Annotated in this window: 35 protein-coding genes, 3 rRNA genes and 10 pseudogenes (1 of these 48 running past the window's edge); 31 read left to right on the top strand and 17 right to left on the bottom strand. The window is 72.0% G+C overall.

What is annotated here, in order from left to right; translation table 11 throughout:
* Nucleotides 1-19: 19 nt before the first annotated feature.
* The 8 genes from BJF88_RS16935 to BJF88_RS16970 all read left to right on the top strand — a co-directional run bounded on the left by BJF88_RS16935 (nucleotide 20) and on the right by BJF88_RS16970 (nucleotide 10,849).
* Nucleotides 20-1,543, top strand: a 16S ribosomal RNA gene (locus BJF88_RS16935).
* Between the two features lie 636 nt (nucleotides 1,544-2,179).
* A 23S ribosomal RNA gene (locus BJF88_RS16940) occupies nucleotides 2,180-5,285 on the top strand.
* A 103-nt stretch (nucleotides 5,286-5,388) separates the two neighbouring features.
* Nucleotides 5,389-5,504: ribosomal RNA gene (rrf, locus tag BJF88_RS16945) — 5S ribosomal RNA — on the top strand.
* The 16S, 23S and 5S rRNA genes sit together here, the layout of an rRNA operon.
* A 104-nt stretch (nucleotides 5,505-5,608) precedes the next feature.
* Nucleotides 5,609-5,905, top strand: a complete 297-nt coding sequence (gene gatC / locus BJF88_RS16950; RefSeq protein WP_075829706.1) for an Asp-tRNA(Asn)/Glu-tRNA(Gln) amidotransferase subunit GatC — start codon at nucleotides 5,609-5,611, stop codon at nucleotides 5,903-5,905.
* Nucleotides 5,905-7,440 (top strand): Asp-tRNA(Asn)/Glu-tRNA(Gln) amidotransferase subunit GatA, encoded by a 1,536-nt coding sequence (gatA, locus tag BJF88_RS16955; RefSeq protein WP_075829659.1) that lies wholly within the window; start codon nucleotides 5,905-5,907, stop codon nucleotides 7,438-7,440. Before gatC ends, gatA begins: the two co-directional genes overlap by 1 nt.
* Entirely contained in the window at nucleotides 7,437-8,942 is a 1,506-nt protein-coding gene (gene gatB / locus BJF88_RS16960) for an Asp-tRNA(Asn)/Glu-tRNA(Gln) amidotransferase subunit GatB (RefSeq protein WP_075829660.1), read from the top strand. The genes gatA and gatB overlap by 4 nt, the downstream gene beginning before the upstream one ends.
* Nucleotides 8,943-8,946: 4 nt before the next feature.
* Complete coding sequence (locus BJF88_RS16965; RefSeq protein ID WP_255372138.1) at nucleotides 8,947-9,552, top strand: GNAT family N-acetyltransferase; 606 nt, start codon at nucleotides 8,947-8,949, stop codon at nucleotides 9,550-9,552.
* A gap of 622 nt (nucleotides 9,553-10,174) precedes the next feature.
* Nucleotides 10,175-10,849 (top strand): Ltp family lipoprotein, encoded by a 675-nt coding sequence (locus tag BJF88_RS16970; protein WP_075829661.1) that lies wholly within the window; start codon nucleotides 10,175-10,177, stop codon nucleotides 10,847-10,849.
* 63 nt (nucleotides 10,850-10,912) lie between these two features.
* On the opposite strand, the gene BJF88_RS23950 is transcribed toward BJF88_RS16970, so the two are convergent.
* From BJF88_RS23950 to BJF88_RS16985, 4 genes and pseudogenes are all read right to left on the bottom strand, one after another.
* Nucleotides 10,913-11,476 carry an SRPBCC domain-containing protein gene (locus BJF88_RS23950; RefSeq protein WP_369824672.1) on the bottom strand — a complete coding sequence of 188 codons (564 nt, stop codon included), beginning with the start codon at nucleotides 11,474-11,476 and terminating at the stop codon, nucleotides 10,913-10,915.
* A gap of 14 nt (nucleotides 11,477-11,490) precedes the next feature.
* Nucleotides 11,491-11,649: pseudogene (locus tag BJF88_RS23955) on the bottom strand (hypothetical protein); the annotation flags it as partial.
* Nucleotides 11,646-12,011, bottom strand: a complete 366-nt coding sequence (locus BJF88_RS16980) for a helix-turn-helix transcriptional regulator (protein WP_075829662.1) — start codon at nucleotides 12,009-12,011, stop codon at nucleotides 11,646-11,648. The pseudogene BJF88_RS23955 and the gene BJF88_RS16980, both read right to left, overlap by 4 nt.
* A 169-nt stretch (nucleotides 12,012-12,180) precedes the next feature.
* Nucleotides 12,181-13,567: pseudogene (locus BJF88_RS16985) on the bottom strand (deoxyribodipyrimidine photo-lyase).
* A gap of 315 nt (nucleotides 13,568-13,882) precedes the next feature.
* Here BJF88_RS16985 and BJF88_RS16990 point away from each other — a divergent pair.
* The 15 genes and pseudogenes from BJF88_RS16990 to BJF88_RS17050 all read left to right on the top strand — a co-directional run bounded on the left by BJF88_RS16990 (nucleotide 13,883) and on the right by BJF88_RS17050 (nucleotide 31,444).
* Nucleotides 13,883-15,301 carry a peptide MFS transporter gene (locus BJF88_RS16990; protein WP_083649248.1) on the top strand — a complete coding sequence of 473 codons (1,419 nt, stop codon included), beginning with the start codon at nucleotides 13,883-13,885 and terminating at the stop codon, nucleotides 15,299-15,301.
* 117 nt (nucleotides 15,302-15,418) lie between these two features.
* A pseudogene (gene ilvD / locus BJF88_RS16995) lies at nucleotides 15,419-17,280 on the top strand (dihydroxy-acid dehydratase).
* A 232-nt stretch (nucleotides 17,281-17,512) separates the two neighbouring features.
* The gene (gene ilvD / locus BJF88_RS17000) at nucleotides 17,513-19,231 is read left to right on the top strand and encodes a dihydroxy-acid dehydratase (RefSeq protein ID WP_075829708.1); all 1,719 of its coding nucleotides are present in this window, start codon (nucleotides 17,513-17,515) and stop codon (nucleotides 19,229-19,231) included.
* 136 nt (nucleotides 19,232-19,367) lie between these two features.
* Nucleotides 19,368-19,544 (top strand): annotated as a pseudogene (locus BJF88_RS22630) (pterin-4-alpha-carbinolamine dehydratase); the annotation flags it as partial.
* 116 nt (nucleotides 19,545-19,660) lie between these two features.
* A complete protein-coding gene (locus BJF88_RS22635; RefSeq protein WP_255372139.1) occupies nucleotides 19,661-20,035 on the top strand; it encodes a VOC family protein in 375 nt (124 codons plus the stop codon).
* Nucleotides 20,036-20,068: 33 nt separating this feature from the next.
* Nucleotides 20,069-21,907, top strand: a complete 1,839-nt coding sequence (locus tag BJF88_RS17010; RefSeq protein ID WP_075829709.1) for an alpha-glucosidase — start codon at nucleotides 20,069-20,071, stop codon at nucleotides 21,905-21,907.
* A 139-nt stretch (nucleotides 21,908-22,046) separates the two neighbouring features.
* Entirely contained in the window at nucleotides 22,047-23,021 is a 975-nt protein-coding gene (locus BJF88_RS17015; RefSeq protein WP_139316133.1) for an ABC transporter ATP-binding protein, read from the top strand.
* A 136-nt stretch (nucleotides 23,022-23,157) separates the two neighbouring features.
* Nucleotides 23,158-24,027, top strand: coding sequence for a hypothetical protein (locus BJF88_RS17020; protein ID WP_075829663.1), 870 nt, complete (start codon nucleotides 23,158-23,160; stop codon nucleotides 24,025-24,027).
* Nucleotides 24,028-24,461: 434 nt separating this feature from the next.
* Nucleotides 24,462-26,351 (top strand): acetolactate synthase large subunit, encoded by a 1,890-nt coding sequence (locus BJF88_RS17025; protein WP_075829664.1) that lies wholly within the window; start codon nucleotides 24,462-24,464, stop codon nucleotides 26,349-26,351.
* A 65-nt stretch (nucleotides 26,352-26,416) separates the two neighbouring features.
* Nucleotides 26,417-26,940: pseudogene (gene ilvN / locus BJF88_RS17030) on the top strand (acetolactate synthase small subunit).
* 100 nt (nucleotides 26,941-27,040) lie between these two features.
* Complete coding sequence (gene ilvC, locus BJF88_RS17035) at nucleotides 27,041-28,066, top strand: ketol-acid reductoisomerase (protein WP_075829665.1); 1,026 nt, start codon at nucleotides 27,041-27,043, stop codon at nucleotides 28,064-28,066.
* 357 nt (nucleotides 28,067-28,423) lie between these two features.
* Nucleotides 28,424-28,579, top strand: coding sequence for a hypothetical protein (locus BJF88_RS22640; protein WP_255372141.1), 156 nt, complete (start codon nucleotides 28,424-28,426; stop codon nucleotides 28,577-28,579).
* Nucleotides 28,576-28,989 (top strand): ASCH domain-containing protein, encoded by a 414-nt coding sequence (locus BJF88_RS17040; RefSeq protein ID WP_255372142.1) that lies wholly within the window; start codon nucleotides 28,576-28,578, stop codon nucleotides 28,987-28,989. The genes BJF88_RS22640 and BJF88_RS17040 overlap by 4 nt, the downstream gene beginning before the upstream one ends.
* A 69-nt stretch (nucleotides 28,990-29,058) precedes the next feature.
* Nucleotides 29,059-30,101: pseudogene (locus tag BJF88_RS17045) on the top strand (3-isopropylmalate dehydrogenase).
* Between the two features lie 206 nt (nucleotides 30,102-30,307).
* Complete coding sequence (locus BJF88_RS17050) at nucleotides 30,308-31,444, top strand: branched-chain amino acid aminotransferase (protein WP_075829711.1); 1,137 nt, start codon at nucleotides 30,308-30,310, stop codon at nucleotides 31,442-31,444.
* Between the two features lie 70 nt (nucleotides 31,445-31,514).
* Here BJF88_RS17050 and BJF88_RS17055 read toward each other — a convergent pair whose 3' ends face one another.
* Nucleotides 31,515-32,108, bottom strand: a complete 594-nt coding sequence (locus BJF88_RS17055) for a hypothetical protein (RefSeq protein WP_139316134.1) — start codon at nucleotides 32,106-32,108, stop codon at nucleotides 31,515-31,517.
* Nucleotides 32,109-32,384: 276 nt separating this feature from the next.
* Here BJF88_RS17055 and cimA point away from each other — a divergent pair, with 276 nt between their 5' ends.
* A complete protein-coding gene (cimA, locus tag BJF88_RS17060) occupies nucleotides 32,385-34,034 on the top strand; it encodes a citramalate synthase (RefSeq protein WP_075829666.1) in 1,650 nt (549 codons plus the stop codon).
* A gap of 328 nt (nucleotides 34,035-34,362) precedes the next feature.
* Nucleotides 34,363-35,410: pseudogene (locus BJF88_RS17065) on the top strand (biotin/lipoate A/B protein ligase family protein).
* Nucleotides 35,411-35,449: 39 nt separating this feature from the next.
* On the opposite strand, the gene BJF88_RS17070 reads toward BJF88_RS17065, so the two are convergent.
* From BJF88_RS17070 to BJF88_RS17080, 3 genes are all read right to left on the bottom strand, one after another.
* Nucleotides 35,450-36,508, bottom strand: a complete 1,059-nt coding sequence (locus BJF88_RS17070; RefSeq protein ID WP_075829667.1) for a glucose 1-dehydrogenase — start codon at nucleotides 36,506-36,508, stop codon at nucleotides 35,450-35,452.
* Nucleotides 36,505-38,349 carry a glycoside hydrolase family 15 protein gene (locus BJF88_RS17075; RefSeq protein WP_075829668.1) on the bottom strand — a complete coding sequence of 615 codons (1,845 nt, stop codon included), beginning with the start codon at nucleotides 38,347-38,349 and terminating at the stop codon, nucleotides 36,505-36,507. Before BJF88_RS17075 ends, BJF88_RS17070 begins: the two co-directional genes overlap by 4 nt.
* A gap of 82 nt (nucleotides 38,350-38,431) precedes the next feature.
* Nucleotides 38,432-39,169, bottom strand: coding sequence for a YggS family pyridoxal phosphate-dependent enzyme (locus tag BJF88_RS17080; RefSeq protein ID WP_075829669.1), 738 nt, complete (start codon nucleotides 39,167-39,169; stop codon nucleotides 38,432-38,434).
* A 105-nt stretch (nucleotides 39,170-39,274) separates the two neighbouring features.
* On the opposite strand from BJF88_RS17080, the gene BJF88_RS17085 reads away from it, so the two are divergent.
* Complete coding sequence (locus BJF88_RS17085; protein ID WP_075829670.1) at nucleotides 39,275-39,673, top strand: YccF domain-containing protein; 399 nt, start codon at nucleotides 39,275-39,277, stop codon at nucleotides 39,671-39,673.
* A 90-nt stretch (nucleotides 39,674-39,763) separates the two neighbouring features.
* Here BJF88_RS17085 and ybaK read toward each other — a convergent pair whose 3' ends face one another.
* The 7 genes and pseudogenes from ybaK to BJF88_RS17120 all read right to left on the bottom strand — a co-directional run bounded on the left by ybaK (nucleotide 39,764) and on the right by BJF88_RS17120 (nucleotide 48,192).
* Nucleotides 39,764-40,264 (bottom strand): Cys-tRNA(Pro) deacylase, encoded by a 501-nt coding sequence (ybaK, locus tag BJF88_RS17090; RefSeq protein ID WP_075829713.1) that lies wholly within the window; start codon nucleotides 40,262-40,264, stop codon nucleotides 39,764-39,766.
* A gap of 69 nt (nucleotides 40,265-40,333) precedes the next feature.
* On the bottom strand, nucleotides 40,334-40,882 hold the full coding sequence (locus BJF88_RS17095; protein WP_075829671.1) for a ribose-5-phosphate isomerase: 549 nt from the start codon (nucleotides 40,880-40,882) through the stop codon (nucleotides 40,334-40,336).
* On the bottom strand, nucleotides 40,869-41,651 hold the full coding sequence (locus BJF88_RS17100) for a triose-phosphate isomerase family protein (protein ID WP_075829672.1): 783 nt from the start codon (nucleotides 41,649-41,651) through the stop codon (nucleotides 40,869-40,871). The genes BJF88_RS17095 and BJF88_RS17100 overlap by 14 nt, the downstream gene beginning before the upstream one ends.
* Before the next feature lies 1 nt (nucleotide 41,652).
* The gene (locus BJF88_RS17105; protein ID WP_075829673.1) at nucleotides 41,653-43,350 is read right to left on the bottom strand and encodes a dihydroxyacetone kinase family protein; all 1,698 of its coding nucleotides are present in this window, start codon (nucleotides 43,348-43,350) and stop codon (nucleotides 41,653-41,655) included.
* Nucleotides 43,351-43,424: 74 nt separating this feature from the next.
* A pseudogene (locus BJF88_RS17110) lies at nucleotides 43,425-44,155 on the bottom strand (MIP/aquaporin family protein).
* Nucleotides 44,156-44,417: 262 nt separating this feature from the next.
* Nucleotides 44,418-45,386, bottom strand: coding sequence for a sugar-binding transcriptional regulator (locus BJF88_RS17115; protein WP_222844045.1), 969 nt, complete (start codon nucleotides 45,384-45,386; stop codon nucleotides 44,418-44,420).
* A 106-nt stretch (nucleotides 45,387-45,492) separates the two neighbouring features.
* Nucleotides 45,493-48,192: pseudogene (locus tag BJF88_RS17120) on the bottom strand (DEAD/DEAH box helicase).
* 463 nt (nucleotides 48,193-48,655) lie between these two features.
* Between BJF88_RS17120 and BJF88_RS17125 the strand changes: the two are divergent.
* The 3 genes and pseudogenes from BJF88_RS17125 to BJF88_RS17135 all read left to right on the top strand — a co-directional run.
* A pseudogene (locus BJF88_RS17125) lies at nucleotides 48,656-49,927 on the top strand (glycoside hydrolase domain-containing protein); the annotation flags it as partial.
* Nucleotides 49,928-49,977: 50 nt separating this feature from the next.
* Entirely contained in the window at nucleotides 49,978-53,529 is a 3,552-nt protein-coding gene (locus BJF88_RS22645) for a glycoside hydrolase domain-containing protein (protein WP_083649242.1), read from the top strand.
* A 112-nt stretch (nucleotides 53,530-53,641) separates the two neighbouring features.
* A complete protein-coding gene (locus tag BJF88_RS17135) occupies nucleotides 53,642-54,247 on the top strand; it encodes a YdeI family protein (RefSeq protein WP_075829676.1) in 606 nt (201 codons plus the stop codon).
* A gap of 36 nt (nucleotides 54,248-54,283) precedes the next feature.
* Here BJF88_RS17135 and BJF88_RS17140 read toward each other — a convergent pair whose 3' ends face one another.
* On the bottom strand, nucleotides 54,284-55,231 hold the full coding sequence (locus BJF88_RS17140; RefSeq protein ID WP_369824664.1) for a 3-methyladenine DNA glycosylase: 948 nt from the start codon (nucleotides 55,229-55,231) through the stop codon (nucleotides 54,284-54,286).
* A 165-nt stretch (nucleotides 55,232-55,396) separates the two neighbouring features.
* On the opposite strand from BJF88_RS17140, the gene BJF88_RS17145 reads away from it, so the two are divergent.
* Complete coding sequence (locus tag BJF88_RS17145; protein ID WP_075829677.1) at nucleotides 55,397-56,461, top strand: DUF4190 domain-containing protein; 1,065 nt, start codon at nucleotides 55,397-55,399, stop codon at nucleotides 56,459-56,461.
* 85 nt (nucleotides 56,462-56,546) lie between these two features.
* Here BJF88_RS17145 and BJF88_RS17150 read toward each other — a convergent pair whose 3' ends face one another.
* Nucleotides 56,547-56,942, bottom strand: coding sequence for an MmcQ/YjbR family DNA-binding protein (locus tag BJF88_RS17150; RefSeq protein ID WP_075829678.1), 396 nt, complete (start codon nucleotides 56,940-56,942; stop codon nucleotides 56,547-56,549).
* Nucleotides 56,943-56,983: 41 nt separating this feature from the next.
* Here BJF88_RS17150 and BJF88_RS17155 point away from each other — a divergent pair, with 41 nt between their 5' ends.
* Nucleotides 56,984-57,671, top strand: partial view of an aldo/keto reductase gene (locus tag BJF88_RS17155; protein WP_075829679.1) — the 5' portion only. The gene runs 332 nt beyond the window's last position; 688 of the gene's 1,020 nt are visible here — the first part of the coding sequence; its start codon is at nucleotides 56,984-56,986; its stop codon lies beyond the right edge, outside the window.

Genomic DNA, 57,671 nt, shown 5'->3' on the forward strand with positions numbered 1-57,671 from the left:
TGGTGGTGGGCGTTGTTCTTTTACGGAGAGTTTGATCCTGGCTCAGGACGAACGCTGGCGGCGTGCTTAACACATGCAAGTCGAACGATGAAGCCCAGCTTGCTGGGTGGATTAGTGGCGAACGGGTGAGTAACACGTGAGTAACCTGCCCCTGACTTCGGGATAAGCGCTGGAAACGGCGTCTAATACCGGATATGAGCTTCCCTCGCATGGGGGTTGTTGGAAAGTTTTTCGGTTGGGGATGGGCTCGCGGCCTATCAGCTTGTTGGTGGGGTGATGGCCTACCAAGGCGACGACGGGTAGCCGGCCTGAGAGGGCGACCGGCCACACTGGGACTGAGACACGGCCCAGACTCCTACGGGAGGCAGCAGTGGGGAATATTGCACAATGGGCGCAAGCCTGATGCAGCGACGCCGCGTGAGGGATGACGGCCTTCGGGTTGTAAACCTCTTTCAGCAGGGAAGAAGCGCAAGTGACGGTACCTGCAGAAGAAGCGCCGGCTAACTACGTGCCAGCAGCCGCGGTAATACGTAGGGCGCAAGCGTTGTCCGGAATTATTGGGCGTAAAGAGCTCGTAGGCGGTCTGTCGCGTCTGGTGTGAAAACTCGAGGCTCAACCTCGAGCTTGCATCGGGTACGGGCAGACTAGAGTGCGGTAGGGGAGACTGGAATTCCTGGTGTAGCGGTGGAATGCGCAGATATCAGGAGGAACACCGATGGCGAAGGCAGGTCTCTGGGCCGCAACTGACGCTGAGGAGCGAAAGCATGGGGAGCGAACAGGATTAGATACCCTGGTAGTCCATGCCGTAAACGTTGGGCACTAGGTGTGGGGCTCATTCCACGAGTTCCGTGCCGCAGCAAACGCATTAAGTGCCCCGCCTGGGGAGTACGGCCGCAAGGCTAAAACTCAAAGGAATTGACGGGGGCCCGCACAAGCGGCGGAGCATGCGGATTAATTCGATGCAACGCGAAGAACCTTACCAAGGCTTGACATGCACGGGAAGCCGCCAGAGATGGTGGTCTCTTTGGACACTCGTGCACAGGTGGTGCATGGTTGTCGTCAGCTCGTGTCGTGAGATGTTGGGTTAAGTCCCGCAACGAGCGCAACCCTCGTCCCATGTTGCCAGCGGGTTATGCCGGGGACTCATGGGAGACTGCCGGGGTCAACTCGGAGGAAGGTGGGGATGACGTCAAATCATCATGCCCCTTATGTCTTGGGCTTCACGCATGCTACAATGGCCGGTACAAAGGGCTGCGATGCCGTAAGGCGGAGCGAATCCCAAAAAGCCGGTCTCAGTTCGGATTGGGGTCTGCAACTCGACCCCATGAAGTCGGAGTCGCTAGTAATCGCAGATCAGCAACGCTGCGGTGAATACGTTCCCGGGCCTTGTACACACCGCCCGTCAAGTCACGAAAGTCGGTAACACCCGAAGCCCATGGCCCAACCGGTTCGCCGGGGGGAGTGGTCGAAGGTGGGACTGGCGATTGGGACTAAGTCGTAACAAGGTAGCCGTACCGGAAGGTGCGGCTGGATCACCTCCTTTCTAAGGACACCCGAAGCCCATGGCCCAACCGGTTCGCCGGGGGGAGTGGTCGAAGGTGGGACTGGCGATTGGGACTAAGTCGTAACAAGGTAGCCGTACCGGAAGGTGCGGCTGGATCACCTCCTTTCTAAGGAGCTCACAGCGCACGCGGCGCCCCTTCGGGGTGCTGGGTGTGGTGGCCACGGCCCACGCCGTTCGCGTGTGGGGGTGGTTGCTCATGGGTGGAACGTTGACGAAGGAGCTCGTGTCCTTGCGCTGGTGTCAGTACCTGCGCCGGCCCGCACCTGTGTGGTGTGGGTGGGTGTGGTGGAACCTCACGGCGGCAGGGGTGCGGGGTCGTCGAGCACACTGTTGGGTCCTCAGGTCGCCGGCCACGGTTGGTGGTGGTGCCTGGTACGGGTCGGTCCGTGGATCACGAACCGCTCGCCCTTCCTCGAGTGCTGGACCTGAGGGGTCGGTGCGCCGGGGGGCCTGGGGTGGGTAGGCGGGTCCGGGTGCGGGTCGGGGTCGTTGGTTGTTTGAGAACTGCACAGTGGACGCGAGCATCTTTGAAGTGATCAAGATGCGGATCCCGCGGGTTCCTTCGGGGGCCGGTGGGTGATGTTTCTTGGTCTCTGCGAAATAGTAGTTGTGGTTGTTGAAGTTTTTAAGGGCACAGGGTGGATGCCTTGGCACTAGGAGCCGAAGAAGGACGTGGTAGCCTGCGATAAGCCTCGGGGAGCTGGCAAACGAGCTGTGATCCGAGGGTTTCCGAATGGGGGAACCCCGTACGAGTCATGTCGTGCGACCCGCACCTGAATATATAGGGTGCGTGGAGGGAACGCCGGGAAGTGAAACATCTCAGTACCGGCAGGAAGAGATATTCCGTGAGTAGTGGCGAGCGAAAGCGGATGAGGCCAAACCGGGCGCGTGTGACAGCTGTCAGGCGTTGCGTGTCCGGGGTTGTGGGACCCTTCTGGTGGATCTGACAGTCCGCCGGGGAGTGAGAAAGCCGTGTCATAGTCGAACCGCATTGAAAGGCGGACCACAGACGGTGCCAGTCCGGTAGACGAAATGGCGCGGCCTCCCGAAGGGGATCCCAAGTAGCACGGGGCCCGTGAAATCCCGTGTGAATCCGGCAAGACCACTTGCTAAGCCTAAATACTACCTAGTGACCGATAGCGGACCAGTACCGTGAGGGAAAGGTGAAAAGTACCCCGGGAGGGGAGTGAAATAGTACCTGAAACCGTGTGCCTACAATCCGTTGGAGCCTCCTTGGTTGGGGTGACAGCGTGCCTTTTGAAGAATGAGCCTGCGAGTTAGTGCTCAGTGGCGAGGTTAACCCGTGCGGGGAAGCCGTAGCGAAAGCGAGTCCGAACAGGGCGTATGAGTCGCTGGGTCTAGACCCGAAGCGAAGTGATCTAGCCATGGGCAGGTTGAAGCGCGGGTAAGACCGCGTGGAGGACCGAACCCACCAGGGTTGAAAACCTGGGGGATGACCTGTGGTTAGGGGTGAAAGGCCAATCAAACTTCGTGATAGCTGGTTCTCCCCGAAATGCATTTAGGTGCAGCGTCACGTGTTTCTTGCCGGAGGTAGAGCTACTGGATGGCCGATGGGCCCTACAAGGTTACTGACGTCAGCCAAACTCCGAATGCCGGTAAGCCAGAGCGTGGCAGTGAGACTGCGGGGGATAAGCTCCGTAGTCGAGAGGGAAACAGCCCAGACCACCGGCTAAGGCCCCTAAGCGTGTGCTAAGTGGGAAAGGATGTGGAGTTGCACAGACAACCAGGAGGTTGGCTTAGAAGCAGCCACCCTTGAAAGAGTGCGTAATAGCTCACTGGTCAAGTGATTCCGCGCCGACAATGTAGCGGGGCTCAAGTACACCGCCGAAGCCGTGGCACCTGCGCGACACCCAGGCCTTCGTGGTCCAGGGGCGCAGGTGGGTAGGGGAGCGTCGTGTGGGCGGTGAAGCCGCGGGGGAACCCAGCGGTGGAGGCCACACGAGTGAGAATGCAGGCATGAGTAGCGAAAGACGGGTGAGAAACCCGTCCGCCGAATGACCAAGGGTTCCAGGGCCAGGCTAATCCGCCCTGGGTAAGTCGGGACCTAAGGCGAGGCCGACAGGCGTAGTCGATGGACAAGGAGTTGACATTCTCCTACCGGCGAAGAACCGCCCATACCGAGCCCGGTGATGCTGACCGCCCAAACCCGCCCACCGACCCTTCGGGGTCACCGGGCGGGGGCGCGCGGGACCCGAACCGGTAGTAGGTAAGCGTAATAACAGGGGTGACGCAGGAAGGTAGCCCGGCGTGGCGATGGTAGACCACGTCCAAGGCCGTAGACCGTCGGGTAGGCAAATCCGCCCGGCACACAGGTCGAGAGCTGATAGTGAGCGCACACGCGCGAAACGGGTGATCCTATGCTGCCAAGAAAAGCCTCGACGCGAGGTTCTAGCCGCCCGTACCCCAAACCGACTCAGGTGGTCAGGTAGAGAATACCAAGGCGATCGAGCGAATCGTGGTTAAGGAACTCGGCAAAATGCCCCCGTAACTTCGGGAGAAGGGGGGCCCGAAACGTGAACACCCTCGCGGTGGGAGCGTGGACGGCCGCAGAGACCAGGGAGAAGCGACTGTTTACTAAAAACACAGGTCCGTGCGAAGTCGCAAGACGATGTATACGGACTGACGCCTGCCCGGTGCTGGAAGGTTAAGAGGACGGGTCAACCCGTAAGGGTGAAGCTCAGAATTTAAGCCCCAGTAAACGGCGGTGGTAACTATAACCATCCTAAGGTAGCGAAATTCCTTGTCGGGTAAGTTCCGACCTGCACGAATGGCGTAACGACTTCTCCGCTGTCTCAACCGCGAACTCGGCGAAATTGCACTACGAGTAAAGATGCTCGTTACGCGCAGCAGGACGGAAAGACCCCGGGACCTTTACTATAGCTTGGTATTGGTGTTCGGTGCGGCTTGTGTAGGATAGGTGGGAGACTATGAAGCCCGCACGCCAGTGCGGGTGGAGTCAACGTTGAAATACCACTCTGGCCGCTTCGGATGTCTAACCTCGGTCCGTGATCCGGACCAGGGACAGTGCCTGGTGGGTAGTTTAACTGGGGCGGTTGCCTCCTAAAATGTAACGGAGGCGCTCAAAGGTTCCCTCAGCCTGGTTGGCAATCAGGTGTCGAGTGCAAGTGCACAAGGGAGCTTGACTGTGAGACTGACAGGTCGAGCAGGGACGAAAGTCGGAACTAGTGATCCGGCGGTGGCTTGTGGAAGCGCCGTCGCTCAACGGATAAAAGGTACCCCGGGGATAACAGGCTGATCTTGCCCAAGAGTCCATATCGACGGCATGGTTTGGCACCTCGATGTCGGCTCGTCGCATCCTGGGGCTGGAGTAGGTCCCAAGGGTTGGGCTGTTCGCCCATTAAAGCGGTACGCGAGCTGGGTTTAGAACGTCGTGAGACAGTTCGGTCCCTATCCGCTGCGCGCGCAGGAAACTTGAGAAGGGCTGTCCCTAGTACGAGAGGACCGGGACGGACGAACCTCTGGTGTGCCAGTTGTTCCGCCAGGAGCACCGCTGGTTGGCTACGTTCGGAAGGGATAACCGCTGAAAGCATCTAAGCGGGAAGCCTGCTTCAAGATGAGGTTTCCACACCCCACGGGGTGGGAGGCACCCAGCAGAACACTGGTAGATAGGCCGGACGTGGAAACGGGGACCAACGACCCGTGCAGCTGACCGGTACTAATCAGCCGACAACTTCACACCCACTCAACACTTTGCTACGCGTCCACTGTGCGGTTCCCGAACCACCAACCCACCACCCCCACACGCGGGGGCGGTGCCCGGGATTGACACGGTTCCATACAGTTACGGCGGTCACAGCGAAGGGGAAACGCCCGGTCCCATACCGAACCCGGAAGCTAAGCCTTCAGCGCCGATGGTACTGCCCTGGAGACGGGGTGGGAGAGTAGGACGCCGCCGGACAACCCTTCACCGAAGGCCCACCCCACGGGGTGGGCCTTCGGCATGTCCGCACCCGGTTCCGTGCGCCCCTGTCGGGGCGCCGGCGCCCCTCTAGAATGGCCAGCATGTCCACCATCTCTCGAGACGAGGTCGCGCGCGTCGCCGCGCTGGCCCGCATCGACCTGCGACCCGAGGAGCTGGACCGGCTCGCGGGCGAGCTCGACGTCATCGTCGACGCCATCGCCAAGGTCAGCGAGGTCGCCACGCCCGACGTCCCCGCGACGAGCCACCCGCTCCCGCTGACCAACGTCTTCCGGGACGACGTCCCGGTGGCTGCGCTGCCGGTCGAGGAGGTCCTCGCCGCCGCGCCGTCGGCGGAGGCCGGCCGTTTCGCGGTGCCGCAGATCCTCGGGGAGGAATGATGACCGACGACCTGACGCGGCGGTCCGCCGCGGACCTCGCCGCACGCCTCGACGCGGGTGACGTGAGCAGCGTGGACGTGACGCAGGCTCACCTCGACCGGATCGCTGCCGTCGACGGCGCGGTCAACGCCTTCCTCCACGTCAACGCCGACGACGCGCTCGCGACGGCGCGGGACGTGGACGCCCGGCGCGCGGCGGGCGAGGAGCTGCACCCGCTCGCGGGCGTGCCGATCGCGGTGAAGGACGTCGTCGTCACCCGGGGCATGCCGACGACCGCCGGCTCGAGGATCCTCGAGGGCTGGGTGCCCCCGTACGACGCGACGCTCGTGGAGCGGATCCGCGCCGCGCGGCTTCCCATCCTCGGCAAGACGAACATGGACGAGTTCGCGATGGGCTCGTCGACCGAGCACTCCGCGTTCGGCAACACGCGGAACCCGTGGGACCTCGACCGCATCCCCGGCGGCTCGGGCGGAGGCTCCGCGGCGGCGGTCGCCGCCTTCGAGGCGCCGCTCGCGATCGGCACGGACACCGGCGGCTCGATCCGGCAGCCGGGCGCGGTGACCGGGACGGTCGGCGTCAAGCCGACGTACGGCGGCGTGTCCCGCTACGGGCTCATCGCGATGGCGTCGTCGCTCGACCAGGCGGGCCCCGTCACACGTACCGTGCTGGACTCCGCGCTGCTCCACGAGCTCGTCGGCGGCCACGACCCTCGCGACTCCACGTCGATCCGCGAGAAGGTCCCGGCGCTCGTCGAGGCCGCGCGCCGTGGCGCGACCGGTGACCTGCAGGGCGTCCGCGTCGGGGTCGTCAAGGAGCTCAGCGGCGAGGGGTACCAGGCGGGCGTGAGCGCCCGCTTCGCCGAGTCGCTCGATGTGCTGCAGGGCCTCGGGGCCGAGGTCGTCGAGGTCTCCTGCCCGCACTTCGACTACGCGCTCGGTGCGTACTACCTGATCATGCCGAGCGAGGCGTCCAGCAACCTCGCCAAGTTCGACGGCATGCGGTTCGGCCTGCGGGTCGAGCCGGAGGACGGCCCCGTCACGGCGGAGCGCGTCATGGCCGCGACGCGCGGGGCCGGCTTCGGCGACGAGGTCAAGCGGCGCATCATCCTCGGCACGTACGCGCTGTCGGCGGGCTACTACGACGCCTACTACGGAAGCGCCCAGAAGGTTCGCACGCTCATCCAGCGCGACTTCGCCGCGGCGTTCGAGCAGGTCGACGTCCTCGTCTCGCCGACGGCGCCCACGACCGCCTTCCGCTTCGGCGAGAAGCTCGACGACCCGCTGGCGATGTACCTCAACGACGTCGCGACCATCCCCGCGAACCTCGCCGGGGTGCCCGGGATGTCGGTGCCGGCGGGGCTCTCGGACGACGGCCTGCCCGTCGGGTTCCAGGTGCTCGCGCCGGCCAAGGCCGACGACCGCATGTACCGGGTCGGTGCCGCCCTCGAGACGGCGCTCGAGACGAGGTGGGGCGGGCCGCTGCTCGACCGTGCCCCTGCGCTGCCGACCACCGAGCTGGAAGGGATGAGCCGATGACCGCCACGACCGTCGACCTCGTCGACTACGCGGACGCGACGCGTCGCTACGACCCGGTCATCGGGATCGAGGTGCACGTGGAGCTGGGCACGGTCACCAAGATGTTCTGCCCGGCCGAGGTGAGCTTCGGCGCCGAGCCGAACACCCAGGTGACCCCCGTGTCGCTCGGCCTGCCGGGAGCCCTGCCGGTCGTCAACGGGAGGGCGGTCGAGTACGCGATCCGCATCGGGCTCGCGCTCAACTGCCAGATCGCCGAGAGCTGCCGGTTCGCGCGCAAGAACTACTTCTACCCGGACGTCCCGAAGAACTTCCAGACGTCGCAGTACGACGAGCCGATCGCGCACGACGGCTGGATCGACGTCGAGCTCGAGGACGGCACGGTGTTCCGCGTCGAGATCGAGCGCGCGCACATGGAGGAGGACGCCGGCAAGAACACGCACGTCGGCGGCGCGACCGGGCGCATCCACGGGGCCGAGTACTCCCTCGTCGACTACAACCGCGCGGGCATCCCGCTCGTCGAGATCGTCACGCGACCGATCACGGGTGCGGGCGACCGTGCCCCGGAGGTCGCGCGCGCGTACGTCCAGACGCTGCGCGACATCTTCCGCGCGCTCGACGTGTCGGAGGCCCGCATGGAGCGTGGCAACGTGCGCGCCGACGTGAACCTGTCGCTGCGCCCGTCCCCGGACTCCCCGCTCGGCACGCGCACCGAGACGAAGAACGTCAACTCGTTCCGGTCCGTCGAGCGCGCCGTGCGCTACGAGATCTCGCGCCAGGCCGCGGTGCTCGACGCCGGCGGCGCCATCGTCCAGGAGACGCGGCACTGGCACGAGGACACGGGCATCACGACCTCGGGCCGTGTGAAGTCCGACGCCGAGGACTACCGCTACTTCCCCGAGCCCGACCTCGTGCCGGTCGCACCGCCGCGCGAGTGGGTCGAGGAGATCCGGGCAGCCCTGCCCGAGCTCCCGGTGGCGCGCCGTCGGCGGCTCCAGGGGGAGTGGGGCTACGCGGACGCGGAGATGCGCGACGTGGTCAACGCCGGGGCGATCGACCTCATCGAGGCGACCGTGGCCGCGGGCGCGAGCCCGGCCGGCGCGCGCAAGTGGTGGATGGGCGAGCTCGCCCGCCGGGCGAAGCAGGACGGGGTGGACCTCGCCGACCTCGCGGTCTCGCCGGCCCAGGTCGCACAGCTCCAGAGTCTCGTCGACGCGGGGCGGCTCAACGACAAGCTCGCGCGGCAGGTGCTCGAGGGCGTGCTCGCCGGCGAGGGGGACCCGGAGCAGGTCGCCACCGCACGGGGTCTGGAGATCGTCTCCGACGACGGTGCCCTGCTCACCGCGATCGACGAGGCGCTCGCCGCGCAGCCCGACATCGTGGAGAAGGTGCGCGGCGGCAACCTCGGCCCGGTGGGCGCGATCATCGGCGCGGTCATGAAGGCGACCCGCGGGCAGGCGGACGCCGGGCGCGTGCGCGAGCTCGTGCTCGAGCGGATCGGGTGATCGCGTGACACGTGGCCCTGTGCTGCTGGGCGAGATGGTGCGGCTGCGGCCGATCGTGGCGGGTGACGCCGACCGGATGTGGGAGGCGCTCCAGGACCCGGAGTCGACCCGTCTGACCGGCACCACCGCGACGTTCACGCGCCCGCAGGTCGACGAATGGGCAGCCACCGTCGGCGACCGTGAGGGGCGGTTCGACTGGGCGATCACTGCCGGCGCGATCCGTGACGGCCAGCTCGTCAGCGACGAGATGATCGGCGAGATCGTGCTCAACGACCTCGATCCCGACGCCCGCTCGGCGAACCTGCGTCTCGCCCTGCTGCCGAACTACCGCGGGCGCGGCTACGGCCGCGAGGCCATCTTCGAGGTGCTGCGGTTCGCGTTCGACGGGTCGACCGACGTCGACGGCGTCCGGCACGAGGGGCCGCACCTGCACCGGGTCAGCCTCGACGTGCTGAGCATCAACCCGCGCGCCCGCATGCTCTACGAGTCGCTCGGCTTCCGTGAGGAGGGCCGCCTGCGCGACGTCTACCGCGACGGCGACGGCTGGGCGGACGCGACGGTGATGAGCATCCTCGAGGACGAGTTCCGGGCTGGTCTGGGCTCGGCCTGAGACCTTCCCAGCCGATCACTGCGTCGGGGCCTGGCGGCATTGCCGCTGGGCCCCGATGTCCGCCGGCCTCTTGTAAGAGCGCCCCCGGTGCCGGCGCGCGCGAGTCACGCCAGAGCGAGTGCTTCGTCGGCGCGCCTGGTCGCCGTCCCGCTGGAGTGGGCCGCGACGACGCGTGGCAGTACTTCAGTTCAGCGCTCCTGCATCTCCAATGGTAGGTGCGTTGTGCGCGCCGCCATGCCTCTACTGAGGTCTTCTGGGGCGGCGCAGCCATGGCACGCCCACCTGAGTCGCGGCATTGGCATGAAGTCACTCGTTCGACGACGCGATCAATCGACGACTCGATTTCACCCTTCATTGCGGCCGTTTCGCCCGGTTGCCCCTGTACACGTGAAGAGAACCTAGTGCCAGACTGCACATCACGGTTTTGCCTCTTCAACGCAATGGAGCGTCTATGTCAGCGCGATACAACCCCCCGCCCAACTGGCCACCACCGCCTGCGGGATGGAACCCGCCGCCGGGCTGGATCCCGGACCCATCATGGGGGCCGGCTCCGCAAGGGTGGCAGTTCTGGGTCGAGGACACGGGCACGTCGCCGGAAGCACCGGCGCCCTCGTCCGCCGGCGTGAAGAGGGACTCCGCGAAAGACGATCCGGCGAGCAACACACTCGAGAAGAAGTCGTGGTTTGCTCGGCACAAGTTGCTGACAGCGGTTGGGGCCTTCGTCCTGCTCGTAGCGGCCATCGGGGCGCTGAACGGTGCCGGTGACGGGACCCCGGACGACATCGCAGCCGCTCCGGTGACGACAGCGGACGCGCGCGAGGAAGCGGAACCCGCGGAGGAAGCCGCCCTCGATGAGCAGGAACAGGCGGAGCGTCGAGCTGCGGAAGAAGCGGAGGCGGCAGCGAAAGCGGAGGAAGAGCGTCTTGCAGAGGAGGAACGCCTAGCTGAGGAAGCCGCCGCGGCCGAGGCGGCCGCGGCCGAGGCTGCTCGAATCGGCTCAGTGGCTCAGCAGAACGCGTACCGCTCGGCAACGGACTACCTCGACTACTCCGCATTCTCTCGCTCGGGCCTCATCGACCAGCTCGAGTTCGAAGGCTTCAGCACGGGCGATGCCGAGTTCGGGATCGCGCGCCTCGAGAGCGAAGGTGGCGTCGACTGGAATGCTCAGGCCGCAGCAAGCGCTGCGAACTATCTCGAATACACGTCCTTCTCCCGCTTTGGGCTGATCGACCAACTCGTCTTCGAGGGCTTCACTGCGGAACAGGCCGAGTACGGCGTGAGTACAACAGGGCTGTAGACGATTTCGACCCTTACGCGCTTGTGCGACCAGCTTGAGATGCAACGGGCCCGACGGGTCGGTTCACTGCCGACAGATGTCATTACTCTTCGACCACAGGAATCTCGTCATCACGGTGAAGTCGCAATGGCGTGACGAGCGAGGTTCGAACGGACCTTTCGGCTCTCGCTCCAAACCGCAAGCCGGGTCGGAGACGGCTCTCGACACAAGCAGCGGATCACCGTCCTTGGTGTGGCCTGGCCGCGCGAGGCCCGGCAGCATCACTGCCGGGCTTCGCTCCATCGCGGACGCAGTCGCTTCGTCTTCGCGCTCAGGCGGTCGCGGCGAGGAGCTCGTCGAGCTTCTCGTAGCCCTCGCGGACGCGACCTCCATGCCGCTCGCGACGAACGCGTCGCGCCCCTCGAACGAGTCGACCAGCGAGGTCGACGTGAGGCGGCACCGGCCGTCGGGCAGGTCCTCGAACTCGAGGCGGTCGAGCGAGACGCCGTCAGGGAACCCTTCGTAGGCGAACGTCTGGACGATGAGCCGGTCCGGCCGGACCTCGTGGACGCTTCCGAAGAACGCGTACTCGGACCCGTCGCGTCGACGTGGACGTACCGGTACGCGCCGCCGGTCCGGACGTCCCACTGCTCGTTGCGCTGCGTGAGGCCCCGGGGCCCGTTCCAGCGGGCGAACAGGTCCGGGTCGGTGTGGGCGCGGAACACCGTCGCCGCGGGTGCGTCGAACTCGCGCACGAGGCGCACGCTCGGGACGTCGGTGGGAAGGACGATCTCGGTCTCGTGGGTGCCGGTGGTGCTCATGATGCTTCTCCGTTCGTCGCGATCTCCGGGCGGCCCGCTCGGTCGGGCAACCCGTCCAGGACGTCGTCGAGGCGGCGGAAGCGGTCCTCGGCCTGCCGCCGGTACCGCTCGATCCATCTCGTCATGAGATCGAGCACCTCCGCCTCGAGCTGCACGGGGGCGCGGCGTGCGTCCGTCGTGCGGGAGACCAGGCCGGCGTCCTGCAGCACCCGCAGGTGCTTGGAGACCGCCTGGACGGACATGTCGTAGGGCTGCGCGAGCTCGCCCACCGTCGCGTCCGACGACGCGAGGCGGGCCACCATGTCCCGACGTGTCGGGTCGGCCAGGGCCGCGAACACGCGGGACAGCGGGTCGGCGCTCACCGGTCCTCCTTCGTCGTACACCCGGCGGGTTCATCAACCATCCGGTTGTCATCGACGGTACGCCGGGCGCCGCAACGTCGTCAACCCCTTGGTTGTGAAGAAGGCCAACGGCCCCCGTGGTGGTGCGGCGCGCAGGCCGCACCGCGCGGGCCGCGGCGGCGGACGAGCGTCAGCGACGCCGGGCGCGCTCGAAGTCGTCGAGCGAGACGCGACGCTCCTCGGCGTGGTCGACGATCGGCGCGGGGTACCCGGGCGGCTGCTCGCGCAGCTTCCACGGCTCGTGCACGCGCGGCCCCTCGACGCCGCGCAGCTCGGGAACCCAGCGGCGGACGTACCGACCGTCCGGGTCGAACTTCTTGCCCTGCGTCACCGGGTTGAAGATCCGGAAGTAGGGGGCGGCGTCGCGTCCGGTGCCGGCGACCCACTGCCAGTTGAGCTGGTTCTGGGACACGTCACCGTCGGCGAGGTGCGCCATGAAGTGCGCCGCGCCGCGCTGCCAGCGCACGTGCAGGTCCTTGACGAGGAACGAGGCCACCACCATCCGCACGCGGTTGTGCATCCACCCCTCGCCGAGCAGCTGACGCATGCCCGCGTCGACCAGGGGGTACCCGGTGCGCCCGGCCGCCCACGCCTCGAGATGCTCGTCCTCGACGTCGCCGCTCGCCCAGGCGTCCTCGGGCACGACGTCGCGCAGCGAGCGGTGCGCCGCACCGGCTGGTGGAACAGCACGTCGGCGTGGAACTCGCGCCAGGCCAGCTCCGACCGGTAGGCGAGCGCGTCGTCGGAGGGCGCACCCTCGTGCAGGGCGTCGCGCACGTCGGCGAGCAGCGTGCGCGGGTGCACCTCGCCCCACTTGAGCGGTACGGACATGACCGACGTCGCCGGGCGGTCCGGGCGGTCGCGCTCGCGCGCGTAGCCGGCGAGGTGGTCCTCGAGGAACGTGCGCCACCGGTGGCGCGCCGCGGCCTCGCCCGCGGGCGGCAGGTCTGCCTCGGTGCCGGGGTCCTCCGGGAGGCCGTCGGACCGCGCGTCGGCCCACGGGACCGACCGGGGGCGTGGTGCGGGGTCGCGCCAGCCGTGCTCGACCCACGCGTCGCGGAACGGCGTGAACACCTTGTACGGCTCTCCCTGGCGGGTCAGCACGCGCCTGGTGCGACCGCGTAGGGCGAGCCGGTGCGCACGAGGCGGCCGCCGCCGTCGGGCAACGCCTGCTCGACCGCCGCGTCGCGCTGCACGCCGTACGGCTCGAAGCTCGCGGCCACGTGCACCTCACCCGCCTCGACCTCGCGCGCGACCGCGGGGACGACGTCGCGCGGGTCACCGTGCCGGACGACCAGCCGGCCCCCGGTGGCCTCGTCGAGCGCGGCGAGGCTGCGCGCGAGGTAGGACCGGCGCGGTGCGCCGGCGGCGGCCCACAGGCGCGGGTCGAGGACGAAGAGCGGGACGACGTCGCCGTCCGCGGCGCGCGCGGCCTCGACGGCCGCGACGAGGGCCGGGTTGTCGCCGAGGCGCAGGTCGCGCCGGCACCACCAGATCGTGGACGCAGTCGTGGCCATCCGGTCACGCTAACGGTCGCAGGTAACCCCCGCCGGTGGAAGCATCGAGAACATGGCCAGCACGAGCGGCAGGGACGGCGGGGCAGGTGCCGACGGGCACGACCGTCGCGAAGAGCTCGGGCGCGAGGCGGTGACCGAGCCCGAGGCCGGCGCGCCGCCGATCGGCCCGGACGGGCCGGCTCGCGTCACGCCCGGTGCGGCCCGGGTCGCGGCCGAGGGCGAACGGCCCGACGACGGGCCGGCGGCAGGCGTCATCGCGGGGGACCACGCGTTCTTCGGGCAGCCGCGGGGCTCGCCACGCTCTTCACCACGGAGCTGTGGGAGCGGTTCAGCTACTACGGGATGCGCGCCATCCTGCTGTTCTACCTCACCGACACGGTGGCGAACGGCGGGCTCGGGCTCGACGACACGACCGGGCTCGCGCTCGTGTCGATCTACGGGACGAGCGTGTACCTCCTGTCCGTCGTCGGCGGGTGGCTGGCCGACCGGGTCATCGGCTCCCGCCGGTCGGTGCTGTACGGCGGGATCATCATCGCCGCCGGGCACGTGAGCCTGACAGTCCCCGGTCTCGCGTTCTCGATGACCGGCATCGCCCTCGTCGCGCTCGGCACGGGGCTGCTCAAGCCCAACGTGTCCTCGATGGTCGGCGAGCTCTACGCGCGCGACGACCCGCGCCGCGACTCGGCGTTCTCGATCTTCTACATGGGCATCAACATCGGGTCGTTCATCGCCCCGTTCCTCGTCGGGGCGGCGCGCGCCTGGGGTGGCTACCACGCCGGGTTCGCCGTCGCGGCGGTCGGCATGGCGGTCGCACTCGTCTTCTTCGTCGCGGGGCGGCGCTACCTGGGTCAGGCGGGTGCCCACGTGCCGAACCCGGTCCGCCGGGAGGAGCGGGGAGCGATCACCCGCATCTTCCTCGCCATCGCCGGCGGCATGGTCGTCGTCGGGCTGATCGCCGTCGTGGTCGCCGGCGGGTTCGGCATCGACACGTTCATCGACACGATGTCCTACCTCGCGTTCCTCGCCCCGATCGCCTACTTCGTCGTCATGTACCGCTCGCCCCGGGTCACCGACGCGGAGCGGCCCCGCGTGATCGCGTACATCCCGCTGTTCGTCGCGGCGATGCTGTTCTGGATGATCTTCGAGCAGGCGGCGACGACGCTGTCGGAGTTCGCGCGGGACCGCACGCAGCTGAGCATCGTCGGCGTGACGATCAGCCCGGAGTTCTTCCAGTCGATCAACCCGGCGGCGATCATCGTCCTCGCGCCGGTGTTCGCCTGGATCTGGATCAGGACGGGCGACCGTCCGTCGACCGCCAGCAAGTTCGCGCTCGGCCTCACCCTCGCGGCGGTCTCGTTCCTCGGCCTCGCGCTGGCGTCGGCGCTCGTGGGCGACGGGCGTGCGCCGGCCTGGGTGCTCGCCGGCGTCTACGTGGTGCAGACGCTCGGCGAGCTGTGCCTGTCGCCCGTCGGCCTCGCCGCGACGACGCTGCTCGCGCCGCGCGCGTTCCGCTCGCAAGCCATGGCGGTCTGGTTCCTCGCGCCGGCGGCCGGCCAGGCCATCACGGCGCAGCTCGTCCAGGTCACGGAGGACGTCTCCGACACGGCCTACTTCGGGGGCATCGGAGCGGTGACGCTGCTGTTCGCCGTCGCCCTGTTCGCCCTCGCGCCCTGGGTCACGGCGCATATCCGCCGGGCCGACGAGCTCGAGGGGGCGCACACCGCGGGGTCCTGACGTGACCGGGGCGACCACGAGGCGGACGGCGCCCGCCCCCGGCCGGGCGGGCGTAGTGTGACCCGGCGGCCATGCCCGAGCGGCCGCAGGCGACCCGTCGAAGGAGCTGACCCCGTCATGAGCCGTCCCCTGCGCTCCCGGACGTCCACCCACGGCCGCAACATGTCCGGTGCGCGAGCGCTGTGGCGCGCGACCGGCATGGGCTCGGAGGACTTCGGCAAGCCGATCGTCGCGATCGCGAACTCGTACACGCAGTTCGTGCCCGGCCACGTCCACCTCAAGGACATGGGCGACCTCGTCGCGTCGGCGATCAAGGAGGCGGGCGGCGTCGCCAAGGAGTTCAACACGATCGCCGTCGACGACGGCATCGCGATGGGCCACGGCGGCATGCTGTACTCGCTGCCGAGCCGCGACCTCATCGCCGACTCGGTCGAGTACATGGTCAACGCGCACTGCGCCGACGCGCTCGTGTGCATCTCCAACTGCGACAAGATCACGCCCGGCATGCTCAACGCGGCACTGCGGCTCAACATCCCGGTGATCTTCGTGTCGGGCGGTCCCATGGAGGCCGGCAAGGCGGTCGTCGCGGACGGCGTCGCGAAGACCCACCTCAACCTCGTCAACGCCATCAACTACGCGGCCGACGACAACGTGTCCGACGCCGCGCTCGCGCAGGTCGAGGAGAACGCCTGCCCCACGTGCGGGTCGTGCTCGGGCATGTTCACCGCGAACTCGATGAACTGCCTCACCGAGCGCTCGGGCTCTCGCTGCCGGGCAACGGCTCGACGCTCGCCACGCACTCGGCGCGCAAGGAGCTCTTCCTCGAGGCCGGCCGGACGATCGTCGACCTCGCGAAGCGCTACTACGACGACGAGGACGACACGGCCGCCCCGCGCTCCATCGCGACGAAGGCCGCGTTCGCGAACGCCATGGCGCTCGACGTCGCGATGGGCGGCTCGACCAACACGGTGCTGCACGTCCTCGCGGCGGCCCAGGAGGGTGAGGTCGACTTCGACCTCACCGACATCGAGGACATCAGCCGCCGTGTGCCGTGCCTGTCGAAGGTCGCGCCGAACCACCCGGACTTCCACATGGAGGACGTGCACCGCGCCGGCGGCATCCCCGCGCTCCTGGGCGAGCTCGACCGCGCGGGCCTGCTCGACCACGACGTGACGTCCGTCCACACGCCCACGCTGCGCGAGTGGCTCGACGACTGGGACGTCCGCGGCGGCAAGGCGACCGACCGCGCGGTCGAGCTGTTCCACGCCGCACCCGGCGGGGTGCGCACCACGCAGGCGTTCTCGACGTCCAACCGCTGGGAGTCGCTCGACACCGACGCCGCCGAGGGCTGCATCCGCGACCTCGAGCACGCCTACACCGTCGAGGGCGGCCTCGCCGTGCTGCGCGGCAACCTCGCCGAGGACGGCGCCGTGTTCAAGACCGCGGGCGTGGACCCCGACGTCTTCCACTTCGTCGGCACGGCGCTCGTCTGCGAGTCGCAGGACGAGGCCGTCGAGAAGATCCTCACCAAGCAGGTCCAGCCGGGGCACGTCGTCGTCGTGCGGTACGAGGGCCCCGCCGGCGGGCCGGGCATGCAGGAGATGCTCTACCCGACGTCGTTCATCAAGGGCCGCGGCCTGGGCAAGGTCACCGCGCTCATCACCGACGGCCGGTTCTCCGGCGGGTCGTCCGGCATCTCCGTCGGCCACGTCTCGCCCGAGGCGGCCGCCGGGGGAGTGATCGGGCTCGTCGAGGACGGCGACGAGATCGAGATCGACGTCGACACGCGCCTCATCCGGCTCAACGTCCCCGACGACGTGCTCGCGGAGCGCCGCGCCAAGATGGAGGCGCGCGAGAACCCGTGGCAGCCCGTCGACCGCGACCGGTACGTGTCCCCGGCGCTGCAGGCGTACGCCGCGATGGCGACGTCGGCGGACCGTGGGGCCGTGCGGGACGTGTCGCTCATCCGGCGGCGCTGACGCGGGTCCGCCTTTCAGCGCCGGTCCGCGGGCCAGGGGGCGGGACGTGCCGGGTCGACCATCCGCGCCCTCGTTCCTCGGGCGCTCCCGCCAGACCCGCCACGACCCGGCACGTCCCGCCCCCTGTCCCGCTCGCCCGTCGTCGCGCCGACGTCCGTCCTCGTGCCCGACGGCGGCCGTCGCCTCACGTGGTCCCCTCGCCGTGCGGCGGCTCCGTTCCTAGAGTGTGGGCATGACGGACGAGCTCACGCGCACCGATGCCGGACCCGACCTCAAGCCCCGTTCCCGCCAGGTCACCGACGGCCTGGAGGCGACGGCGTCGCGCGGGATGCTGCGCGCCGTCGGGATGGGGGACGAGGACTTCGCCAAGCCGCAGATCGGCATCGCGAGCTCGTGGAACGAGATCACGCCGTGCAACCTCTCGCTCGACCGGCTCGCGCAGGGCGCGAAGGAGGGTGTGCACGCGGGCGGCGGATACCCGCTGCAGTTCGGCACGATCTCCGTCTCCGACGGCATCTCCATGGGGCACGAGGGGATGCACTTCTCGCTCGTCAGCCGTGACGTCATCGCGGACTCGGTCGAGACGGTGGTGCAGGCCGAGCGCCTCGACGGGACGGTCCTGCTCGCGGGCTGCGACAAGTCGCTGCCGGGCATGCTCATGGCGGCCGCGCGGCTCGACCTCGCGAGCGTGTTCCTCTACGCCGGCTCGATCATGCCGGGCTGGGTCAAGCTGTCCGACGGCACGGAGAAGGACGTCACGCTCATCGACGCGTTCGAGGCGGTCGGTGCGTGCTCGCGCGGCCTCATGAGCCGCGAGGACGTCGACCGGATCGAGCGGGCGATCTGCCCCGGCGAGGGCGCGTGCGGCGGCATGTACACGGCGAACACCATGGCGTCGGTCGCCGAGGCGATGGGGATGTCGCTGCCCGGGTCGGCCGCGCCGCCGTCGGCCGACCGGCGCCGGGACGCGTTCGCGCACCGGTCGGGAGAGGCGGTCGTCGAGCTGCTGCGCCGCGGCATCACCGCGCGCGACATCATGACGAAGGAGGCCTTCGAGAACGCGATCGCCGTCGTCATGGCGTTCGGCGGGTCGACCAACGCCGTGCTGCACCTCCTCGCCATCGCGCACGAGGCGGAGGTCGAGCTCACGCTCGCGGACTTCGACCGCGTCGCGAGCCGCGTGCCCCACCTGGGCGACCTCAAGCCGTTCGGCCGGTACGTCATGAACGACGTCGACCGCATCGGGGGAGTGCCCGTCGTCATGAAGGCGCTGCTCGACGCCGGTCTCCTGCACGGCGACGCGCTCACCGTGACGGGCCGCACGGTGGCCGAGAACCTCGCCGACATCAACCCCCCGGACCCGGACGGCAAGATCCTGCGCGCGCTCGACCGGCCGATCCACCCCACCGGGGGCATCACCATCCTGCACGGGTCGCTCGCGCCCGAGGGCGCGGTCGTGAAGTCGGCCGGGTTCGACACCGACGTGTTCGAGGGCACGGCGCGCGTGTTCGAGCGCGAGCGCGCCGCGCTCGACGCCCTGGAGGACGGCACGATCACCGACGGCGACGTCGTCGTCATCCGGTACGAGGGACCCAAGGGCGGGCCGGGCATGCGCGAGATGCTCGCCATCACCGGCGCCATCAAGGGCGCCGGGCTCGGCAAGAGCGTGCTGCTGCTCACCGACGGGCGGTTCTCCGGCGGGACGACGGGCCTGTGCGTCGGGCACGTCGCCCCGGAGGCGGTGGACGGCGGGCCGGTCGCGTTCGTGCGCGACGGCGACCGCATCCGGCTCGACGTCGCGCGCAAGACGCTCGACCTGCTCGTCGACGACGACGTGCTCGCGGCGCGGCGCGAGGGCTGGGCGCCGCTGCCGCCCACGTTCACGCGCGGCGTGCTCGCCAAGTACGCGAAGCTCGTCCAGTCGGCGTCGCGGGGGGCGATCCTCGCGTGACAGCCGGTCCCGGACGGCGCCCCACGGGACCCGAGCGGCGGCAGGGCGCGCGCCGGGCGTGACGACTGGCTAGCGTGGGCCTGAGCCCGGCGGAGCCGTCCGGCTCGCCCGACGTCGCGACCGACGAGGAGAGGCCATGGCCGACGACCGGATCACCGCGCGCGAGTTCCACGACAGCGACGGCGTGGAGGACTGGCGCGTCCTCCTCGCGACGGCGCAGACCCTGTACCGCACCGGGTCCTTCACGGCGGGCGTCGAGCTGGTCGACGCGATCGGCGAGCTCGCCGACGCCGCGGACCACCACCCGGACGTCGACCTGCGGTACGCGACGGTGACGGTCCGGCTCACGTCCCACGACGTCGGGGGGCTCAGCGTCGTGACGTCGCCCTGGCGCGCGAGATCGCCGACGCCGCGCGCGAGCTCGACCTCGTGGCCGACCCGAGCGCGGTCCAGGAGCTCGAGATCGCGGTCGACGCGCTCGTCGGGCCGGCGGTCCAGCCGTTCTGGCGCGCCGTGCTCGGCTACGCGGAGCAGGCGCCCGACGGCTCGGCCGCCGTCCCGCTCGCGGACCCGACGGGGCACGCCCCGGCGTTCTGGTTCCAGCAGATGGACGCACCGCGCGAGCAGCGCAACCGCATCCACGTGGACGTGACCGTCCCGCACGACGTCGCGGAGGCGCGGGTGACCGCCGCGATCGCGGCCGGAGGGCACCTGGTGTCCGACGGGCGTGCGCCCGCGTTCTGGGTGCTCGCCGACCCGGAGGGCAACGAGGCGTGCGTGTGCACGTGGCAGGCCCGTGACTGACGTACCCGAGACGAGAGGCGAACGGTGACCGCTCTGCACGGACCGGACGACGACGCACCCCGCGGCGGCTGGCCCGCCGGTGACGACCCGGCGGCCGCGCCCTGGTGGACGCGGGCCGTCGTCTACCAGATCTACCCCCGCTCGTTCCGGGACTCCGACGGCGACGGCGTCGGCGACCTCCCCGGCATCCTGCGCCGGCTCGACCACCTCGCCGACCTCGGCGTCGACGTCGTGTGGCTCTCGCCCGTGTACACCTCGCCCCAGGCCGACAACGGGTACGACATCAGCGACTACCAGGACGTCGACCCGCTGTTCGGCACGCTCGCCGACGTCGACGCGCTGATCGCGGGGCTGCACGAGCGCGGCATGAAGCTCGTCATGGACCTCGTCGTCAACCACACGAGCGACGAGCACCCGTGGTTCGTCAACAGCAGAGCCGGCCGGGCGTCGGACCGGCGCGACTGGTACTGGTGGCGGCCCGCGCGCCCCGGGATGGAGCCGGGCACCCCGGGCGCCGAGCCGACCAACTGGCGCTCGTTCTTCGGCGGCAGCGCGTGGGCGTTCGACGAGGCGAGCGGCGAGTACTACCTGCACCTGTTCGACACGAAGCAGCCCGACCTCAACTGGGAGAACCCGGACGTGCGCCGCGCGGTGCACGCCATGATGCGGTGGTGGCTCGACCGCGGCGTCGACGGCTTCCGCATGGACGTCATCAACCTGATCTCCAAGACGATCGCGCCCGACGGCTCCCTGCCCGACGGCGAGGTGCACTACGGCGTGCTCGGCGACGGCAGCCCGTACTACACCGACGGGCCACGCGTGCACGAGTACCTCGCCGAGATGCACCGCGAGGTCTTCGCGCCCTACCTCGCGCAGGGGCGCGAGATCCTCACGGTCGGCGAGACGCCCGGCGTGACGGTCGAGCACGGCCGCCGCTACACCGACCCCGCGCGCCGCGAGGTCGACATGGTGTTCCAGTTCGAGCACATGGGCGTCGACCACGGCGCCTCGAAGTGGGACCCGGTGCCGATGCGGCTCACCGACCTCAAGGCGACGTTCGGCCGCTGGCAGGCGGGCCTCGCCGAGGCAGGCTGGAACTCGCTGTACTGGGACAACCACGACCAGCCGCGCGTCGTCTCCCGGTTCGGCGACGACTCGCCGGAGCACCGCGTGGCGTCCGCGAAGGCGCTCGCGCTCCTGCTGCACCTGCACCGCGGCACGCCGTACGTCTACCAGGGCGAGGAGCTCGGGATGACGAACGCGCACTTCACGCGCATCGAGCAGTACCAGGACGTCGAGTCGCTCGGTCACTACGCCGAGATGGTCGAGCACGGCGTCGCCACGCCCGAGCAGATGCTCGCGGCGCTCGCGGCGATGGGCCGGGACAACGCGCGCACGCCGGTCCAGTGGGACGCGAGCGAGCACGCCGGCTTCACGTCGGGGACGCCCTGGCTCGAGGTCAACCCGAACCACGGGGAGGTCAACGCCGAGGCGGCGTGGGCCGACGAGGACTCGGTCCTGCACTTCTACCGCCGCCTGCACGCGCTGCGGCACGACGTCCCCGTCGTCGCGCTCGGCGACTTCCGCATGCTGCTGCCGGACCACGAGCAGGTCTACGCGTTCACGCGGGCGCTCGACGTGCCGTCGGGCGGCGGGGGAGAGCGGGAGCGCGACGAGCTCCTCGTGCTGGTCAACGTGGGCGGGACGCCGCAGGACGTCCCGGCGGCGGTCCTCGACGGGTGGGGCGGGGCGTCCGTCCTGCTGGCCACGCACCCCGGGCCCGACGGCGCGGACCGACCGGGCGTCGTCGGGCACCTCGCGCCGTGGGAGGGCCTGGTGCTGCGCCGCCGGCCGACGCTCCCGCCCCGGTAGGGGATCGTCTCGGTGGGAAGAAGGTCACGCGGACGTCGAGGGTGGTTCCGCGAACCCCCAAGCATGCCCTAGTCTCCTCCCAGCCCGGCGACGCCGCCGGCACGGGGCCGCGACGTCGGTCGCAGAGGGGAGCGCACGGGTGCACAGCACGACGGAGGTGCCCGCGATCGAGACGCGGGCGCTGCGCAAGACGTACCGGAGCCGCCGGGGGAGGGCCGTCGGGGTCGAGGGCCTCGACCTGGTCGTCCCGGTGGGTGGGGTCCACGGCTTCCTCGGGCCGAACGGGTCCGGCAAGACCACGACGATCCGGATGCTGCTCGGGCTCGTCCGCGCGGACTCGGGTTCCGCGCGCGTCTTCGGCCACGAGGTGCCCCGGCACCTGCCCGACGTCGTCGGGCGCGTCGGGGCGATCGTCGAGTCCCCGAAGTTCTTCCCCGCGTTCAGCGCGCGCAAGAACCTGGACCTGCTCGCCGTCGCCATCGGCGCGCCCGGCGGACGCGTGGGCGAGGTGCTCGAGGAGGTGGGGCTCGCCGCCCGGGCGCGCGACCGCTACCGCGGCTACTCGCTCGGCATGAAGCAGCGGCTCGCGATCGCCGCGACGCTCCTCAAGGATCCGGACCTGCTCATCTTCGACGAGCCGACGAACGGGCTCGATCCCGCCGGGATCCGCGAGATCCGCGACACCATGCGGGGCCTCGCCGACCGCGGCAGAACCGTGCTCGTGAGCAGCCACATCCTCGCCGAGGTGGAGCAGGTGGCCGACACGGTGTCGATCATCGCGCGCGGACGCCTCATCGCGAGCGGCCGCGTGGACGACCTCATCGGTGCGGGCGGCCGCTCGGTCCGTGTGGGCGTGCCCGACCAGGAGCGGGCCGCGGCCGTGCTCGCCGCCGCCGGCCACGGCGTGCGGCGCGACGGCCGGCACCTGCTCGTCGACGGCGTCGCCGAGCCGGCGCGCATCACCCGTGCGCTCGCCGCGCACGACCTCTGGGTCGACGAGCTCGTGCCCGTCCAGGCGGGGCTCGAGTCCGTGTTCCTCGAGCTCACCGCCAAGGACGCCGCCGCCGGGTCGCGCCACGATCGCCGGCAGCGGCCCGAGGAGGTGACGGCATGAGCCGCCTCCTGCGGGCCGAGCTGCGCCGGCTGCGCGCGCGGCGGCTGGTGCGCTGGGCCGCGCCCGTGACGGTCGCCGTCGCCCTGCTGACCGTCGTGGTCGCGTACGTGTCGAGCCAGCCCGTCTCCGACGCGAGATGGCGGACGCGCGGGTGTTCTACGAGCAGCAGCTCGCGGACTGGGAGGAGCACGGCGACGAGTACGTCGTGCAGTGCGAGGCGGACGAGGCGGCGGCGCAGGACGCCGAGCCCGGCGCCGACTTCGGGTGCGACCAGATGGGGGCGCCGCAGCTGGAGCACTTCGTCACGCCCACCCCGACGTTCGTCGGCGACGAGCAGGCGTGGCCCGCCCCCGGCATGACCACCGTGGCGCAGCTCGCCCCGCTGCTGACGTTGTTCGCGGTCCTCGTCGGCGTCTCGTTCCTCACGGCCGAGATCTCGACCGGGGCGCTCGGCCTGTGGCTCACGTTCGAGCCGCGACGGCAGCGCGTCTACTGGTCCAAGGCGCTCGCCGCGACCCTCGGCGTGCTGCCAGTCGTCGTGCTCGCGTACGTCGTGATGGCGGGCGGGGCGTACGGCGCCTACGCCCTCAACGGGCGCCTCGGCGACTTCTCGCCCGCCACCTGGGGAGAGCTCGCCGCGATCGGCGGCCGGGTCGCGGTCGCCGCCGCCCTGGTCGCCGCGACCGGGGCCGCGCTCGGCGCGCTGCTCAAGCACGCCGCGGCGGCGCTCGGCCTCGCGGTGGGGTGGTTCGTGGTCGTCGAGAGCGTCGTCGCGGCATGGGCGCCCGAGGCGCAGCGGTGGCTCGTGCGGACGAACCTCGCGGCGTGGACCGAGGGCGGGACGACGTACTGGGTGAACGAGTGCACGACCGACGCCACGGGCACCCTGTGCGAGAGCGTCGAGCACGCCGTCTCGCAGGCCCAGGGCGGCCTGCTCCTGCTCGGGCTCGCGGCGGTGCTCTCGCTCCTCGCCGTCCTGGTCTTCCGTCGACGGGACGTGGCCTGAGCCGGCGCGGACGCCGTCCGGCACGACGGCTGCGAGGCAGCCGCGGGGCGCCGTCCCACCTCGTGAGACGGGCGCCTCGGTACGTGACATCGCCCGGGCATGCGCGTACAGTCCCATGCCGTGCAGACGATTCTTCTCGTAGTACTTCCTGAGCGCGCCGGCTGAGGCCACGCACACAGGCTTCGTCAGCGCGCTCACCCCTCGTCCAGCCCGTCATCCCGGGTCCGAGGGGTTTTTGTTGCCACCACAACCGCACAGCCCGCACGGCGCGACCGGCCCACCACGGCCCCGCGACTGCCGCCCCGCGTGACCCGCGGCCCACGGCACCCGCACGCGCGACCCGCACGACCGCACCACCCACGGTCGGCTCCGGATCCGGCGGAGCGTCCCCCGGGACGCCCGCCGGGCCGAGGCCACGACACGCAGGAGACACCATGGCCCAGGGTCCCACCCCGGCAGCCGCGCGACCGGAGGCCCCCGCGCCGACCGCCGCGCCGAAGCCCGCCCCGACGCCGGCGTCCGTCGCCCCCCGGACCGACGCGCGCCGCGCACCGTCCCGGCCCGCGGCGGCCGGTGAGGAGATGACGGGCGCGCAGTCGATCGTCCGCTCGCTCGAGGAGGTCGGCGCCGAGGTCGTCTTCGGCATCCCGGGTGGTGCGATCCTGCCGACGTACGACCCGCTCATGGACTCGACGCGGTTGCGGCACATCCTCGTGCGCCACGAGCAGGGCGGCGGGCACGCGGCCCAGGGCTACGCGCACGCCACCGGCCGGGTCGGCGTGACCATGGCGACCTCCGGCCCCGGGGCGACGAACCTCGTGACGCCGATCGCCGACGCGAACATGGACTCGATCCCGCTCGTCGCGATCACCGGCCAGGTCGCCGAGTCGCTCATCGGGACGGACGGCTTCCAGGAGGCCGACATCGTCGGCATCACCATGCCGATCACCAAGCACTCCTACCTGGTCACCGACCCCGCCGAGATCCCGCGGACGATCGCCGAGGCGTTCCACATCGCGTCCACCGGGCGTCCCGGGCCGGTGCTCGTCGACATCGCGAAGTCGGCGATGCAGTCGACGGCCCCCTTCTCCTGGCCGCAGGACGTCCACCTGCCCGGCTACCACCCGGTGACGAAGCCGCACAGCAAGCAGATCCGCGAGGCCGCGCGTCTCCTGGCGTCGTCCCGGCGTCCGGTGCTCTACGTCGGCGGCGGCGTCGTGCGCGCGGACGCGGCCGCGGAGCTGCGGCGCCTGGTCGACCTGTCCGGCGCGGCCGTCGTGACGACCCTCATGGCTCGCGGGGCGGTCCCCGACACGCACCCGCAGAACCTCGGCATGCCGGGCATGCACGGGACCGTGCCCGCCGTGGCCGCCCTGCAGAAGGCCGACCTCATCGTGTCGCTCGGCGCGCGGTTCGACGACCGCGTGACCGGCAAGCTCTCGAGCTTCGCCCCGCACGCCGCGATCGTGCACGCCGACATCGACCCCGCCGAGATCGGCAAGAACCGCGACGTGGACGTGCCGATCGTCGGCCACCTCAAGGAGGTCCTCGCCGACCTCGTGCCGGAGCTCGAGCGCGAGCACGCCGCCCACGGCAAGCCCGACGTCGAGGCCTGGTGGCACCAGATCGACGACTGGCGCGAGACCTACCCGCTCGGGTACACCGAGCCGGACGACGGCCACCTGGCGCCGCAGTACGTCATCTCGCGGCTCGGCGAGCTCGCGGGCCCGGAGGCGATCTACGCCGCGGGCGTCGGGCAGCACCAGATGTGGGCCGCGCAGTTCATCCGCTACGAGCACCCGCGCACGTGGATCAACTCGGGCGGCCTCGGCACCATGGGCTTCTCGATCCCCGCGGCGATGGGGGCGAAGGTCGGACGCCCGGACGCCACCGTGTGGGCGATCGACGGCGACGGCTGCTTCCAGATGACCAACCAGGAGCTCGCGACCTGCACGATCAACGAGATCCCGATCAAGGTCGCGCTGATCAACAACAGCTCGCTGGGCATGGTGCGGCAGTGGCAGACGCTGTTCTACGACATGCGCTACTCCAACACCGACCTGCACACCGGGCACGGCACCCGCCGCGTGCCCGACTTCGTCAAGCTCGCCGACGCGTACGGGTGCGAGGGCATCCGCGTCGAGTCGGCCGGCGAGGTGGACGCGGCGATCAAGCGCGCCATGGAGATCGACGACCGCCCCGTCGTCGTCGACTTCACCGTCTCGCGCGACGCCATGGTCTGGCCGATGGTCGCCGCCGGCGTGAGCAACGACGACATCCAGTACGCGCGCGGCATCTCGCCCGCGTGGGACCGGGAGGACTGAGCGGAATGCAGCTGCAGCGGAACGCCGTCTCGATCCGACCCCTGTCAACGGAGGACTGACCTCTCATGTCCCGTCACACCCTCTCGGTGCTCGTCGAGAACAAGCCCGGCGTGCTCACGCGCGTCGCCGGCCTCTTCGCCCGCCGCGCGTTCAACATCCACTCGCTCGCCGTGGGCCCGACGGAGCACGACGAGATCTCGCGCATCACCGTCGTGGTCGACGTCGAGGACCGACCCCTCGAGCAGGTGACGAAGCAGCTCAACAAGCTCGTCAACGTCATCAAGATCGTCGAGCTCGACCCGGCGGCGTCCGTCCAGCGGGAGCTGCTGCTCGTCAAGGTGCGCGCCGACGGCGCGAGCAGGACCGGCGTGCTCGAGGTCGTGAACCTGTTCCGCGCCAAGGTCGTCGACGTCGTCCCCGACGCCGTGACCGTCGAGGCCACGGGCACCGCCGAGAAGCTCGACGCGCTGCTCGGCGCGCTCGAGCCGTACGCGTCCGCGAGATCGTGAAGTCCGGGACCGTCGCCGTCGGCCGCGGCGCGCGCTCCATCACCGACCGCGCGCTGGAACGCGTCGTCCGGTCCGCCTGACCATCGCCTACCCTCGCCCCGGGACGCAGGAGCGCCGGGCGAGGGCGCGACCACCGCACACCCGACCCTGCACCGCTATCGACGAACGAGGAGAACCACCGTGGCTGAGCTGTACTACGACGACGACGCCGACCTGTCCATCATCCAGAGCAAGAAGGTCGCGGTCGTCGGCTACGGGAGCCAGGGGCACGCGCACGCGCAGAACCTGCGCGACTCGGGCGTCGAGGTCGTCGTCGCGCTGCGCGAGGGCTCGAAGTCGGCCGCGAAGGCGTCCGACGAGGGCTTCGAGGTCAAGACCGTCGCCGAGGCCGCGGCCTGGGCGGACCTGATCATGATCCTCGCCCCGGACCAGCACCAGCGCTCGATCTACAACGACGAGATCAAGCCGAACCTCGCCGAGGGCAAGACCCTCGCGTTCGCCCACGGCTTCAACATCCGCTTCGGCTACATCGAGGCGCCCGAGGGCGTGGACGTCGTCCTCGTCGCCCCGAAGGCGCCGGGTCACACCGTGCGGCGCGAGTTCGTCGCGGGCCGCGGCATCCCCGACATCATCGCCGTCGAGAAGGACGCCTCGGGCCAGGCCTGGGACGTCGCCCTGTCGTACGCGAAGGCGATCGGCGGGACGCGCGCGGGCGTCATCCGGACGACGTTCACCGAGGAGACCGAGACCGACCTGTTCGGCGAGCAGGCCGTCCTGTGCGGCGGTGTCTCCCAGCTCGTCCAGTACGGCTTCGAGACGCTCACCGAGGCCGGCTACCAGCCCGAGATCGCCTACTTCGAGGTGCTGCACGAGCTCAAGCTCATCGTGGACCTCATGTGGGAGGGCGGCATCGCGAAGCAGCGCTGGTCCGTCTCCGACACCGCCGAGTACGGCGACTACGTCTCCGGCCCGCGCGTCGTCGACCCGCACGTCAAGGAGAACATGCAGGCCGTCCTCGCGGACATCCAGTCCGGCGCGTTCGCGAAGCGTTTCATCGACGACCAGGACGCCGGTGCGCCCGAGTTCCAGAGGCTGCGCGAGCAGGCCGCGCAGCACCCGATCGAAAAGGTCGGCAAGGAGCTGCGCTCGCTGTTCGCGTGGAAGCAGCAGGACGCCGACTACACCGAGGGCAGCGCCGCACGCTGACGCAGGCAGGGCGACGGAGGAGCCCTTGCCGGAGTCGGCGGGAGGTGTCTGCCCGACCGTGAGGTCGAGGGCAGCGCCGCACGCTGATCCCTCGCTGAGCCGTCCGCGCTCACCTCGACGGGGTGGGTGACGCGTGCTGCGCCGGTCTACCATCCGCGCCTCGTGCCTCGGCGCTCCCGCCAGGCCCGACCACGACCGCGCAGCACGCGTCACCCACCCCTGGTGCGTCTCGCCCTGGGCTCCGGGCCGCCTTCCGTGGCCCCCGGCGTCGGGCGGTCCTGCGCGGGTGGGGCGACACGGGCGGGACGAACACGCCGAGACCGGGCACTTCGCCTCTGGGTGGGGGAGGATGCCTGCATGAGTGCAGCACAGGGGGACGCGATGGCGGACCGTCAGGAGCGGGACGCGACGGCGTCCACGTCGGTCGAGGGTACGGACGAGCAGGCGCGGGAGATCCTCGCGTTCTGGGAGCCGCGCGGCCGAGCGCGGGCATCGGGCGGGTCGGGGTCGTGATCGGCACCGGCGCGCGGGAGAGCCTCCCGCCGCCGGCGTGGTCGTTCGGCGACAACCCGCGTCTGGCCGACACGCTCCTCGCCGCGGTGCTGTCGGGAGCCAAGACCGCGACGTCGTCGTCGCTGTGGGAGTACGACGACGGCGAGACGCCGGTCCCCGAGAAGGGTGAGCTGTCGATCCTGCTGGACGGGGCCGGCCACCCCCGGGCGCTGATCCGCACGACGTCGGTCGAGGTCGTGCCGTTCGGCGACGTCGGGGCCGACTTCGCCCTGGCGGAGGGGGAGGGCGACACGACGGGGGACGAGTGGCGCGAGGGGCATCGCGGGTACTTCTCCCGCGTGCTCGAGCGGGACGTCCCCGACGACATGCCCGTGGTGTGCGAGCGGTTCGAGCTGCGTTACCCGCGCTGAGCGGCGGGCGCCGTCCGCACCGTGAGATCACCGTCCCGGCAGGTGGTTCCCGGGCGTAGGGTCGCTCGCATGACGCGCACCATCGATCTGGCGGTCGTCGCCGGTGACGGCATCGGTACCGAGGTCGTCGAGCAGGGCCTGGCCGTGCTGGAGTCGGTCCTGGCCGGTTCCGGCGTAAGGTCACGACGACGCCGTTCGACCTGGGCGCGCGCCGCTGGCACGCGACGGGTGAGACGCTGACGGACGCCGACCTCGAGGCGATCCGCGGGCACGACGCGATCCTGCTGGGCGCCATCGGCGACCCCGGCGTCCCGTCCGGCGTCCTCGAGCGCGGCCTGCTGCTCAAGCTGCGCTTCGCGCTCGACCACTACGTCAACCTGCGCCCCGGGAAGCTGTACCCGGGCGTCACGTCCCCGCTCGCCGACCCGGGCGAGATCGACTTCGTCGTGGTCCGCGAGGGCACCGAGGGGCCGTACGTGGGCAACGGTGGTGCGCTGCGCACCGGGACGCCGCACGAGATCGCGACCGAGGTGTCGGTGAACACGGCGTTCGGGGTCGAGCGCGTCGTCCGCGACGCGTTCGCCCGTGCGCAGGCGCGCCCGCGCAAGCACCTCACGCTCGTGCACAAGCACAACGTGCTCGTCCACGCCGGCCACCTGTGGCGCCGCACGGTCGAGGCGGTGAACGCCGAGTTCCCCGACGTGACCACCGACTACCTGCACGTGGACGCCGCGACGATCTTCCTCACGACGAAGCCGTCGCGCTTCGACGTCATCGTCACGGACAACCTCTTCGGCGACATCCTCACGGACCAGGCCGCGGCGATCACCGGCGGCATCGGGCTGGCGGCGTCGGCGAACATCAACCCGGACCGCTCTGCGCCGTCGATGTTCGAGCCGGTCCACGGCTCGGCGCCCGACATCGCGGGTCAGGGCAAGGCCGACCCGACGGCGACCGTGCTGTCCGTCGCGCTGCTGCTCGACCACCTGGGCCTGCCCGACGCGGCGCGTCGCGTCGAGGCGGCCGTCGCGGCCGACCTCGCCGAGCGGGGGAGCCGAGTACGCTCGACGGCCGAGGTGGGCCGCGAGCTCGCCGCTCGCGCCGCCGGCTGACCTCGCCGGTCACCGGCCGGTCACCGGCAGACCGCGCCGCCCGCACCCGCGGAGCGGCCGGTCCCCTCGCCTCGGTCGTCGCCCCGGACCGGAACCCTCCCGTTCTGACCCGGTGACGCCGCCCCGTCCCGTGCCGCCCTCCCGGGCGCACGGTTCGTGGAAAACTAGGCGGAGACCACCCGGGTCGCCAGGTGAAAGGCCTCATGATGAGCACCCCGCTTGCAGCGCAGCACGAGCCGTCCTCCTCGACGGAGGACCTCATCGCTCTCTTCGACGTCCGCCCCTCCGACGCGCCGCGCCCCGCGGAGGAGCGGGAGGCCGCGATCGCGGCCCCCAAGTTCGGCACGGTCTTCACGGACCACATGGCGCGGATCAGCTGGAGCTCGACCGACGGGTGGACGGACCGGCGCATCGAGAAGTACGGCCCGCTCCAGCTCGACCCGGCGACCGCCGTCCTGCACTACGCGCAGGAGATCTTCGAGGGCATGAAGGCGTACCGCCACGCCGACGGGTCGGTCTGGACCTTCCGCCCGGAGGCCAACGCCGCGCGCTTCGCGCGCTCCGCGCACCGTCTCGCCCTGCCCGCCCTGCCGGTCGACGACTTCGTCGCCTCCATCACGGCGCTCGTGCGCACCGACGTCGAGTGGGTCCCCTCCGGCGAGGAGGCGAGCCTGTACCTGCGGCCGTTCATGTACGCGTCGGAGGCGTTCCTCGGGGTGCGGCCGTCCCTCGAGGCCGAGTACCTCGTCATCGCCTCGCCCGTCGGCCCGTACTTCTCCGGCGGCGTGAAGCCGGTGTCGATCTGGGTCGACCGGGAGTACAGCCGCGCGGGTGCCGGCGGGACGGGCGCCGCCAAGTGCGGCGGCAACTACGCCTCGAGCCTGCTGCCGCAGGTCGTCGCCCAGCAGCACGGGTGCGAGCAGGTCTGCTTCCTCGACTCGGCGACGCGTACGCACCTCGAGGAGCTCGGCGGCATGAACGTGTTCGTCGTGCGCGCCGACGGCTCCGTCGAGACCCCCGAGCTCACGGGGTCGATCCTCGAGGGCGTCACCCGGTCGTCGATCATCCAGCTCCTCACGGACCGCGGGCACGAGGTCGTCGAGCGCCGCATCCCCCTCACCGACCTGCTGGACGGCATCCGCGAGGGGTCCGTCACCGAGGTGTTCGCGTGCGGCACGGCCGCCGTGATCACGCCGATCGGCCGGCTCGCCGGGTCGGACTTCGACGTGACGATCGGTGACGGTGATGCCGGGCAGCTCACGATGGCGATCCGCACCGAGCTCACGGACATCCAGACCGGCCGGGCCGCGGACCGGCACGGGTGGCTGCGCCGGCTCGCCTGACCGCACCTGCCGACGGCGGGGCGCGCCTCGTGGTGGAGGCGCGCCCCGCGCTCTTGGATCGCCCCGACGGTCAGCCGGCGGGACGCCGGACGATGGTGCGACCCGCCACTCCGGCGAGCAGCGACCACACCGCGACGCCGATGAGCAGGTTCACGAGTCCCGAGAGCGCCGCCGCGGTCACGTCGCTCGTCCACGCGAACGGCAGGACGGCGATGACGACGATGACGAGCGCCATGATCCAGCCGAAGAACGCCCGCGGGCGGGGCGTGCTGAGGATGAGCAGGTGCAGCAGGCCGGCCGCGAGCAGCGCGAGGATCGCGCCGTCGATCGCGTAGGCCGCCTGCTGCGAGCCGGTGGCGAAGACGTCGGGCGGGGGCACCAGGGCGATCTGGAAGATGCGCTCGAAGACGATGACGGCGATGAGCCCGATGAGTGCGGCGACCAGGGCGGTCGCGGCGGCGCCCGCCCAGAACCGGCCGGCCTCCACCGTGAGCCGCGGGTCGGACGGGCTGGTCGTGCGCTCCGGTGCCGGGAAGTCACCCCGACGGTCGGACGGCGGCACCGCCGGCGGCTGACCGTAGCCGCCCGCGGCGGGCTGGGCGGGCGGCTGCCCGTACCGCCGCGTCTCGGCGCGCTGGGGGTCGTACCCGTTCGGGTCGCTCATGGTCACTCCCTCGGTCGGTCCGGTCGCTCGATCCCGTACGTCGGCGCGCACGCCCCGCCCCGACCGACGGCGTGCCCACAGGATGGACGCCGTTCCGTCGCGGCGAGGACGTGTGGCACCATGTGCGATGTGACACACGTCTCGCTCATTATCGAGTAGCGCGTCCGGAAGCACCCGTCGGACGCGCAGACCTCCCGCACCCCGGGGGGTCTTTTTGTTGCCGGGCACACCCCGCACGGCACGCGCGCACCCCAGCGAACGGCAGGAAGAGGCACGATGACCTCCGTGACGACCCCCGTGACGACCCCGCGGGTCTTCCACGTCTACGACACGACCCTGCGCGACGGCGCACAGCAGGAGGGCATGAACCTCTCCGTCGCCGACAAGCTCGCCATCGCCCCGCTGCTCGACGAGCTGGGCGTCGGGTTCGTCGAGGGCGGGTGGCCCGGCGCCGTGCCGAAGGACACCGAGTTCTTCCGCCGCGCGGCGAAGGAGCTCGACCTGCGCAACGCCGTCCTCGCCGCGTTCGGGGCGACGCGCAAGGCCGGTGTGCGGGCGTGGGACGACGCGCAGGTGCGCGCGCTCCTCGACTCCGAGGCGCCCGTCGTCACGCTCGTCGCGAAGTCCGACGTCCGGCACGTCGAGCGCGCGCTGCGCACCACGCGCGACGAGGGCCTCGCGATGATCACCGACACCGTCGCGTTCCTCGTGGGCGAGGGGCGGCGCGTCGTCGTCGACGCCGAGCACTTCTTCGACGGCTACCGGTACGACGCCGCGTTCACGCGCGCCGCGGTCACCGCCGCGTTCGAGGCCGGGGCCGAGGTCGTCGCGCTGTGCGACACCAACGGCGGCATGCTGCCCACCTGGGTCGCCGAGACCGTGGCGGAGCTGCGCGACACGGTGGGGCTCGTCCACGGCCGCGACGCGCAGCCCGGCGACCCGCTGCTCGGGATGCACGCGCACAACGACTCCGGCTGCGCCGTCGCGAACACCCTGGCGGCGGTCGAGGCCGGCGCGGCGCACGTCCAGGGCACCGTCAACGGGTACGGGGAACGCACGGGCAACGTCGACCTGCTCACCGTCGTCGCGAACCTCGAGCTCAAGCACGGCCTGCGCACGCTCGTCGGCGAGGGCCTGGAGGACGCCACGCGCATCGCCCACGCCGTCGCCGAGATCACCAACATCTCCCCGTACGCGCGCCAGCCGTACGTCGGGTCGAGCGCGTTCGCGCACAAGGCCGGCCTGCACGCCAGCGCGATCAAGGTCGACCCCGACCTCTACCAGCACATCGACCCGACGACCGTCGGCAACGACATCCGCATGCTCGTCTCCGACATGGCGGGCCGCGCGTCGATCGAGCTCAAGGGCCGCGAGCTCGGCTTCGACCTGGCCGGCCAGGGCGAGCTGCTCACCCGCGTGACGAACCGCGTGAAGGACGACGAGGCCCGCGGCTACACGTACGAGGCCGCCGACGCGTCGTTCGAGCTGCTGCTGCGCGAGGAGATCGCGGGCGAGCGGCCCGGGTACTTCCGCGTCGAGAGCTGGCGCACCATCGTCGAGCGCGTCGGCGGCCGCGGCACCGAGGCGAAGGCCGAGGCGACCGTCAAGCTCCGCGCCGGCGGCGAGCGCATCGTCACCACGGGCGAGGGCAACGGGCCCGTGAACGCGCTCGACCACGCCCTGCGTCTCGCGCTCACGCGGGTGTACCCGGAGATCGAGGCGTACGAGCTCATCGACTTCAAGGTGCGCATCCTCGACACCGAGCAGGGCACCGACGCGATCACCCGCGTCCTCATCGAGACCACCGACGGCGTGTCCTCCTGGTCGACGGTCGGCGTCGGCCCGAACCTCATCGAGGCGGCATGGGAGGCGCTGACCGACTCGGCGATCTTCGGGCTGGTGCACGCGGGGGTCGAGCCGCGCTGACGGCGTTGCTGGGTCCGCGGTCGACCTCCGCGGGCGGACCTCTGCGGGTGGACCTTCGCGGACGGGGTCGCGGGTCTACCATCCGGCCGCTCGTGCCTCGCGGCCTCCCGCCAGACCCGCCACGACCCGCGACCCCGCCCGCTCCGGCCCGCCCGCTCCGGCCCGCCCGCTCCGGCCCGCCCGCTCCGGCCCGCCCGCTCGTCCGGACGTCCTGGCTCGGCCGCTCGCCCCGGCGCCACCGCTGCGCGCGGTCGGTCTGGTCCGGCTGGTCGTCGGTCCCGTGCCCGGTGCGGCTCGAGCGCCGAGCTGGCGGGCTTAGGCTGGGCGGGTGCGCGGTGAGTACAAGGTCCCCGGTGGCAAGCTCGTGGCGGTCGACGTCGAGGTGGAGGCGGGGCGGCTCTCCCGCGTCGCGGTGAGCGGCGACTTCTTCCTCGAGCCGGACGACGCGCTCGAGGACATCGACCGCGCCCTGACCGGCATGCCCGAGACGGCGACGGTCGCCCAGCTCGCGGACGCCGTGCGTCGCGCGCTGAGCGACGACGTGACGATGATCGGCTTCTCTCCCGACGCCGTCGCGATCGCCGTGCGCCGCGCGCTCGGCCGCGCGACCGGCTGGGACGACCACGAGTTCGAGATCGTCCACGAGGGACCCGAGTCCCCGGCGATGCACCTCGCGCTCGACCAGGTGCTCACGGAGGAGCTCGACGCCGGCCGCCGCCGACCGACCCTGAGGATCTGGGAGTGGGGCGCACCGGCGGTGATCATCGGGTCGTTCCAGTCGCTGCGCAACGAGGTCGACGCGGAGGGGGCGGCACGGCACGGGATCACCGTCGTGCGCCGCATCTCCGGCGGCGGAGCGATGTTCGTCGAGCCGGGGAACACCATCACGTACTCGCTGTACGTGCCGGCGTCGCTCGTCGAAGGACTGAGCTTCGAGCGGTCCTACGCGTTCCTCGACGACTGGGTGCTGGGGGCGCTCGCGGACGTCGGCGTCGAGGCGACGTACAAGCCGCTCAACGACATCGCGTCGCGGCCGGCAAGATCGCCGGTGCCGCGCAGAAGCGGCTGCGCGGGGGAGCGGTGCTGCACCACGTGACGATGGCGTACGACATCGACGCCGCCAAGATGACCGAGGTGCTGCGCATCGGCCGCGAGAAGCTGTCCGACAAGGGCACGACGAGCGCCAACAAGCGCGTCGACCCCGTGCGCTCGCAGACGGGGATGCGCGCGAGGACGTCATCGACGCGTTCACCGCGCACTTCCGCTCCCGCTACCGCACGGTCGAGGGCAAGGTCACGCCGGACGAGCGAGCGAAGGCCGAGAAGCTCGCGCGCACGAAGTTCTCGAGCCCGGAGTGGACCGCGCGCGTGCCCTGAGCGCGCCTCGCCGACGGCCGTCGCGTCGACCGGGCCGCGCTACGTCGACGGGGCGAGGTCGAGCACGACCTTGACGTCGTCGGGCCGTGCCCGCAGCGCGTCGTGCGCGTCGTCGAGCCCGACGCGGCGGGTGACGAGGCCGGCGAGCCAGTCCCGGTCCGCGGCGGCGAGCACCTCGGTGGCGCCGCGGTAGTGGTCCACGTTGGCGTTGACGGAGCCGACGACCACGTCGTTCTCGAGGACCAGGTCGCGGTTCAGCGCCCCGGCGTCGACCTGGATGCCGCGCCCGGCCGAGGAGACGCCCGTCAGGCACGTGACGCCGTAGTGCGACGTGCGCGACATGGCGTCGAGGACGACCTGGCGCGCACCCGTGGCCTCCACGACGACGTCCGGCTCCAGCTCGTCCATCACCCCGCCGGACGGCCCCACGTGGTAGGTGGCACCGAGCCGGCGCACGAGGTCGGGCTTGGGACCGTCCGCCACCCGGTCGAGCACGTGCACGTCGAGCCCGCGCTGGACGCCCACCAGCGCGGCGAGCAGGCCGATGGGCCCGGCGCCCGTGACGAGCACGCGCTCCGGCTCGAACCATGCGCGACCGCCGACCGCGTCGATCTGGGCCCACGCCTTGACGACGACGCTCGCCGGCTCGACGAGCACGCCGAGGTCACCGAGCGCAGGGTCGACGCGCACCGCGTAGTCCTGCTCGACGGTCCAGCGCTCGCTCCCGTAGCCGTGCCGCCCGACGATGCCCCGTTCGGTGTACCGCCCGTTGCGGCACATGTCGAACTGCCCGCGCGCGCACGCCCCGCACGGGACGGGGTCGGGGCGTCGCACGACGCCGACGACCAGGTCGCCGGTGGAGAAGCCGCCGTCGTCGGGTGCCTCCAGCACGCGCCCGAGCGACTCGTGACCGAGCACGAGGCGGTCCTCGCCGTCCGGCGCCCGGCCGTGCTCCCCGGCGACGATCTCGCGGTCGGTGCCGCAGACACCCATGACCAGGCCCTCGACCAGCAGCTCGCCCGGGCCGGCCTCCGGCTCGGGCACGTCCCGCACCTCCAGCGAACCGGCGTCTCCCGGCACCAGCGTGAGAGCTCTCATCGTCCGCTCCTCCCGTCGTCCTCCGCGTCGTCCTCCGCGTCGTCGTCGCGCGACGTCGTGCCGGCGGCCCCCGGCGTCCCGGACGGTCCGAGGGTGAGGGCCGCGTTGACGAGCCCGACGTGGCTGAACGCCTGCGGCACGTTGCCGAGCTGGCGGCCGGCGTGCGGGTCGTACTCCTCCGCGAGGAGGCCGAGGTCGTTGCGCAGGGACAGCAGCCGCTCGAACAGCCGGACCGCATCGTCGCGGCGGCCGATCCCGGCCAGCGCCTCGACGAGCCAGAACGTGCAGATGAGGAACGCGCCCTCCTCGCCGGGGAGCCCGTCGACGCGGCCGTCGGCCGACGTGTCGTAGCGCCGCAGGAGACCGTCGACGCCGAGCTCGCGCTGCACCGTCTCGACCGTGCCGACGATGCGTGGGTCGTCCCACGGGAGGAAGCCGACGCGCGGCAGGAGCAGGAGCGCGGCGTCCACCCCGCGCGACCCGTAGAACTGCGTGAACGTGTTCCGGCCGGCGTCGTACCCGTGCGCGAGCACGTCGGCGCGGATCGTCTCCCGCAGCGCACGCCACCGGTCGACGGGCCCGTCGAGACCGTGCTCGGTCACGGCCCGGACCGCCCGGTCGACGCCGGCCCAGGCGAGGACGCGCGAGTGGACGAAGGCCCGCGGCTCGCCGCGGATCTCCCACAGCCCGTTGTCGAGGTCGGTCCAGTGCCCCTCGAGGTAGTCCAGCAGCGCCCGCTGGAGGTCCCACCCGTCCTCCGTCGGGGCGATCCCTGCCTCGCGGCCCAGGTGCAGCGAGTCGAGCACCTCGCCCCACACGTCGAGCTGGTGCTGGTCGTACGCGCCGTTGCCGATCCGCACGGGCGCGGAGCCCTCGTAGCCGGGCAACCAGTCGAGGGTCTGCTCCGGGATCCGGCGCCAGCCGTCGAGCGCGTACATGATCTGCAGGTCCGCGGGGTCGCCGGCCGCGGCGCGCAGCAGCCAGTCGCGCCAGTGCTGCGCCTCGCGCACGTAGCCGGTCGCGACGAGCGCCTGCAGCGTGAACGTCGCGTCCCGCAGCCACGAGAACCGGTAGTCCCAGTTCCGCACGCCCCCGATCTCCTCGGGCATGGACGTGGTCGCGGCGGCGAGGATGCCGCCCGTCGGCTCGTACGTGAGCGCCTTGAGGGTCAGGAGCGAGCGCCGGACGGCGTCGTCCCACGGCCCGTCGTACGAGGAGCGCGCGCTCCAGGTGCGCCAGAAGTCGAGCGTGGAGGCGAGCGACTCCGACGCCCCGGTCGGCTCGCTCGGCGGGCGGTGGGACGGGCGCTGGTTGAGCACGAACGGGACGGGCTCGCCCGGGACGGCGTCGAACCGGGCGCGCAGGACGCCGTCGGAGAACGTCGTGGTCACGGGCGTGCGCAGCGTGACGGCCTCGGGCCCCGCCACGGCGGTGACGACGGTCCCGGTCGTGACCCACGGCAGCACCCGTCCGTAGTCGAAGCGCAGGCGCAGGTCCATCTCGACCGGCACGCGGTCGCCGCGCGCCTCGACGATCCGGACCAGGTCGGGCGACTCGTCGCGGGGCGGCATGAGGTCCGTGACCGTGAGCTCGCCCTCGGGCGTGCGCCACGTGGACTCGAGCACGAGCGACTCGCCGACGTAGCGCCGGGACGTGGAGGACCCGCCGGCTGCGGGGGCGATCCGCCACCGGCCGTGCTCCGGCCCGCCGAGCAGCGCGGCGAAGCACGCGGGGGAGTCGAAGCGCGGGAGGCACAGCCAGTCGATCGAGCCGTCCCGGCCGACGAGCGCGGCGGTCTCGAGGTCGCCGATGATCCCGTAGTCCTCGATCCGTCCCGACATGCGTGCCTGGTCCTCCGTCCTCGTGCCGGTCGTCGTCCGGTCCCGAGTATTCGCGCCGGCCGCGGTCGGCGCACGCGGGGGCTCAGGTGGTGGCGCGCAGGCCGAAGACGGCGGTCCCGACCCGGACGACCGTCGCCCCCTCGGCGACGGCGAGCTCCAGGTCGCCGCTCATGCCCATCGAGAGCTCGCGCGCGTCGCGGGTGCGCGGGTCGCCCGTGCGGACGACGGCGTCCCGCACCTCGCGCAGTCGGGCGAAGCCCGCCCGAACGACGGCCTCGTCGGCCGAGTGCGCGCCGATGGTCATGAACCCGGTGAGCCGCAGGCCCGGGAGGGCGGACACCTCGAGCGCGAGGGACGCCGCGTCGTCGGGCGCGACCCCGGCCTTGGACGGCTCGCCCGAGACGTTCACCTGGAGCATCACGTCGAGCGTGCGGGTGTCGCGCACGCAGCGCGCGGAGATCGCCCGGGCGAGCTCGGGGGAGTCGACGGACTCGACCGCGGACGCCGTCGCGAGCACCTGGTTGACCTTGTTGCGCTGCAGGCGCCCGATCATGTGCACGCGCAGCAGGCCCGCGGCGACGAGGTCGGCGACGTCGGGCGCCTTCGCGACGAGCTCCTGCACGCGGTTCTCGCCCACGAGGTCGACCCCCGCCGCGACGACGGCACGGACGGCCTCGGCGGGCTGCGTCTTCGTCGCGACGAGCAGGCGCACGTCCGACGGGTCGCGCCCCGCCGAGCGGGCGGCGGCGTCGATCCGCGCGCGGACCGCGCGGACGTTGTCGGAGACGAGCGTGACGAGGTCGGCGGACGGGTCGGGCACCGAGCCAGTCTAGGTGCCGCGTCGCACGTGGCCGCGCCGGGATCCGGGACGGGATCAGGGCGTTCCCGGAGGCCGCGGGGGCGTCCCGTGCGCGACGATGGGCGGGTGAAGACCCTGCTCAACATCATCTGGCTCGTGCTCGCCGGCCTGTGGCTCGCGCTCGGCTACGTGGCGGCCGGCATCATCTGCTGCGTGCTGATCGTGACGATCCCGTTCGGCATCGCGTCGTTCCGCATCGCGGGCTACGCGCTGTGGCCGTTCGGGCGCACCGTCGTGGACAAGCCGACGGCGGGCGCCTGGTCGACGATCGGCAACGTCATCTGGGTGCTCGTCGCCGGCATCTGGCTCGCGATCGGGCACGTCCTCACGGCGATCCCGCTCTTCGTGTCGATCATCGGCATCCCGCTCGGCATCGCGAACCTCAAGCTCATCCCCGTCTCGCTGCTGCCGCTCGGCAAGGAGATCGTGCCGAGCGACGCGCCGTACCCGACGTACCGGCACTGAGCCTGGTACTGAGCCCGCACTGAGAACGCCGAGGTAGAACCTCTGGCCGCGAGGTAGTGCTCCGCGCGTTCTACCTCGCGACCGCAGGTTCTACCTCGCGACGGACGCGGTGGTGCCGTCGGTGAGACGCAGCAGGTCGGCGGGGGAGAGGCCGACGTCGAGCCCGCGCCGCCCGCCGGAGACGTAGACGACGTCGAACGCGAGCGCGCTGTCGTCGAGCACGGTGCGGTGCCGCTGCTTCTGGCCGAGCGGCGAGATCCCGCCGACCACGTAGCCCGTGGCGCGCTCGGCGACCGCCGGCTCGGCCATCGTCGCCTTCTTGCCCCCGACGGCGCGTGCGAGCGCCTTGAGGTCGAGCTGCCGGTCGACGGGCACGATCCCGACGACGAGCGGCCCGCCGTCGACGGACGCGAGCAGCGTCTTGAACACCTGCTCGGGCGCGGCGCCGATCGCGGCCGCCGCCTCCATGCCGTAGCTCAGCCCCCTGCCCGGGTCGTGCTCGTAGGGGTGCAGGGTGTGCGCGACGCCGTCGCGCTCGAGGAGCGCGACGGCGGGCGTCCCGGCGTGGGCGGACGACGTCTTCTTGGCCACGGCCCGATTGTGCCCGACCGCGCCCGAGCCGTCCCGCGCCACGAGAGTGGGCGCCGTCGTCCGTGCCGCTCAGCAGCGCTGCGCGTGCGCCTCGTCCTCCAGCGCGGCGGCGCCGAGCGCGTCCGCCGCGGGCGCCGTCTCGTAACCGCGGATCGCGTCGACCTTGGCGGCCGACGACGACGCCGGGTCGAACCGGTGGTCCAGCCACTCGTCGACGAGCTTGCGGGCGAGCTCGAGGCCGATGACCCGCTGTCCCATCGTGAGTACCTGCGCGTCGTTGCTCTTGACCGCGCGCTCGACGGAGTACGAGTCGTGCGCGGTGACGGCGCGGATGCCCGGGACCTTGTTCGCGCTGATCGCGACGCCGAGCCCGGTGCCGCAGACGAGCAGGGCGCGGTCGGCCTCGCCCGCGACGACCTTGCGGGCGGCCGCGACCGCGACGTGGGGGTAGGCGGTCGACTCGTCCGCACCGCCACGGTGGACGCCGACGTCGACGACCTCGGCCACACGGTCGTCCGCGGCGAGGAAGTCGCGCAGGGCGTCCTTGTAGTCCGCGCCCGCGTCGTCGCTGCCGACGACGATGCGCAGGCGGTCGGTCGGGGTGTCAGTGGTGCTCATGGGAGATCTCCTTCGTGGCGCCGACGGCGCTCGTGGCGCTCATCTCGCGCAGGACGTCGGCGAACGCTGCGGGGTCGTGCGCGCGCCGGCCGAGGAACAGGCCGTCCGCGGCGGGGGTCAGGTGGGCATAGGTACCGGGACCGGCGGTGCCGCCGTACACCAGGCGGACGGCGCGTCCCGAGCCGTGCGCCCAGCGGCGCAGTCCCTCGAGGACGGCGACGACGTGCTCGGCCGGCGCGGGCTCGTCCGCTCCGATCGCCCACTCGGGCTCGTACGCGACGACGGCGCCGCCCGCCGCGGCGTCCGCGGGCAGGATCCGCTCGAGGTGCTCGACGCACGTCGCGACGGCGTCCACCGCGGGGCCGCGCTCCGGCTCCCCCACGCAGACGAGCGGTTCGAGCCCCGCCTCGCGGGCCGCTTCCGCCTGCCGGCGGAACGTCGCGTCGTCCTCGCCGAAGTGGCGACGACGCTCGGCGTGGCCGATCTCGGCGTACCGCACGCCGAGCTCGGCGAGCACGGCGGCCGGGACCTCGCCCGTCCACGCCCCGGCGCGGACGCTGGAGACGTGCTGCGCCCCCACGGACGCGACGTCGCCGAGCAGACGGACGGCGTCGGGCACGGCGGTGAGGATCGGGAGGACCGCGACCTCGACCTGCGGGTGCGCCACGACGGCGTCGCGGACGGCGGTGAGCCAGTCGGTCGTGGCCCGCTGGCCGAGGTAGGCCTTCAGGCTCACCGCGGCCAGCGGACGTGCGTCGTCGTGCGTCATGTCAGACGGCGGCCGTGCGGACGACGAGGGCGAGCGAGACCGCCCCGGGGTCCGGGTGGCCGACGCTGCGCTCGGCGAGCGGGCGCGCCCGACCGATGCGCGGCGTGAGATCGGCGGTCGCGTCCGCCTCCTCGGTCGCGACCTTCGCGGCGCCTGCCCAGGCGGCGTCGAACGTGGTGCCCGCGGTGACGGCCTCCTCGAGCGACTCGGTGAAGGGCACGAGCGCGTCGAGCAGCGTCTTGTCGCCGCGCTGCGCCTTGCCGAACGACAGCACGTGGTCGAGCGCGGCGCGCACGGCGCGCACGCGGGTCGCGTCGTCGGGCGCTGTCGCGTCGTCCAGGACGCCCGCGGCGGCGCGCAGACCCGTGCCCCACAGCGCGCCCGACGTCCCGCCGGCGCGGTCGGCCCACGCGTCGCCCGCGGCGGCGAGCGCCGTGGCGATCCCCGCGTCCGCCCCGACGGCGGTGCGCAGCGCTGCGAGCGCGGCGGTCGCGCCGGCGGTCATGCCGCGCCCGTGGTCGCCGTCGCCGGCGATCGCGTCGAGCCGGCCGAGCTCGTCCTCGTGCTCGCGGAGCGCGTCCGCGACCTGCTGGGCGGCGGAGAGCAGCGTCGCCGCCGCGCGCCGCGACTCCGGCGAGGCCTCCGCGACGGCGGAGGTCGCCGCGTCAGCCGCCGCGCGGCGCGCGCGGGGCCGGCTCGCCACGACGGAGCCGCGCCGGAACCCGGGCGTCTCGGTCGGTGCGGTCCACAGCTCCTCGAGCTCCTCGTCGAGCCACGTCAGCGTGAGCGACAGCCCCGCCATGTCGAGGCTCGTGATGAGCTCGCCCACCTCGGGTGCGACGAGCTCGAGGCCCGCGTCCTCGAGCAGCGGCGCGACGTCGTTCCACAGCACGAAGAGCTCCTCGTACTTGGTGCCGCCGAGGCCGTTGACGAGGGCCGCGACGCGGGGGCCGGCGTCCGCGGGGCGCTCGGCGAGCAGACGCTCGACGAGCATCGCGGCGAGCTCGCGCGAGCTGACGACGTCCTGCTCGGAGATGCCCGGCTCGCCGTGCACGCCCATGCCCACGCCCATCTGGCCGGCGGGCACCTCGAACAGCGGCTCGGTCGCGCCCGGGAGCGTGCAGCCGCCGAACGCGACCGCGAACGACGTCGTGCGCTCGTTGACGCGTGCGGCGACGCGCGTCACGCCGTCGAGGTCGTAGCCGGCCTCCGCGGCCGCACCGGCGACCTTGAAGACGACGAGGTCGCCCGCGGTGCCGCGGCGCCTGCCTCGCTCGGTGGCGTCCGCGCTCGTCACGTCGTCGGTCACCGCGACGGTCTGCGCCGGGATGCCCTCGGCACGCAGCCGCTCCTGGGCGAGGTCGAAGTTGAGGACGTCGCCCGCGTAGTTGCCGTAGCTGAAGAACACGCCGGCGCCGCGGTCGGCGGCCTTCGCGACCGAGTAGATCTGCTGCGTCGACGGCGAGGCGAAGACGTTGCCGACCACGGCGCCGTCGGCCATGCCGGGCCCGACCCAGCCGGCGAACGCGGGGTAGTGGCCGGACCCGCCGCCGATGACGACGGCGACCTTGCCCTCGGGGGTCTCGGTCGAGCGGACCACGCCGCCGTAGACGCTCTCCACGAGATGGGGGTGGAGGCGGACGAAGCCGGAGACGACGTCCTGGGCGAACTCGGCGGGGTCGTTGAACACGGTGGTCATGGAACTCTCCTTAGAGTCTCTTCAGTGTGCGTCGGCGTCGCGCGTCGCGCGGCCGGGCCGGGCGGTGGTGCCGGTCACCAGGCGGCGGACGCGAGACCGCCGAGCAGCCCGCCGACGGCCGGGCCGAGGACCGGCGGCCACCAGTAGCCCCAGTCGCTCGTGCCCTTGCTGCGGATGGGCAGCAGCGCGTGGGCGACGCGCGCGGACAGGTCGCGCGCCGGGTTGAGGGACCAGTTGGTGTTCCCGCCGAGCGTGACGCCGATCCCGGTGACGACGAGACCGACGGCGAGCGGCCCGAGCCCGGTCGGGGTACCGGCCTGCGACAGGATCACGAAGACGAGCACGAACGTCGCGACGACCTCGACGAGGAAGTTGTGCGAGTGCTTGCGGATGGCCGGGTAGGTCACCATCGACCTCAGCTTCACGGTGGAGTCGTCGGTCGCGTCGAAGTGCTGGCGGTAGACGAACCACGCGCCGACCGCGCCGACGAACGCGCCGAGGACCTGGGCGCTCAGGTACACGAGCAGCGACGCGACGCTCACCGGCACGCCGGGCGCGAACTCCCCGGTCCCCTCGACGAGCTTGCCGAGCGTCACGGCCGGGTTGATGTGGCGCCCGAGACGCTCGCGACGTAGATCGCCGAGAAGACCGCGAGCCCCCACCCGAGGGCGCCCATGAGCGCGGTCCCTCCGCGCCCGTAGGTGCCGACGAGCTGGAGGTTCATCGCGACCCCCAGACCCATGAGCAGGAGCAGGGCCGTACCCAGGAGCTCCGACACGAACACGGTGGTGAGCGTGACGTCCATGTCACCGAGCCTTTCGTCCGTCGGCCGAGCGCCGACTGGTGAGGTGTGGCGCCGCGTGGTGCGGCGCTCCAGCCATCGTGGGAGGGCGCACCGTGCCCGCCAAGCGTGCGTGCACGGATGCGCCGCCGAGAGGCACGATTCGCCGTCGGTCAGGCACTCCGGGGTGCACAGATGCTGCAGGACGATCTCCGGGTCGCCAGTGCTCCCGCGCGGTCGTGAGGCCGAGCGAAGAAGCCGGGAGGAGGCGACGTCGGGGTCGTCCTCAGCGGCGGGTGGTGCGGTCCAGGTCGACGACGGCCTGGGCGAGGTGGTCGTCGACGACCAGGTCGGTGACGGCGCGCGCCAGCAGGGCGGCGCGCACCGCCTGCGCCTTCGCACGGCCGGTCGCGACGAGGATCCGGCGCGGGACGCGGCGCAGGTCCTCGATCGGCATGCCCGACGTGCGCTCGTTGAGGGCGATGCCGTCGGAGGTGCCGTCCGCGCGGAGGAACACGCTGCCGAGGTCGCCGACGACGCCGTGCTCGCGCAGGTCGTCGAGGTCCGCACGCTCGAGGTATCCCGCGCGGTAGAGGTGGCCGGGGACCTCGCTGCCGAGCGAGCCGACGGAGAACAGGGCGACGTCCGCGTTGCGCTGGAGGGAGATCACGCGGGCGAGCGAGCGCTCCTGCCACATCGCGGCCTTGGTCTCCGCGCGGTCGAAGAACGCCGGCACGGGGAACGGGTGCACGGACGACCCGAAGGCCGCTCCGAAGAGGCTGAAGATGCCGGCCGCGTAGGTCAGGCCCGACGTGAACGTGTTCCCGGAGCCGTTGAGCTGGACGACGCGCGACCCGGGTGCGCGGCGCGGCGTGAGCTGGCGCGCCACGGCGGCGACCGAGGTGCCCCACGGCACGACGAGCGTCATCTCGCCGCCGAACACCTCCGTCAGACGCTGCGCACCGTGCTGCGCGATCTCGTCGAGCCGCGCGATGCCCGTCACGTCGTCCGGCACGACGACGACGTCGACGTCGACGCCGTGCGCGTCGCGCAGCCGCCGGGCGAGGTCGTCGCTGACGAGCTCGGTGCTGTGCACGGTCACCTCGACGACGCCCGACTCGATCGCCTGGCGGAGCATCCGAGAGACGGTCGAGCGCGACAGGCCGGTCTCGCGCGCGATGTCGAGCATGCTGCGGCCGTCGAGGTGGTACATCTCCGCGACCTCGACGAGCCGGCGTCGCCGCGCGTCCCGCACGGCTACCGCGTCCGTCCCGCGGCAGCCGGGCGTGTCGTGTGCAGGGTCACGTCCCGATTCTGCCCCACCGCGTGGGCTCGGAGCGGTGCTCGGCGGCGAACCCGCCCTACAGCGGCCCGACCGCGAGGACGGTCACGACGGGTGCGCCCGCCTCGTCGCTCGCCGCCAGGTCCACCGACGCGGTGATCGCCCAGTCGTGGTCGCCCGCCGGGTCGTCGAGCACCTGCCGGACCAGCCACGTGCCCGCCGGGACCACGCGCCCGGGGCGTGGTCCGTCGTCGGGCCCTCGTGCCCCGGAGGCACCTCGCCACCGGGCTCCACGACCTGGAACAGCGCCGCGGCGCGCGCGCCGGGACCGATGCCGACGGCGTCGTCGCCCTGTGCCTCGAACAGCGGGTCGAGCGCGTCACCCCACGCGTCGGCGTCCCAGCCGCTCGCGCCGTCGAGCGCGGCGAGGCCGCGGTAGTCCTCGCGCGACGCGAGCTCGACGCGGCGGAACATCGCGTTGCGCACCAGGCGGCGGAACGCGCGCGGGTTGCCCGTGACGGGGCGCGCGGGCGCGTCCTCGCCCGTGCCGGCGAGCGGGCCGTCGCCGACGAGGTCGTCGGCGTCGTCGTCCACGGGGCGCGACAGGCGCTCCCACTCGTCGAGCAGCGAGGAGTCGGTGCCGCGCACGAGCTCCCCGAGCCACTCGACGACCTCGTGCACCTCCTCCGTGCGGTGCTCCTCGGGCACGACCTGACGCAGCGCGCGGTAGGCGTCGGCGAGGTAGCGCAGCACGACCCCCTCGGTGCGCTCGAGCCCGTAGACGGAGACGAACTCGGCGAACGTCATCGCGCGCTCGACCATGTCGCGCACGACCGACTTGGGGGAGAGCTCGGCGTCCGCGACCCACGGGTTCGACCGCTTGTACATCGCGAACGCCGGCGCGAGGAGGTCCTCGAGCGGCTTGGGCCACGTGATCTCCTCGAGCAGCGCCATGCGCTCCTCGTACTCGTAGCCCTCGGCCTTCATCGCGGCCACGGCCTCGCCCTTGGCCGCGTTCTGCTGCGCGTAGAGCACCTGGCGCGGGTCGTCGAGCGTCGCCTCGATGACGGACACGACGTCGAGCGCGTGCGTGGGGCTCGCGACGTCGAGCAGGTCGAGGGCCGCGAGGGCGAACGGCGACAGCGGCTGGTTGAGGGCGAAGTCGCGCGGCACGTCGACCGTGAGCCGCACGCTCGGGCGGTACCCGGCGGGGCGCGAGGCGTCGGGCACCCGGACGCGCTCGACGATGCCCGCCACGCGCAGCGACCGGTAGATGCGGAACGTCTGGCGCACGTGCTCGCGGCGCTGGGTGTCGGTGTCGTGGTTGGCGAGCAGCAGGTGCCGCATCGCGTCGACGGGGTCGTGCTCGTCGGCGGCCCACCGGGAGCGCGCGAGCACGTTGAGCACCATGCGTGGGTGACGCGGAAGCTGCTGCTGAGCGGCTCGGGCTCGGCGTCGCGCAGGCGCTCGAACGTCGCGTCGGTCCAGTTGACGGAGCCCTGGGGCGCCTTCTTGCGGACGATCTTCTTGAGCTTCTTCGGGTCGTCGCCGGCCTTGGCGAGCATCTTGCGGTTCTCGATGACGTGCTCGGGCGCCATGACGAGGACCTCGCCCACGGTGTCGTAGCCGGCACGGCCGGCGCGGCCCGCGATCTGGTGGAACTCGCGCGCGCTCAGGTGGCGCATGCGCTCGCCGTCGAACTTCACGAGGCTCGTGAGCAGCACGGTGCGGATGGGCACGTTGATGCCGACGCCGAGCGTGTCGGTGCCGCACACGACCTTGAGCAGGCCCGACTGCGTGAGCCGCTCGACGAGGCGGCGGTACTTGGGCAGCATGCCCGCGTGGTGCACGCCGACGCCGTGCCGCAGGAACTTGCTCAGCGTCTTCCCGAAGCCCGTGCCGAACCGGAAGTCGCCCAGCTCGGCGGCGATCGCCTCCTTCTCGGCCTTCGAGGCGACGTTCATCGACAGCAGCGACTGCGCGCGCTCGACGGCGTCCTTCTGCGTGAAGTGCACGACGTACACGGGCGCGCGGTGCGTCGTGACGAGCTCCTCGAGCACGTCCGTCAGCGGCTCGACGACGTAGCTGAAGTGGAGGGGGACCGGCCGCTCGGCGGTGGTCACCTCGGCGACGGGGCGCCCCGACCGCTCCTCGAGCTCGGTGACGAAACGGCTCGTGTCGCCGAGCGTCGCGGACATGAGCAGGAACTGCGTGCGGGGCAGCTCGAGCAGCGGGACCTGCCACGCCCAGCCGCGCTGCGGGTCGGCGTAGAAGTGGAACTCGTCCATGACGACCTGGGAGATCGCGTCCTCGTCGCCGGGCCCGGCGGTCCCGCGGCGCAGGGCGAGGTTCGCGAGGATCTCCGCGGTGCAGCAGATGATGGGCGCGTCGGGGTTCACCGCGGAGTCGCCGGTCGTCATGCCGACGTTCTTCGACCCGAACGCCGCGACGAGCGCGAAGAACTTCTCGCTCACGAGCGCCTTGAGCGGGGCGGTGTAGTAGGTGCGGCCCCCACGTCCGGCGCGGTGCGCGGCGAGGGCGGCGAACTGCGCGCCCATCGCGACGAGCGACTTCCCGGAGCCGGTCGGCGTCGCGAGGATGACGTGCGACCCGGAGACCAGCTCGATGAGCGCCTCGCTCTGGTGCGGGTAGAGCTCGAGCCCCTGCTCGGTCGCCCACGTCGTGAAGCCTCGTACAGCGCGTCCGCGTCGGGGGCGCCGCCCGTGGGGGCGGGGACGTGGGAGAGGAGCGTGGGGGCGCGGCCGGTCGTCGTGGTCACGGGTCGAGTCTGTCAGGTCGCCCCGCCGGACGGGCCGGGTGATGTCGACCCCGCTGCTTGTCAGCGCTGTCAGGCATGTGTCAGGGTGGGCCCTGCCGGCAGATGCCGCCGGTCCGAGGAGCATCGAGAACCCCCACGACGCCGTGGGGCCGAGGAGTAGACCCGATGAGGTTCCACCGCGCCGCCGCCGACGCGCCAGGTCGCCGGCTCGACGACGCACCCGCAGCGACGTGGTCCGACGGCGCCGCTGCGGTCCGGGTGGTCGCACCCGCCGCGTCCCGGGTGGAGCCAGCACGTCGTGGTGTCGACGGCGACAGGGGACGTCGACACCACGAGGCGCGCCGGACGACGGCTGTCCACGACGCGCTCACCTGTCCGTAACCCGGCCCTGGCAGGGTACGGACCGTCCCGCCCTGCCACCGCTGTCATGGCGGCCGGCCCTTCCCCCGACCACGAGGACCCCATGAACCCCAGTCCCACCCGCCACCGCGCGCCCGCCGCACCGGCCCGCTCGCCGGTGTCGTCGCCGGCGCGCTCGCCGCCGCCGTCGCCTTCGTCGGCATCGCGCCCGCCGCCCAGGCCGACGAACCGCCGGCCCCGACGGCCACCGAGCGCGACCTCGCGTCGCTCGTCGACGTCTTCGTCGGCACCGAGGGAGACTTCGGCAACGACATGCCCGCGCCAGGCGCCGAACGGCCTCGCCAAGGTGAACCCGCGCACGACGCCGGGCCGCAACAACACGGGCTACGACTACGCGCAGTCGCAGATCTCCGGGTTCACGCACACGAACCTCGACGGCGTCGGCGGGTCCGGCGGAGGCGGCGACATCCTCGTCGTGCCGACGTCCGGCTCCTACACGTCGCGGCCCGGGACCGGCACGTACGCGCACGCGTTCAGCCACGACGACGAGGTCGCCGGCCCCGGCCACTACGCCGTGAGCCTGGGCAACATCGCCGGCACCGACGGCGCGATCGCGGCCGCGCCGGGGACGATCGAGGCCGAGGTCACCGCGACGACGCGCTCCGGCGTGCACCGGTACCAGTTCCCCGACGGCGCGACGCCGAGCCTCGTCGTCGACCTCGCCACGAACAACACGAGCCGCATCGCGTCGTCGCTCGACGTGGAGCGGCTCGACGACGGCCGGACCGCGCTCAGCGGCGAGATCGTCGGCCACTTCTACAACGCGTCGTACACGATGTACTACTACGCGACCACGACCCGGCCGACGGCCGACGTCCGGACCTGGGGCGACGACCGCGCCCTGACGGACGCCACGACGCAGGACGGCCGCGACACCGGCGCGATCCTCACGTTCGACCCGGCCGACGCGGGCGAGATCGGGCTCGAGGTCACGCTCTCCCCGGTCAGCGCCGCCCAGGCGAGGACCGACCAGGAGAACGAGCTGGGCGACCTCGGGTTCGACGAGGTCCGCGAGCGCACCCACGCCGAGTGGAACGCGAAGCTCGGCAAGGTCGACGTCACCGCCTCGCTCGCGACCGACCCGTCCGGCGACGTCGAGCGCCTGTTCTACACGCACCTGTACCGGATGTTCGCGATGCCGATGAACGCGACGAGCACCTCGGGCACGTACCGAGGTGTCGACGGCGCCGTGCACCGCGCGCAGGGCTTCACCTACTACGACTCGTGGGCGACCTGGGACGACTTCCGCAAGTTCTCCGTGCTCGCCTACATCGACCCCGCGATGTACCGCGACACGGTGCAGTCGATGGTCTACCTGTTCGCGACGCGGAGGCCGAGGGCACGGGCAGCGGCCTCGGCGGGCTCATGCACACCGTTCCGACGGTGCGCTGGGAGCGGTCGAGCGTCGTCATCGCGGACGCGATCGCGAAGGGCTACACCGGGTTCGAGCGTCTCGACGAGGCGTACCCCGCCGTCAAGCGTCTGGTGGGCGGCTACGGCGAGGGGGACCTCGAGCGCGGCTACCTCCCCGACAACCCGGGCGCCTCGGTGCAGCTCGGCTACGACCAGTACGGCCTGTCGGTCATCGCCGACGAGCTCGGCATGACCGAGGAGGCGCAGGCGCTGCGCGACCAGGCCGCGCTGCCGATCGAGAACCTCGTGCAGCCCGGCGCGTGGACCGCGCAGGACGGCACCCCGGTCGGCCTGCTCACGCCCCGCAACGCCGCCGGTGACTGGCAGAGCGTGGACCACGAGCGGTTCGAGGCCGCGCGTCTGTACCAGGGCACGCTCTGGCAGTACCACTGGTACGACGCCTACGACATGGACGCCCTCGTCGAGGCCATGGGCGGCACGGAGGCCGCGCGGCTCGCGCTGCGCCACATGTTCGGCGAGCACGCCCCCGACGACGGCTCCGCCATGCTCCACTCCAACGCCAACGAGATCGACCTCCAGGCGCCGTACCTGTTCAACTACGTCGGCGAGCCGAGCCTCACCCAGAAGTGGACGCGGGCGATCTACACGAAGGAGACCTGGAACCGGTACATCGGGACCGGCTCGACGAGCTTCTTCCCCAGCGGCGGCGGCGAGTTCACGCCCCCGATCAAGACCTCGGTCTACCAGCTCGACCCGCGCGGCATGCTCGCGACGATGGACAACGACGCCGGCACGATGTCGACGATGTTCGTCGCCGCCGCCATCGGGCTCTTCCCGGTGACCGCGGGCTCGTCGCAGTACCAGATCGGCTCGCCGTTCTTCGACTCCGCGGTCATCGGCTACGACGACGGCACCACGTTCGAGATCACCGCCGACGGCGTCTCCGAGGACGCGTTCTACGTCCAGTCCGCCACGCTCGGCGGCGAGCCGTTCGACAACACGTGGGTCGACTACGACACCCTCGTGGGCGGCGGCGCGCTCGCGTTCCGGATGGGGACCGAGCCCAGCGACTGGGGCGCGGACACCGAGCCCGCGTTCTCCATGAGCACGGCGTCCGACGACGGCGAGCCCGACGGCTCGCGCGTGGCGGCCGAACCGACGACCGTGCAGGCCACGGCCGACGGCGCGGTCGACGCCACCGTGACGCTCACCCTGAGCGGTGGTGCGCGGCTCACGGCCGACGCCGGGACGGACCTCGTCGCGACGGGCGCCGCCGGCGTCGAGCGGCTCCCGGCCGGGGTCGAGGCGACCGTCACCGTCACCTCCCCGACGGAGGCGACGGTCGCGCTGCGCGGCACGACGTCCGACGACGCCCGCTTCTACGTCCGGCTGCGCGACACGGCGCTCGCGGACGGCGTCCCGGCGTCGTCGCTGCGGGGCGAGGGCGTCTCGCTGCGCTCGCCGCTGCGCCTCACCGTCGCCGCGGGCGAGCGGGCCGCCCTCGCCGAGCTCGTCGCCGACGCGGAGGTCGTGCGCCACGCGAACTACTCGTCGGTGTCGTTCGACCGGCTCACCGCGGCGCTGGGGCGTGCGCAGGAGCTGCTCGCCGACGACGCGTCGTCGAGCGTGGACCTGCGCTTCGCCGCGGACCGGCTCGAGGCCGCGATCGACGGGCTCGACATCGTCCAGGGCGGCTACCGGGTGCTCCAGGCAGAGGAGTCCGAGGCCTGGTCCGGCGGCGAGCTGAAGAACGAGGCGAACAGCTCCGACGGCAACCTCGGCGGCGTCCGGTCCGGCTCGTGGGTCCAGTACCGCGACATGGTGTTCGACGACACCGTGCCGGGCTACCTCACGGTGCGCTACGACACGAGCTTCGGCGCGGGCGAGACCCCGAGCACCGTCGTCGTGCACGCGGGCGACGTCGACGGGCCGCAGGTCGCGACCGTCGACCTCACCGGCACGAGCGGGTGGGGCAACTACCAGGAGGTCACGGTCGAGCTCGCCGACGCCCCGGCGCTGGTCGACGCGCAGACGGTCACGTTCGAGCTCCTCGCCCCGTCCGGCCGGAGCTGGGTCGGCAACTTCGACTGGTTCCGGTTCAGCGAGGACGACCCCGCCGAGACGGAGGACCCGGACTCGTCCGCCGGCGTGACGGTCGAGGCCGAGGACTGGACCGAGAGCTCGGGCGGCGGGCTGAAGAACGAGTCGTCCACCTGGGCGAGCGGCCCGGTCACCAACGTCGGCGGCACCGCCGACGGCGACTGGCTCGCCTACGGGGAGGTCGACCTCGGCGAGCTGCCCCTCGGCGAGCTCTCCGTGCACTACGTGCACAACTCCGGGCGGTGCGGCGAGGACTCGGCGCTCGAGGTGTACCTCGACGAGTTCGACCCCGCCGCCCCGGGCGAGCCGTTCGCGACGGTCGCGCTCCCGTCCACCGGGTCGAGCTGGTCCGCGGACGGCGTGGCCACGGTCGCGCTGCCCGAGACCGTCAGCGGCACGCACGAGGTGTTCGTGCGGCTGACGACGCAGGCGTACGAGGGTCACCCGTACGTCGCGAACGTCGACAGCCTGACGTTCGCGCCCGGTGGCCCCACGGACGTCGTCGTGGAGTCGGAGGCGTGGACCGAGAACTCCGGCCGCGGCCTGAAGAACGAGCAGTCGACCTGGACGAGCGGCCCGGTGACGAACGTCGGCGGCACGGCGGACGGCGACTGGCTCGCCTACGGCGAGGTCGACCTCGGCTCCGCGGCCCTCGACCAGCTCTCGGTGCACTACGTGCACAACGCGAACCGGTCGGGCGAGAACTCCGCCCTGTCGGTGTACCTCGACGACTTCGACCCGGCGAACCCGGGCGAGCCGTTCGTCACGGTGCCGCTCCCCACGACGGGCGGCAGCTGGTCCGAGGACGGGACGGCGACGATCGACCTGCCGACCCCCGTGCGCGGCACGCACCAGGTGTTCGTGCGGCTGACCACCGAGGCGTACGCGAACCACCCGTACGTCGCGAACCTCGACAGCATGACGTTCTTCACCGACGCGTTCGACGTCGAGGAGCCCGAGACGGACACCGCGGCGCTCGCCGCGGCGGTCGCCGACGTCGAGCACCTGGAGGGCGAGGCCGACCGGTACGGCCGGATCGACTTCGGCGTGTTCACGCGCGAGCTCGCGGCGGCCCGCGCCGTGCTCGCCGCGCCGGACGCGACGCAGGAGCAGGTGGACGAGCAGCTGCGACGCCTGACCCTCGCGGCCGAGCAGCTCGTGCCGCTTGGCGTCGAGCTCGTCACGGTCGAGGTCAGCCCGCGGTGCCTCGCCGGCCGGCCGTACGTCGCGGTCCGGGCGCACAACGTGTCCGACGTACCGGTCGACGTCGAGCTCGCGAGCGCACTCGGCTCGCGGTCGTTCGCGGACGTCGCGCCGGGCGCGAACGCCTACCAGGCGTTCGCCGCGCGGTCGGCGTCGGGCGACCTCGCCGTGACGGTGACGGCCACGGGCGCGGCGGGGGAGCAGACGGTCGAGCAGACCGCCACGATCCCGACGTGCTGACGCCGCCCCGCTGAGCGGGCACGGCTGACCGTGCCGGGTCCGGGCCCCTCGCGGGGCCCGGGCCCGGCACGCTACCGTCCGAGGACGACTCGCTCGACGCGGGAGGTGCACGGTGGCCGACGACCGCCTCGACAGCTACCGCGGGCGTCCGGCCTTCCAGGCCGACCACCCCGACCAGTGGCGTGCGTGGCTCGCCGAGCACCACGACGACGCCGAGCCCGGCGTCTGGCTCGTCACGTGGCGCCGGGGGAGCGGGCACGACGTGCCCGGGTACGAGCCGTGGGTCCTCGAGGCGCTCGCCCACGGCTGGATCGACGGCCAGGCGTCCACCGTCGATGCCGACCGGCACGCGCTGTGGTTCACGCGGCGCCGCCGCGGGAGCCGGTGGTCGCGGCTCAGCAAGGAGCGCGTGGCGCGCGTCGAGGCCGCCGGTCGCATGTCCGACGCCGGGCGCGCGGTCGTCGCGGCCGCGGAGGCGGACGGGTCCTGGACCCGCTTCGACGACGCCGAGGCGCTCGTCGTGCCGGACGACCTCACCGCCGCGCTCGCCGAGCGGCCCGGTGCGCGCGAGCACTTCGACGCCTTCACGCCCGGCGTGCGACGCGACGTCCTCGCGTGGATCGCCGACGCGCGCCGCGACGGCACGCGCGCGCGACGCGTCACCGAGACCGCCGACCTCGCGGCGCAGGGCGTGCCGGCGCACCGGCCCCGCCGCTGACGCCCGCGGACCTGCCGGGCGGCTGCGCCGGACGCGTCACGCGGAAGGTGCGGTCTCGCCCTCCACGAGCAGGTCGCACACGGCGAGCAGGTCGTGGCGCAACCGCGCCCCGCGGGCGGCGAACGCGCGCTGGTGGCGCACGTACTCGGCCTTCCCCTCCGCCGTCTCGACGGCGATCGGCGCGAGCCCGTAGGACGACACGTCGTACGGGCTGGCTCGCATGTCGACCGCGCGGACGTCGCGCGCCAGCTCGAACGTCGAGAGCGTCAGCCCGCCGGGGACGGCCGGCCCGAGCTTGAGGGCCCACTTGTACAGGTCCATCGTCGCGTGCAGGCAGCCGGGCTGCTCGAGCGCCGGCTGGGTCTCGCGCGTGGGGGACAGGCGGTTGAGCGGCGCGGCCTCGGGCGTGAAGAAGCGGAACGCGTCGAAGTGCGAGCACTGCACGGGGTGGGTCTCGACGACCCGGTCCGTGCCCTGCGTCCCCAGCCGCAGGGGGAGCGGGTGCCGGTGGTCGCGCCCGGCGGCGTGGTCGCGGTACACCATGGCCCACTCGTGCAGCCCGAAGCAGCCGAAGCGCCCGGGGCGCGACGCGGTGGCGCGCAGGAGCGCGCGCACGTAGCGCACGGTGTCGCCGCGCTCGGCCAGGTACGCCTCGACATCGAGCGCGACGCCGTCCTCGACCTCGCGGTACCAGCGCCAGGAGGCGCGGTCGGCGCACGCGACCCGCGCGTCGTCGCCCTCGGCGGAAGGCCACCTGAGCACCACGCCCGGGCCGGGGTGCCACCGGCGCAGCTGAGCCGGCCGCGTGGGGTAGTAGGTGAAGAGGAAGTCCTCGATCGCGTGCTTCTCGCCGAGCGGCTTGCGGTGTCGCCAGCCCGCGGTGAGCGCGTCGGCGCGCTCGGCGTGCCGGCGTTCGCGGTCGCGCCACTCACCGGCCGGCAGCGTCGCGGCCGCAGCGAGGAGGGGTCCGGGGATGGCGCGCACCCCTCCAGGGTACGAGAGGCGCACGACACGCCCGCCGCGGTGGATTTCACCCGCTCTGCGGGGCTTGCGACCGTTTCCGGCCGGAAGAATGAGCGTGAACGTGCTGTGAAGACCCGGCACACCTCTCACCACCCGACCGCGCGGCGACCGCCGCGGAGGAGCACCATGACGCAGCCGCCCACCGGCTCTCCCGACCCCTACCAGCACGACCCGTACCGCGAGGCCGCCTCGTCGGCGCCGCGGCAGGACCCGTTCGCCCCGCCGTCGGGCGGGCAGCCGCTGCCCGGACCGGAGCAGCCGTCGACCTGGGGCACGCCCCCGAACGAGCCCACGCAGCCGTACCAGGCGCAGCAGCCGTACCAGCAGCCGTCCGGTGCCCAGCCGTCCGGTGCCCCGGACCCGACGCAGCCGTACGGCGGGTACCCGACGTACGGCGCACCCGCGCCGTCCCGGACGAACGCGGTGGCGATCACCGGCTTCGTCCTCGCGGTCGTGGGTCTGCTGGGGTGCTGGATCCCCGGCGTGAACCTCGTCGCCGCCGTCCTGGCGCTCGCGGGCCTCGTGCTCGGCATCGTCGGTCTGCTGCAGGTCAAGAAGGGCAAGAACGGCAAGGGGCTGGCGCTCTCGGCGATCGTCGTCGGCGCGCTCGCGATCGTCGGCACGGTCGTGTCCTGGGTGGTGTTCGCCCGGTGGATCGACGACGTGAGCACCGACTACGAGCAGTCGCTCGCGCAGCTGGAGGAGGAGCTGGGCGACACCGCGACCGTCGCGCCCGAGGACGAGCCGGCGCCGGTGGACGAGCCCGCCGTGGAGGAGGATCTCGCCGCCGAGGTGCCCTCCGGCACGGCACCGTTCGGTGAGACCGTCGTGTACGAGGACGGGCTCGAGGTGAGCGTGACCGCGCCCGTGCCGTTCACGCCCGGCGAGTGGTCGGCCGGAGGCGAGGACTACCCGGCGCACGTCCGGTTCGACGTCACCGTCACCAACGGCACCGACGAGCCGTTCGACCCGAGCATGGTGTTCCTCACGGCGTCGTCGGCCGGGACGGAGGCCGACCAGGTGTTCGACTCCGAGGGCGGCCTCGACGGCGGTCCGATGACGGCCGTGCTCCCCGGCCAGAGCGTGACGTTCCCCGTCGGCTTCGGCGTGACCGACCCGGCCGACCTCCTCGTCCAGGTCGCTCCCGGGCCGTTCGAGTACGACGACGCGCTCTTCTCGACCGCGCCCTGACACCGGGCCCGCGGTCACCTTGGACCGAGCCGCAGGCCGCCCGGGCGTCCTCGGGCGGGCCTGCGGCGTCCGCGCACCCGGTCGGCTACTCGGACTGCTCGAGGTACTCCTTCGCGAGCCGCTTCGGCGCGCGGGCGAGCCACGCGTCCTGCACGAGCTCCTCGAGCTCGGGCACGGGGATGTGGTCGAGGCGTGCGAGCACGATCGCGTAGCCGTGGAAGTGCGACGTGGTGAAGAAGGTCCCCGGCTCGTCGCCGAGCAGCGCCTCCTTCTCGCCCTCGTCCGGCGACGTAGAACGCCGCGGGCGGCGTCGACCGGGCGGCGGCGTCCCCGAGCTCCGCACGGTCCTTCGCGCGCAGCGGGCGTGCCACACGAAGGCCTTGCCGTGGACGCGCCAGCTTCGCGAGCCGTCGGGCGCGGTGTCGGGCGTGGTGTCCGGCAGGACCGCGGCGACGCGGTCGACGTCCTCCCACGTGGCCATGGGACCACGGTAGGCCCCGCACCGCCGTTAGTCTCGGCCGCATGCCCGACGTCCCCGCACCCCGCACCGGCGGCTCGTCCGCCACCCCCGAGCTGCGCCGCCTGGGGCGCTCCGGCCTCGCCGTCTCGACGGTCGGCCTCGGCTGCAACAACCTCGGCCGGGCCGGGACCGCGACGCAGACGCAGGAGGGCAGCACCGCCGTCGTGCACGTTGCTCTCGACGCCGGCGTCACCTTGTTCGACACGGCCGACAGCTACGGCGCCCGTCCCGGCCTCAGCGAGGAGCTGCTGGGCGTGGCCCTCGGCGTGCGGCGCGACGACGTCGTGGTCGCGACGAAGTTCGGCATGGACGTGCGAGGGCTCCACGGCGCCGACTTCGGCGCGCGCGGCTCGCGCCGCTACGTGACCCGCGCGGTCGAGGGGTCGCTGCGCCGCCTCGGGACGGACCACATCGACCTCTACCAGTTCCACACGCCCGACGACCTGACGCCGATCGACGAGACGCTGTCCGCGCTCGACGACCTCGTCCGGGCCGGGAAGGTCCGGTACGTCGGCCACTCGAACCGCAGCGGCTGGCAGATCGCGGACGCCGAGCACGTGGCTCGCGCACGGGGGACGGAGCGGTTCGTCTCGTCGCAGTCGCACTACAACCTCCTCGACCGTCGCGCCGAGCTCGAGGTGATCCCGGCCGCGCGCGCGTACGGGCTCGGGGTCCTGCCGTACTTCCCGC

The sequence above is a fragment of the Cellulosimicrobium sp. CUA-896 genome, from assembly GCF_001942335.1.
GTDB lineage: Bacteria > Actinomycetota > Actinomycetes > Actinomycetales > Cellulomonadaceae > Cellulosimicrobium.

Excerpts from the sequence above, each read along its gene's own strand:
- BJF88_RS17100 (WP_075829672.1), bottom strand. The coding sequence starts at position 41,651 with ATGACGCACGACGACGCACGTCCGCTGGCCGCGGTGAGCCTGAAGGCC.
- BJF88_RS22645 (WP_083649242.1), top strand. The coding sequence starts at position 49,978 with ATGCACACCGTTCCGACGGTGCGCTGGGAGCGGTCGAGCGTCGTCATC.
- gatA (WP_075829659.1), top strand. The coding sequence starts at position 5,905 with ATGACCGACGACCTGACGCGGCGGTCCGCCGCGGACCTCGCCGCACGC.
- BJF88_RS17050 (WP_075829711.1), top strand. The coding sequence starts at position 30,308 with ATGAGCACCCCGCTTGCAGCGCAGCACGAGCCGTCCTCCTCGACGGAG.
- BJF88_RS22640 (WP_255372141.1), top strand. The coding sequence starts at position 28,424 with ATGAGTGCAGCACAGGGGGACGCGATGGCGGACCGTCAGGAGCGGGAC.
- BJF88_RS17020 (WP_075829663.1), top strand. The coding sequence starts at position 23,158 with ATGGCGGACGCGCGGGTGTTCTACGAGCAGCAGCTCGCGGACTGGGAG.
- BJF88_RS17145 (WP_075829677.1), top strand. The coding sequence starts at position 55,397 with ATGACGCAGCCGCCCACCGGCTCTCCCGACCCCTACCAGCACGACCCG.
- ilvD (WP_075829708.1), top strand. The coding sequence starts at position 17,513 with ATGACGGACGAGCTCACGCGCACCGATGCCGGACCCGACCTCAAGCCC.
- BJF88_RS17025 (WP_075829664.1), top strand. The coding sequence starts at position 24,462 with ATGGCCCAGGGTCCCACCCCGGCAGCCGCGCGACCGGAGGCCCCCGCG.
- gatC (WP_075829706.1), top strand. The coding sequence starts at position 5,609 with ATGTCCACCATCTCTCGAGACGAGGTCGCGCGCGTCGCCGCGCTGGCC.
- BJF88_RS17150 (WP_075829678.1), bottom strand. The coding sequence starts at position 56,942 with ATGGCCACGTGGGAGGACGTCGACCGCGTCGCCGCGGTCCTGCCGGAC.
- BJF88_RS17095 (WP_075829671.1), bottom strand. The coding sequence starts at position 40,882 with ATGAGCACCACTGACACCCCGACCGACCGCCTGCGCATCGTCGTCGGC.
- BJF88_RS17055 (WP_139316134.1), bottom strand. The coding sequence starts at position 32,108 with ATGAGCGACCCGAACGGGTACGACCCCCAGCGCGCCGAGACGCGGCGG.
- BJF88_RS17070 (WP_075829667.1), bottom strand. The coding sequence starts at position 36,508 with ATGAGAGCTCTCACGCTGGTGCCGGGAGACGCCGGTTCGCTGGAGGTG.
- cimA (WP_075829666.1), top strand. The coding sequence starts at position 32,385 with ATGACCTCCGTGACGACCCCCGTGACGACCCCGCGGGTCTTCCACGTC.
- gatB (WP_075829660.1), top strand. The coding sequence starts at position 7,437 with ATGACCGCCACGACCGTCGACCTCGTCGACTACGCGGACGCGACGCGT.
- BJF88_RS17075 (WP_075829668.1), bottom strand. The coding sequence starts at position 38,349 with ATGTCGGGACGGATCGAGGACTACGGGATCATCGGCGACCTCGAGACC.
- BJF88_RS17105 (WP_075829673.1), bottom strand. The coding sequence starts at position 43,350 with ATGACCACCGTGTTCAACGACCCCGCCGAGTTCGCCCAGGACGTCGTC.